This window comes from Pantoea sp. EA-12 (genome assembly GCF_030053355.1).
GTDB classification, from domain to species: Bacteria; Pseudomonadota; Gammaproteobacteria; order Enterobacterales; family Enterobacteriaceae; genus Pantoea; species Pantoea vagans_C.
Genome location: NZ_JASGBY010000009.1, coordinates 1 through 55,804, shown reverse-complemented (window position 1 = coordinate 55,804; position 55,804 = coordinate 1). Strand labels below are relative to the sequence as shown.

General features: G+C 54.5%; 58 protein-coding genes (1 of these 58 cut by a window edge). 39 read left to right on the top strand and 19 right to left on the bottom strand.

Annotated elements, in window-relative coordinates; translation table 11 throughout:
• On the top strand, positions 1-968 hold the 3' portion of the coding sequence (envZ, locus tag QMZ30_RS14990; protein ID WP_283227980.1) for a two-component system sensor histidine kinase EnvZ. The gene continues 394 nt to the left of window position 1, outside the view; only the last 968 of its 1,362 coding nucleotides appear in the window; its start codon lies beyond the left edge, outside the window; it ends in the stop codon at positions 966-968.
• 40 nt (positions 969-1,008) lie between these two features.
• On the opposite strand, the gene pckA is transcribed toward envZ, so the two are convergent.
• From pckA to QMZ30_RS14965, 5 genes are all read right to left on the bottom strand, one after another.
• Positions 1,009-2,628, bottom strand: a complete 1,620-nt coding sequence (gene pckA, locus QMZ30_RS14985) for a phosphoenolpyruvate carboxykinase (ATP) (RefSeq protein WP_283227979.1) — start codon at positions 2,626-2,628, stop codon at positions 1,009-1,011.
• Between the two features lie 268 nt (positions 2,629-2,896).
• Positions 2,897-3,769 (bottom strand): Hsp33 family molecular chaperone HslO, encoded by an 873-nt coding sequence (gene hslO, locus QMZ30_RS14980; protein WP_283227978.1) that lies wholly within the window; start codon positions 3,767-3,769, stop codon positions 2,897-2,899.
• A gap of 25 nt (positions 3,770-3,794) precedes the next feature.
• A complete protein-coding gene (hslR, locus tag QMZ30_RS14975; RefSeq protein ID WP_039332676.1) occupies positions 3,795-4,196 on the bottom strand; it encodes a ribosome-associated heat shock protein Hsp15 in 402 nt (133 codons plus the stop codon).
• 13 nt (positions 4,197-4,209) lie between these two features.
• Positions 4,210-4,869 (bottom strand): GMP/IMP nucleotidase, encoded by a 660-nt coding sequence (gene yrfG / locus QMZ30_RS14970; protein ID WP_283228072.1) that lies wholly within the window; start codon positions 4,867-4,869, stop codon positions 4,210-4,212.
• A gap of 54 nt (positions 4,870-4,923) precedes the next feature.
• Positions 4,924-7,065, bottom strand: a complete 2,142-nt coding sequence (locus QMZ30_RS14965) for an intracellular growth attenuator family protein (RefSeq protein ID WP_283227977.1) — start codon at positions 7,063-7,065, stop codon at positions 4,924-4,926.
• A 397-nt stretch (positions 7,066-7,462) separates the two neighbouring features.
• Between QMZ30_RS14965 and nudE the strand changes: the two genes are divergently transcribed.
• The gene (nudE, locus tag QMZ30_RS14960; protein ID WP_039332679.1) at positions 7,463-8,029 is read left to right on the top strand and encodes an ADP compounds hydrolase NudE; all 567 of its coding nucleotides are present in this window, start codon (positions 7,463-7,465) and stop codon (positions 8,027-8,029) included.
• A gap of 51 nt (positions 8,030-8,080) precedes the next feature.
• On the opposite strand, the gene mrcA is transcribed toward nudE, so the two are convergent.
• Positions 8,081-10,630, bottom strand: a complete 2,550-nt coding sequence (mrcA, locus tag QMZ30_RS14955; protein ID WP_058969752.1) for a peptidoglycan glycosyltransferase/peptidoglycan DD-transpeptidase MrcA — start codon at positions 10,628-10,630, stop codon at positions 8,081-8,083.
• A 155-nt stretch (positions 10,631-10,785) separates the two neighbouring features.
• Here mrcA and pilM point away from each other — a divergent pair, with 155 nt between their 5' ends.
• The 12 genes from pilM (at position 10,786) to trpS (ending at position 20,847) form a co-directional block, all read left to right on the top strand.
• Positions 10,786-11,595 (top strand): pilus assembly protein PilM, encoded by an 810-nt coding sequence (gene pilM / locus QMZ30_RS14950; protein WP_283227976.1) that lies wholly within the window; start codon positions 10,786-10,788, stop codon positions 11,593-11,595.
• Positions 11,592-12,137, top strand: a complete 546-nt coding sequence (locus QMZ30_RS14945; protein ID WP_283227975.1) for a PilN domain-containing protein — start codon at positions 11,592-11,594, stop codon at positions 12,135-12,137. Before pilM ends, QMZ30_RS14945 begins: the two co-directional genes overlap by 4 nt.
• Entirely contained in the window at positions 12,130-12,624 is a 495-nt protein-coding gene (locus QMZ30_RS14940; protein WP_283227974.1) for a HofO family protein, read from the top strand. Before QMZ30_RS14945 ends, QMZ30_RS14940 begins: the two co-directional genes overlap by 8 nt.
• Positions 12,614-12,973 (top strand): HofP DNA utilization family protein, encoded by a 360-nt coding sequence (locus QMZ30_RS14935; RefSeq protein WP_283227973.1) that lies wholly within the window; start codon positions 12,614-12,616, stop codon positions 12,971-12,973. The genes QMZ30_RS14940 and QMZ30_RS14935 overlap by 11 nt, the downstream gene beginning before the upstream one ends.
• Positions 12,936-14,195, top strand: a complete 1,260-nt coding sequence (hofQ, locus tag QMZ30_RS14930) for a DNA uptake porin HofQ (RefSeq protein ID WP_283227972.1) — start codon at positions 12,936-12,938, stop codon at positions 14,193-14,195. The genes QMZ30_RS14935 and hofQ overlap by 38 nt, the downstream gene beginning before the upstream one ends.
• A gap of 480 nt (positions 14,196-14,675) precedes the next feature.
• A complete protein-coding gene (gene aroK / locus QMZ30_RS14925; RefSeq protein ID WP_010617392.1) occupies positions 14,676-15,197 on the top strand; it encodes a shikimate kinase AroK in 522 nt (173 codons plus the stop codon).
• Positions 15,198-15,237: 40 nt separating this feature from the next.
• Entirely contained in the window at positions 15,238-16,326 is a 1,089-nt protein-coding gene (aroB, locus tag QMZ30_RS14920; RefSeq protein WP_283227971.1) for a 3-dehydroquinate synthase, read from the top strand.
• A gap of 150 nt (positions 16,327-16,476) precedes the next feature.
• On the top strand, positions 16,477-17,508 hold the full coding sequence (locus QMZ30_RS14915) for an SPOR domain-containing protein (RefSeq protein ID WP_283227970.1): 1,032 nt from the start codon (positions 16,477-16,479) through the stop codon (positions 17,506-17,508).
• 96 nt (positions 17,509-17,604) lie between these two features.
• On the top strand, positions 17,605-18,417 hold the full coding sequence (dam, locus tag QMZ30_RS14910) for an adenine-specific DNA-methyltransferase (protein ID WP_058969743.1): 813 nt from the start codon (positions 17,605-17,607) through the stop codon (positions 18,415-18,417).
• A 65-nt stretch (positions 18,418-18,482) separates the two neighbouring features.
• A complete protein-coding gene (rpe, locus tag QMZ30_RS14905) occupies positions 18,483-19,166 on the top strand; it encodes a ribulose-phosphate 3-epimerase (RefSeq protein WP_039332700.1) in 684 nt (227 codons plus the stop codon).
• Complete coding sequence (locus tag QMZ30_RS14900; RefSeq protein WP_283227969.1) at positions 19,150-19,827, top strand: phosphoglycolate phosphatase; 678 nt, start codon at positions 19,150-19,152, stop codon at positions 19,825-19,827. The genes rpe and QMZ30_RS14900 overlap by 17 nt, the downstream gene beginning before the upstream one ends.
• Before the next feature lie 15 nt (positions 19,828-19,842).
• Positions 19,843-20,847, top strand: a complete 1,005-nt coding sequence (trpS, locus tag QMZ30_RS14895; protein WP_039332703.1) for a tryptophan--tRNA ligase — start codon at positions 19,843-19,845, stop codon at positions 20,845-20,847.
• A 53-nt stretch (positions 20,848-20,900) separates the two neighbouring features.
• Here trpS and cysG read toward each other — a convergent pair whose 3' ends face one another.
• From cysG to nirB, 4 genes are all read right to left on the bottom strand, one after another.
• Positions 20,901-22,265, bottom strand: coding sequence for a siroheme synthase CysG (gene cysG, locus QMZ30_RS14890; RefSeq protein WP_283227968.1), 1,365 nt, complete (start codon positions 22,263-22,265; stop codon positions 20,901-20,903).
• Positions 22,266-22,420: 155 nt separating this feature from the next.
• The gene (gene nirC, locus QMZ30_RS14885; protein WP_283227967.1) at positions 22,421-23,224 is read right to left on the bottom strand and encodes a nitrite transporter NirC; all 804 of its coding nucleotides are present in this window, start codon (positions 23,222-23,224) and stop codon (positions 22,421-22,423) included.
• Between the two features lie 30 nt (positions 23,225-23,254).
• Positions 23,255-23,581, bottom strand: coding sequence for a nitrite reductase small subunit NirD (nirD, locus tag QMZ30_RS14880; protein ID WP_283227966.1), 327 nt, complete (start codon positions 23,579-23,581; stop codon positions 23,255-23,257).
• Positions 23,578-26,118 carry a nitrite reductase large subunit NirB gene (gene nirB / locus QMZ30_RS14875; RefSeq protein WP_283227965.1) on the bottom strand — a complete coding sequence of 847 codons (2,541 nt, stop codon included), beginning with the start codon at positions 26,116-26,118 and terminating at the stop codon, positions 23,578-23,580. Before nirB ends, nirD begins: the two co-directional genes overlap by 4 nt.
• 239 nt (positions 26,119-26,357) lie before the next feature.
• On the opposite strand from nirB, the gene QMZ30_RS14870 reads away from it, so the two are divergent.
• The gene (locus QMZ30_RS14870) at positions 26,358-27,641 is read left to right on the top strand and encodes a cytosine deaminase (RefSeq protein ID WP_283227964.1); all 1,284 of its coding nucleotides are present in this window, start codon (positions 26,358-26,360) and stop codon (positions 27,639-27,641) included.
• Between the two features lie 43 nt (positions 27,642-27,684).
• On the opposite strand, the gene tsgA is transcribed toward QMZ30_RS14870, so the two are convergent.
• On the bottom strand, positions 27,685-28,863 hold the full coding sequence (tsgA, locus tag QMZ30_RS14865) for an MFS transporter TsgA (RefSeq protein ID WP_039332716.1): 1,179 nt from the start codon (positions 28,861-28,863) through the stop codon (positions 27,685-27,687).
• Positions 28,864-29,124: 261 nt separating this feature from the next.
• Here tsgA and ppiA point away from each other — a divergent pair, with 261 nt between their 5' ends.
• From ppiA to argD, 5 genes are all read left to right on the top strand, one after another.
• On the top strand, positions 29,125-29,697 hold the full coding sequence (ppiA, locus tag QMZ30_RS14860) for a peptidylprolyl isomerase A (RefSeq protein ID WP_034819591.1): 573 nt from the start codon (positions 29,125-29,127) through the stop codon (positions 29,695-29,697).
• A gap of 98 nt (positions 29,698-29,795) precedes the next feature.
• Positions 29,796-29,960, top strand: a complete 165-nt coding sequence (locus QMZ30_RS14855; protein ID WP_071885711.1) for a YhfG family protein — start codon at positions 29,796-29,798, stop codon at positions 29,958-29,960.
• The gene (locus QMZ30_RS14850) at positions 29,950-30,543 is read left to right on the top strand and encodes a putative adenosine monophosphate-protein transferase Fic (RefSeq protein WP_283227963.1); all 594 of its coding nucleotides are present in this window, start codon (positions 29,950-29,952) and stop codon (positions 30,541-30,543) included. The genes QMZ30_RS14855 and QMZ30_RS14850 overlap by 11 nt, the downstream gene beginning before the upstream one ends.
• A 41-nt stretch (positions 30,544-30,584) precedes the next feature.
• Complete coding sequence (locus QMZ30_RS14845; protein ID WP_283227962.1) at positions 30,585-31,160, top strand: aminodeoxychorismate synthase component II; 576 nt, start codon at positions 30,585-30,587, stop codon at positions 31,158-31,160.
• Positions 31,161-31,247: 87 nt separating this feature from the next.
• Positions 31,248-32,468, top strand: coding sequence for a bifunctional acetylornithine/succinyldiaminopimelate transaminase (gene argD / locus QMZ30_RS14840; protein ID WP_283227961.1), 1,221 nt, complete (start codon positions 31,248-31,250; stop codon positions 32,466-32,468).
• Here the strand turns inward: argD and QMZ30_RS14835 are convergent, their stop codons facing one another.
• A complete protein-coding gene (locus QMZ30_RS14835) occupies positions 32,469-34,544 on the bottom strand; it encodes a YccS/YhfK family putative transporter (RefSeq protein ID WP_283227960.1) in 2,076 nt (691 codons plus the stop codon).
• A 58-nt stretch (positions 34,545-34,602) separates the two neighbouring features.
• Positions 34,603-35,235, bottom strand: a complete 633-nt coding sequence (gene crp / locus QMZ30_RS14830; RefSeq protein WP_039332728.1) for a cAMP-activated global transcriptional regulator CRP — start codon at positions 35,233-35,235, stop codon at positions 34,603-34,605.
• Between the two features lie 288 nt (positions 35,236-35,523).
• On the opposite strand from crp, the gene QMZ30_RS14825 reads away from it, so the two are divergent.
• The gene (locus QMZ30_RS14825) at positions 35,524-35,928 is read left to right on the top strand and encodes an OsmC family protein (protein WP_021507440.1); all 405 of its coding nucleotides are present in this window, start codon (positions 35,524-35,526) and stop codon (positions 35,926-35,928) included.
• Positions 35,929-36,001: 73 nt separating this feature from the next.
• Here the strand turns inward: QMZ30_RS14825 and QMZ30_RS14820 are convergent, their stop codons facing one another.
• From QMZ30_RS14820 to QMZ30_RS14810, 3 genes are all read right to left on the bottom strand, one after another.
• Complete coding sequence (locus QMZ30_RS14820; protein ID WP_039332731.1) at positions 36,002-36,871, bottom strand: phosphoribulokinase; 870 nt, start codon at positions 36,869-36,871, stop codon at positions 36,002-36,004.
• Between the two features lie 61 nt (positions 36,872-36,932).
• The gene (locus QMZ30_RS14815; protein ID WP_039332733.1) at positions 36,933-37,151 is read right to left on the bottom strand and encodes a YheU family protein; all 219 of its coding nucleotides are present in this window, start codon (positions 37,149-37,151) and stop codon (positions 36,933-36,935) included.
• A 2-nt stretch (positions 37,152-37,153) separates the two neighbouring features.
• Positions 37,154-38,170, bottom strand: coding sequence for a hydrolase (locus QMZ30_RS14810; RefSeq protein WP_283227959.1), 1,017 nt, complete (start codon positions 38,168-38,170; stop codon positions 37,154-37,156).
• Positions 38,171-38,230: 60 nt separating this feature from the next.
• Between QMZ30_RS14810 and QMZ30_RS14805 the strand changes: the two genes are divergently transcribed.
• On the top strand, positions 38,231-38,833 hold the full coding sequence (locus tag QMZ30_RS14805; protein WP_039332737.1) for a LysE family translocator: 603 nt from the start codon (positions 38,231-38,233) through the stop codon (positions 38,831-38,833).
• A gap of 1 nt (position 38,834) precedes the next feature.
• Here the strand turns inward: QMZ30_RS14805 and QMZ30_RS14800 are convergent, their stop codons facing one another.
• Complete coding sequence (locus tag QMZ30_RS14800; protein WP_283227958.1) at positions 38,835-39,815, bottom strand: LacI family DNA-binding transcriptional regulator; 981 nt, start codon at positions 39,813-39,815, stop codon at positions 38,835-38,837.
• A gap of 232 nt (positions 39,816-40,047) precedes the next feature.
• Between QMZ30_RS14800 and tauA the strand changes: the two genes are divergently transcribed.
• The 4 genes from tauA to tauD are packed head-to-tail and all read left to right on the top strand — an operon-like array spanning position 40,048 to position 43,466.
• The gene (gene tauA / locus QMZ30_RS14795) at positions 40,048-41,028 is read left to right on the top strand and encodes a taurine ABC transporter substrate-binding protein (protein ID WP_502921483.1); all 981 of its coding nucleotides are present in this window, start codon (positions 40,048-40,050) and stop codon (positions 41,026-41,028) included.
• 10 nt (positions 41,029-41,038) lie between these two features.
• The gene (gene tauB / locus QMZ30_RS14790) at positions 41,039-41,806 is read left to right on the top strand and encodes a taurine ABC transporter ATP-binding subunit (protein WP_058969716.1); all 768 of its coding nucleotides are present in this window, start codon (positions 41,039-41,041) and stop codon (positions 41,804-41,806) included.
• The gene (gene tauC, locus QMZ30_RS14785; protein WP_283227957.1) at positions 41,803-42,630 is read left to right on the top strand and encodes a taurine ABC transporter permease TauC; all 828 of its coding nucleotides are present in this window, start codon (positions 41,803-41,805) and stop codon (positions 42,628-42,630) included. Before tauB ends, tauC begins: the two co-directional genes overlap by 4 nt.
• Positions 42,627-43,466: a taurine dioxygenase gene (gene tauD / locus QMZ30_RS14780; protein ID WP_283227956.1), complete on the top strand. Its 840-nt coding sequence runs from the start codon at positions 42,627-42,629 to the stop codon at positions 43,464-43,466. Before tauC ends, tauD begins: the two co-directional genes overlap by 4 nt.
• Before the next feature lie 134 nt (positions 43,467-43,600).
• Here tauD and QMZ30_RS14775 read toward each other — a convergent pair whose 3' ends face one another.
• Positions 43,601-45,505 (bottom strand): ABC transporter ATP-binding protein, encoded by a 1,905-nt coding sequence (locus tag QMZ30_RS14775; RefSeq protein WP_283227955.1) that lies wholly within the window; start codon positions 45,503-45,505, stop codon positions 43,601-43,603.
• A gap of 115 nt (positions 45,506-45,620) precedes the next feature.
• Here QMZ30_RS14775 and kefG point away from each other — a divergent pair, with 115 nt between their 5' ends.
• The 4 genes from kefG (at position 45,621) to slyD (ending at position 48,956) form a co-directional block, all read left to right on the top strand.
• The gene (gene kefG / locus QMZ30_RS14770) at positions 45,621-46,172 is read left to right on the top strand and encodes a glutathione-regulated potassium-efflux system ancillary protein KefG (RefSeq protein ID WP_058969708.1); all 552 of its coding nucleotides are present in this window, start codon (positions 45,621-45,623) and stop codon (positions 46,170-46,172) included.
• Positions 46,172-47,974, top strand: a complete 1,803-nt coding sequence (kefB, locus tag QMZ30_RS14765) for a glutathione-regulated potassium-efflux system protein KefB (RefSeq protein ID WP_059109758.1) — start codon at positions 46,172-46,174, stop codon at positions 47,972-47,974. Before kefG ends, kefB begins: the two co-directional genes overlap by 1 nt.
• Positions 47,975-48,020: 46 nt before the next feature.
• Positions 48,021-48,215 (top strand): YheV family putative zinc ribbon protein, encoded by a 195-nt coding sequence (locus tag QMZ30_RS14760; RefSeq protein ID WP_039336336.1) that lies wholly within the window; start codon positions 48,021-48,023, stop codon positions 48,213-48,215.
• Between the two features lie 192 nt (positions 48,216-48,407).
• The gene (gene slyD, locus QMZ30_RS14755; protein WP_039336337.1) at positions 48,408-48,956 is read left to right on the top strand and encodes a peptidylprolyl isomerase; all 549 of its coding nucleotides are present in this window, start codon (positions 48,408-48,410) and stop codon (positions 48,954-48,956) included.
• 72 nt (positions 48,957-49,028) lie between these two features.
• Here the strand turns inward: slyD and QMZ30_RS14750 are convergent, their stop codons facing one another.
• A complete protein-coding gene (locus QMZ30_RS14750) occupies positions 49,029-49,247 on the bottom strand; it encodes a SlyX family protein (protein ID WP_039336354.1) in 219 nt (72 codons plus the stop codon).
• Positions 49,248-49,526: 279 nt separating this feature from the next.
• Between QMZ30_RS14750 and fkpA the strand changes: the two genes are divergently transcribed.
• From fkpA to QMZ30_RS14705, 9 genes are all read left to right on the top strand, one after another.
• Positions 49,527-50,357: an FKBP-type peptidyl-prolyl cis-trans isomerase gene (fkpA, locus tag QMZ30_RS14745; protein WP_039336338.1), complete on the top strand. Its 831-nt coding sequence runs from the start codon at positions 49,527-49,529 to the stop codon at positions 50,355-50,357.
• 170 nt (positions 50,358-50,527) lie between these two features.
• Entirely contained in the window at positions 50,528-51,250 is a 723-nt protein-coding gene (locus tag QMZ30_RS14740) for a helix-turn-helix transcriptional regulator (protein ID WP_039336339.1), read from the top strand.
• Positions 51,250-51,636, top strand: a complete 387-nt coding sequence (gene tusD / locus QMZ30_RS14735; protein WP_283227954.1) for a sulfurtransferase complex subunit TusD — start codon at positions 51,250-51,252, stop codon at positions 51,634-51,636. Before QMZ30_RS14740 ends, tusD begins: the two co-directional genes overlap by 1 nt.
• Complete coding sequence (gene tusC, locus QMZ30_RS14730) at positions 51,636-51,995, top strand: sulfurtransferase complex subunit TusC (protein ID WP_283227953.1); 360 nt, start codon at positions 51,636-51,638, stop codon at positions 51,993-51,995. The genes tusD and tusC overlap by 1 nt, the downstream gene beginning before the upstream one ends.
• A 9-nt stretch (positions 51,996-52,004) precedes the next feature.
• Positions 52,005-52,292, top strand: coding sequence for a sulfurtransferase complex subunit TusB (gene tusB / locus QMZ30_RS14725; RefSeq protein ID WP_039336347.1), 288 nt, complete (start codon positions 52,005-52,007; stop codon positions 52,290-52,292).
• Positions 52,293-52,418: 126 nt separating this feature from the next.
• Positions 52,419-52,793, top strand: a complete 375-nt coding sequence (gene rpsL / locus QMZ30_RS14720; RefSeq protein WP_006120575.1) for a 30S ribosomal protein S12 — start codon at positions 52,419-52,421, stop codon at positions 52,791-52,793.
• Positions 52,794-52,889: 96 nt separating this feature from the next.
• On the top strand, positions 52,890-53,360 hold the full coding sequence (rpsG, locus tag QMZ30_RS14715; protein ID WP_007886246.1) for a 30S ribosomal protein S7: 471 nt from the start codon (positions 52,890-52,892) through the stop codon (positions 53,358-53,360).
• Between the two features lie 93 nt (positions 53,361-53,453).
• Positions 53,454-55,568, top strand: a complete 2,115-nt coding sequence (gene fusA / locus QMZ30_RS14710) for an elongation factor G (protein WP_039336352.1) — start codon at positions 53,454-53,456, stop codon at positions 55,566-55,568.
• A gap of 69 nt (positions 55,569-55,637) precedes the next feature.
• Positions 55,638-55,804: GTP-binding protein (locus QMZ30_RS14705; protein ID WP_283228070.1), on the top strand; the 167-nt coding region annotated here is incomplete at its 3' end.

Genomic DNA, 55,804 nt, shown 5'->3' with positions numbered 1-55,804 from the left:
TGGTCTGGCTGAAAACCTGGTTGTCGCCAGACATCTGGGTGCGCGTTCCACTGACGGAAATCCATCAGGGCGACTTCTCGCCGTTGTTCCGCTACACCCTGGCGATTATGTTGCTGGCGATTGGCGGTGCCTGGCTGTTTATTCGTATTCAGAACCGACCCCTGGTCGACCTGGAGCACGCAGCGCTGCAGGTCGGTAAAGGCATTATTCCTCCACCGTTACGTGAGTACGGCGCCTCTGAAGTACGTTCAGTGACGCGGGCATTCAATCAGATGGCTGCGGGGGTCAAGCAGTTAGCCGATGACCGCACACTGTTGATGGCTGGCGTCAGCCACGATTTGCGTACGCCATTGACGCGTATTCGTCTCGCGACTGAGATGATGGGTGAGCAGGACGGTTATCTGGCAGAGTCGATTAACAAGGATATCGAAGAGTGCAATGCCATCATTGAGCAGTTTATCGATTATCTGCGAACCGGCCAGGAGATGCAGACCGAACGTGCCGATCTGAACAGCGTGTTGGGTGAAGTGGTGGCTGCGGAGAGCGGCTACGAGCGTGAGATTGAGAACGCGGTGATGCCAGAAGAGTTAATGCTGGATATCAACCCGCTATCGATCAAACGCGCGGTAGCGAATCTGGTGGTCAATGCGGCACGTTATGGCAATGGCTGGATTAAAGTCAGTAGCGGTCAGGAGCTGAATCGCGCCTGGTTCCAGGTGGAAGATGATGGCCCGGGCATTAAGCCGGATCAGCTTCAACATCTGTTCCAGCCGTTTGTTCGCGGTGATAGCGCGCGCAGTACCAGTGGCACCGGCTTAGGCCTGGCGATTGTGCAGCGTATTATTGATGCGCACGATGGGTCGCTGGAGATTGGTGACAGCGAACATGGCGGATTGCGTATCCGCGCGTGGCTACCGATTCCCGAGCATAGTGCACCGGCGGTGATCAGTACGAATCACAATTCATAATTTCCAGGGCGGCATTTATGCCGCCCTGGTTTTTTTCACATCACAACTGCGGGCCAGCCTGCACCAGCGCCTTACCTGCATCGTTATCGGTGTACTTCTCGAAGTTAGTGATAAAACGCTGCGCCAGATCTTGCGCGGCTTGCTGCCATGCGGCTTCGTCCTGCCAGCTGCGACGCGGATCCAGAATCGCATCGTCCACCTGCGCCAGCGAAGTGGGCATCTGCAGGTTGAATACCGGCAGCGTCTCTGTCTCGACGTCATCCAGCTCACCCGCCAGAATCGCGTTGATAATGGCACGCGTCTCTTTCAGGGAAATACGTTGGCCACTGCCGTTCCAACCGGTGTTCACCAGATATGCTTGTGCCCCAGCCGCTTCCATACGCTTCACCAGCACATCAGAGTACTGCGTTGGGTGCAGCGTCAGGAAAGCGGCACCAAAGCAAGCAGAGAACGTTGGAGTGGGCTGCGTGACACCGCGCTCGGTACCCGCCAGCTTGGCCGTAAAACCTGACAGGAAGTGATACTGCGTCTGTTCCGGCGTTAAGCGTGAAACCGGCGGCAGCACACCAAAGGCATCTGCCGTCAGGAAAATCACGCGCCTGGCATGCCCTGCTTTAGAAATCGGCTGCACAATGTTGTCGATGTGCTCAATCGGATAGGAGACTCGGGTATTTTCGGTCTTGCTGGCATCCGCATAATCAACGCTGCCATCGGCACGGACCACTACATTCTCCAGCAGAGCATCACGGCGGATGGCGCGATAGATTTCCGGTTCGGCTTGCTCAGACAGATTGATGGTTTTGGCGTAGCAGCCACCTTCAAAGTTAAACACACCATCGTCATCCCAACCGTGTTCGTCGTCGCCAATTAACTGGCGATCGGGATCGGTGGAGAGTGTGGTTTTACCGGTACCAGACAGGCCGAAGAACACCGCGACATCGCCAGTTTTACCCACGTTTGCGGAACAGTGCATGGCGGCAATGCCCTTTAACGGCAGCAGGTAGTTCATGATGGCGAACAGGCCTTTCTTCATCTCACCACCGTACCAGGTGCCGCCAATCAGCTGCATGCGTTCGGTGAGATTGAAGGCCACAAAGTTCTCGGAGTGTAAACCCTGTGCCTGCCAGTCTGGATTGGTGCACTGTGCTGCGTTCATCACCACGAAATCGGGCTTGAATGCCGCCAGTTCTGCTTCACTTGGGCGAATAAACATGTTTTTGACGAAGTGCGCCTGCCATGCCACTTCCATCACAAAGCGCACGCTGAGACGGGTGTCTGGATTTGCGCCGCAGTAAGCGTCCACGACAAACAAACGCTTGCCAGAGAGCTGTGCGGTGCAGCGGTCTTTCAGCGCCTGCCAGGTTTCCTGTGACAGCGGCTGGTTATCGTTCTTGCCGTTGCCGACGTCGTTCCACCACAGGGTGTCACGCGTCGTGTCATCCCGCACAATGTACTTATCTTTTGGCGAGCGCCCAGTGAAGATGCCGGTATCCACGGCAACAGCGCCGCTCTGCGTCAGGATGCCTCGCGCGTATCCTTCCAGTTCCGGGCGGGTTTCTTCCTGAAACAGCGTATCAAAGTCAGGGTTGTACACCACGTCCGTGGTGCCGCTGATGCCCAAAGTGGCGAGGTCTTGCGATGTCAGGCCGTTAGCGCGCATGTGGCTGCTCCTTAAATCGGTACTTCATAGCATTTTATGAGGGGATTCTGCGTCCTGCCTCGCATAGCCGGGCAGGGCAGATCGCGCGCAGTGTACACGTCTCGGCGGGCTGTAAAAGTGAGAATAGTTAAAAATGCGAGCTGGAACGTGACAAGCAGCGAAATCTGCCACTTAATAAATTAAAGTCAGCGTAAATTAGTTAATTTTCGCCGGAAGTGATGGGGGAATGTCTGAAGCAATGCGGGCGGCATCACCGCCCGACAGAGACTTAATGCACTTGATCGCTGCTGTTTGTTGGTGCATTGCGGATAGCCGCAATGTCTACCGCATCGTACACATAGTGCGAACCGCAATAGTCGCAATGCATATCGATTTTACCGTCTTCTTCAAGGATCTCGTCCACTTCTTCAACAGGGAGCGTATTCAGCACTTCGCCGCAGCGTTCGCGTGAGCAGGTACATTTGAAGCTGACCGGGGTAGGATCAAATACCGTCGCTTCTTCCTGATGGTAGAGGCGCCACAGCACATCGGTCGCAGGCAGTTCGATCAGCTCTTCGCTCTTCACCGTTTCGGTCAGTGTGGCGAGATGGTTGAAGTCATCCTGGCTTGATTCCTGCGCAGGCAACACCTGCAGCAGAATACCGGCTGCGCCTTTCTCGCTGGTGCGAATAAACAGACGTGTTGGCAACTGCTCAGAGCGCATGAAGTAATCTTCGAGGCAGCCTGCCAGCGTATCCGCTTCCAGACCGACCACGCCCTGATAACGCTCGCCTTTTTCAGGTGAAATGGTGATCACCAGATAGCCGTTGCCGACCATCTCTTTCAGGCTGCTGCCCGGGGCAATCTCCGCGTCTTCTTTCACGCGCGCCACACCGCGCAGTTCCTGATTATTATTGCCATTAATCACTGCCAGCGTTAGTGGGCCATCGCCCTGTAACTGCACAGTGATGTCGCCGTCAAATTTCAGCGTAGCGGTCAACAGGCTGGTCGCAACCAGCAGTTCACCCAGCAGGATTTTTACCGGCTCAGCATAGTCGTGGTCCTTAACGATTTCGCGCCAGGTTTCAGAAACGTTGACCAGCTCGCCGCGCACGGCGACGTTTTCGAACAGGTAACGGTGCAGTTGATCTTGAACAGACATAGTGTTTCTCTCGTTGGGGCGGATATTACTCATCGCCCGACAATTTAAATTTCATCAGATCGCGACGCTCTTTTTTATCCGGGCGACGATCGGGATGCGGCATCGTAAGGGCGTTCATCTTGCGTGCCAGCGCGGTTTTCTCACGCTTCTCAATACTGGCAGCAGTTTCCGCGTACATCTCTTGCGCTTCACTGGCGGGGCGGCGTTGCTCACCAATCGCTGTGATGATGACCGTGCGCTCATCGTTGCCCTGACGCAGCGTTAGCTCGGCCTGCAATTCAACGATTTTGCTCGGTTTGCTGCGTTGACCGTTGTAATGCACTTTGCCGCCTTCGATCATTTCGCGGGCAATTGCGCGGGTTTTATAAAAGCGCGCAGCCCACAGCCATTTGTCGAGGCGGACGCCTTCGCTGGTTTTCTCTTTCATTGCGGCTCCTGCTTTAGCGCAGCGTTTCACACAACTGGCGATAGTCTCGCACTGCCGTATGACGCTGGAAAGTTTGATCGGGCCGACCGGAATCCGGGTTGCTGACACCTAAGCACCAGCGAATCCCCCAACGGGCAGCCGCATCCAGAATCGGCTCGCTGTCATCAATGAAAAGCGTGCGCGCACTGTCGAATGCAGTTTGCTGCTGAACGGCCTGCCAGAGACGTGGATCCTCTTTCGGATACCCAAAGGTATGGGTGGAAAGTAATAAATCAAGGTGGGCAGCTAATCCGGTCTGCTCCAGCTTCACATCAAGATTGTACGGGTGTGCATTGGTCAGCAAAATGGTGCGCTTGCCCGCAGCACGCAGCGCCTGCAAAAAAGGCACTGTGTCATCACGCATCGCCGCGCGGTGGCGCTTCTCCCACGTCATGGCGCGGATATCCAGCGCCAACTCCTGTGACCAGTAATCAAGACAATACCAGTTTAGCGTATGCGCCACGGCTTGATACTTTTGCTGAATCAGCTGATGCGCTTCCGCCAGCGTGATGTCACGTTCGCGGCTCAGGGTTTCCGGAACATGTTCCAGCCAGAAATGGCGATCAAAGGCGAGATCAAGCAACGTGCCATCCATATCCAGCAGCACGGTATCGATCTCAGACCAGTTAAGCATTGGCATCTTCACCCCCTAAAAACAGGGCGACAGGGTAGCACAGAAGGAAAGGGCTCAGAACAGGGAGCGCACGCTCTGCATAGTGCTGAGATTGTGGTTAAAGCACTTGTCGTAATACTGCTGGATTTCCACCATCCGCAGGCGATTACGGTGAATGCGGCGCAGAGCCAGCAAGCCGTTGGTGACACCACAGAGAATCAGCACCAGCATCAGCAGTGCGGTACCCAGATAGCGCCACTGCGCCATGGTATCGGGTTCATTATGCAGCGCAACGTGACGTGTGCCGTTGGCGTCAGTGGTAATGCTGGTAATGATGCCATTGGCAGCGAACGGCGTATGTAACAGCATGCCGGACATGCGTTGTAATTCACGCCACTGAGACGGCGCATCAAGGTCAAACAGCGAAACTGACGGCTGCGGCTGTGTCACCATCTGACGGCCCTCATCGCTGATAATTAGGAAACCACCGGGTGGTGGGCTATTCAGCGTTTCCGCGGCGCGACGGGTTTCACGTGAGAAGAAAGTGGAAGTGGCGGTATTGACCAGATTCTCCAGTGCTTCAGCGCTCACCGGACGCAGCAGAACGTTCATGCCGTTGAGCTTGCCTGTATCTGCGCGGTGGATGAGTGAATCCCAGTCTTTTGCGTTACCCAGATTCACCAGCGCGTTCTTCAACCGCACACAGTCTTGCTGCTGGCTGCACAAATCCTGCGTTTTCAGCACCAGATCGGAGAAGTCATCCAGCAGAATCATGCCTGACTTTTGAATGGCAGAGGCGAGTTGCGGGTTGAGTTTGGGATCGGTATTGGTTTCCGGATGCAACTGGCGCGTGGTGGTATCCAGCAGCGCGGCAGCCTTATCAATGATGTCAGACTGAGGTTGCGGCAGAGGCGCCGCATTGTTCCAGTAAATCGCTGAGCAGTCGAACGGCATGTAGGCATAGCTGCGATTGCTCTGGTAATTTCCCGGCACTGAACACATGCCGGTACCACTCACTTTCAGGCTGTCGCCAATGTGCAGCGGCAGTGCACTCAGCTTATCGACGCTATTGACCTCAATGCTCTCTGTGCCTTTTACCCACGCGAGACTGAGCTTGATCGGCATGCTCAGCGGAATCCAGGTAACCAGCATCACCAGTACCAGCAGAGAGCCACAGGCCAGCACCAGATTTCTACGCCAGCGCTGCACGGGGAAGTTGCGCACTTCATCATGGAGTGAGAGGAAGCGGCCCTGGCGCACGACCTGGCGGTTAAGGTAAATATCGACGTCCGTCACCTGACCCAAATCATGTGCAACGTAGGGCTGCCAGTGGGTCGGATAGATTAAATCGATAATGCCGAGTGAGATGTTGCTCTGCTCCTGATTGGATTCACCAAACAGGCCCCAGCGTTTTGGCGCGCCGCGCAGGCAGTGCACTTCTCGCAATCCTTTCTCGCCAGGAAAACGGTAGAGGAACCATAAACTGGTGGCGATGATTAAGCCGGCGGGCAGGGCAATCCACACCATCAGGCTACCTGGCAGCACCAGACTGAGGAACAACAGCAGAAAGGCGAAACAGATGGCGACGGCTTCGCGTGTGCCGTCCCGACGGGACAAACGATACTCTTCAGGCGTTTCTTTACGCACCTGCAGTAATTCGACATTTTCACTCTCTTCCTTGCGGATGGAGGCGTTCGTCGACATTGACCGTACCAAGGGCGGCAGGGCAGGCTGCTCGATGGCATAGTTCACCAGTGAGTGACCGTTGAGGGAGATCACCAGCGGCATTGTCTGCGTGCGAATCAGTTCTACATAGTTCTCTTCAGCGATGTACTGTTCCCATAACGGAGGAAGATGGACTTCCACTTCATCCAGGTAGTAGCGCCATTGATGGGCATCATCGGTAGAAAGGCCGTAGCGGGTGATAGAACGCGTGACGGGATAAACATTGTTGCTTTGCGCGGTGAGCGTCAGGGCTTCTGGCTCGCGTGACTTCTTTGCGGTGCGGGCATCGCTGCGTTGTCGCTGTTTCGCCAGTGACGCAATGTAGGTTTCCACTGCACTGCGTTCTTCATCGGTGAGTTTACGGCAGGGCGGACTAATAAACGGCAGTGGTTTCGCCAACGGCGGACGATGCCGCATAGCGTACCAGTAGCCAATGCCTGCTACTAATGAGCAGACCAGCATGACAGCCAGAATGATGATAAAAGTGCTCATGCTTTGCTCAATCCAGCCAAAAAACTGCCTTCACGTTTACGATGTACTCCCGGTGGAACCATCAATACAAGTCAATTTTGGCGAGCAGAAGTCATTCTGACAAGAAAAAACTCAGATAAAATAACGCACAAAATCATTGAATTATAAATTATTAGATTATTCCTTAATGGGATATTAACCGGGCGATACTCAATTAAATATCGGTATTTTCTGAATTTAGCCAAACCCAGTTGACTTATTGTGAAAATTTAAGTGTAGAGATAACAAGAAGTTGTTAGCTGCTGTAAGTGGATATGTGTCACCATGCTTTCCATTCGTTGCGTGTCGCACAATGCTTCGGGCTTCGGTATGCTGGCATTATCGCGTTTCACAAGGTTGTGCAAAGTTTGAGGCTGATATGAAAATGACATTGAAAAAACCTGACATCCTCAACGTGGAAGCTGTCGCTCGCTCCCGCTTATTCACCATCGAAGCGGTTGATCTCGCTTTCAGTAATGGTGCACGCCGCGTCTATGAACGTATGAAACCTTCCGATCGTGAAGCGGTGATGATCGTGCCGATTATCGGTGAGGATGTCATCCTGATTCAGGAATACGCCGTTGGGTTGGAAAGCTACGAGTTGGGATTCCCAAAAGGGTTGATTGATCCTGGCGAAAGCGCTTTTGAAGCGGCCGATCGTGAACTCAAAGAGGAAGCGGGTTTTGGTGCCAGGAAGCTGGAAGCGCTGGGCAAACTCACCATGGCACCCTCCTATTTCTCCAGCAAGATGAACATTGTGGTGGCGGAAGAGTTGTATGAAGAGAAGCTGGAAGGAGATGAGCCGGAACCGCTGATTGTACGCCGTTGGCCGCTTAACAACCTGCTGGCACTGCTGGATGAACCGGATTTCCGTGAAGCGCGTAACGTCAGTGCGCTGTTTTTGGTACGTGAATGGTTGGTGAAGCAGGGGCGTTTAACCTACTGATTTACGCCCTGCACAGATAAAAAAGCCGGCAAACAGTGCCGGCTTTTTTCATTAGAACAGTTCGTGGCTTTCGCCGTTGTCCATGATAGTGGTGCCGACATCATGGGACGAGTACTCGGTGGGCTGAGTACCGTTGATAAAGTACTCCTGACGGGTATTGCCTCCGCCGTTAGCCAACTTGCCGGTACCACGATCGATGGTCACGGTGACCACACCATCCGGCGGTGTCAGAGGCTGTACAGGCACACCATCCAGAGCGGATTTCATATACTCATCCCACGCTGGCTGCGCACTCTTCGCGCCACCTTCATAGCCAGAGATCTGATCCGGAATGGCACCTGACATGGTCGAGCGGCCCAGCGCACGCGAATCATCGAAACCGATCCACACCGAGGTCACCACGCCCGGACCATATCCAGAGAACCAGGCATCTTTCGAGCTGTTGGTGGTACCGGTTTTTCCGCCGATATCATTACGCTTCAGATCGCGGCCTGCACGCCAGCCCGTTCCCATCCAGCCCGGTTCGCCAAAGATATTGGAGTTCAGCGCGCTTTTGATCAGGAATGACAGCGGCGTGTTAATCACGTGCGGCGCATATTGCTGATCGCCAGCCGGTTGTGGCTGAGCAGGCACTTGCTCCAACTCCGGTTGTGGCACGGTCTGATTTTGCGATTGATCGGAAGTCGAAATGTTTTCCACACTCTCTTCGTTCAACGCCACGGACTTCTTGGTTTCACCGTAAATCACCGGCAGGTTGCACTGCGGACAGGCAATTTTCGGCTTCTCTTCGAATATCACGCCACCCTGTTCATTTTCAATTTTGGTAATGAAGTAAGGGTCGATCAGGAAGCCACCGTTCGCCATCACCGAATAACCGCGCGCCATTTGCATCGGCGTAAATGAAGCCGCACCTAAAGCCAGTGACTCGGTATGGATAATGTTCTGCGCCGGGAAGCCGAAGCGCTGCAAATACTCAGCGGCATAATCCACACCCATGGCGCGCATCGCACGGACCATCACCACGTTTTTAGACTCGCCCAGGCCCTGACGTAAGCGAATGGGGCCCGCGTAAGTCGGTGGGGAGTTTTTCGGACGCCAGTCGGCACCGGCACCGGCATCCCAACGCGAAATCGGTACGTCGTTAAGGATAGAAGCCAGCGTCAAACCACGATCCATGGCAGCGGTATACAGGAACGGTTTAATGTTTGAACCCACCTGACGCAGCGCCTGCGTTGCGCGGTTAAACATACTCTGGTTGAAGTCAAAACCACCGACCAGCGCGCGTACCGCACCGTCTTCCGGATTCAGCGACACCAGTGCTGAGTTCACCAGCGGCACCTGACCTAACCACCAGTCATTATTCACTTTGCGCACCCAAATCTGCTGGCCGGTTTGCAGCACCTGCGTCACGCTGCGCGGCGTTGGACCCTGCAACGTGTCAGATTTGTACGGACGCGCCCAGCGGACGCCTGCCAGACTCAGCGATACGCTGCTGCCATCTTTCATCATTGCAGTCGCTTCATCAGCGCTGGCGCTGGTGACCACGGCGGCATTCAATGGGCCGTAAGTCGGCAAGTCTTTCAGTGCATTTTGAATACGGCTCTTATCCCAGCTGGCTTCACCCACTTTCCACAGTACGTTGGTGGGGCCGCGGTAACCATGACGCATGTCGTAAGCCATCACGTTATCACGCACGGCTTGCTGCGCGGCTTCCTGCAGATGACGAGTGACAGTGGTATACACCTTGTAGCCATCTTCGTAGGCGCTATCACCGTAACGCTTCACCATCTCCTGGCGCACCATTTCGCTCAGATAAGGTGCAGAGAACGCAATTTCGGGGCCGTGGTAGACCGCGACCAGTGGCGTATTGCGCGCCTCATCATACTGCTGCTGGGTGATGTAATTCTGGTCGAGCATACGCGCCAGCACCACATTACGACGCGACAGCGCGCGGGCATGTGAGTAAAGCGGGTTGAACGTTGAAGGTGCTTTCGGCAAACCAGCGATCATCGCCATTTCGCTTAACGACAGCTGATCAACGGGTTTACCAAAATAGACCTGTGCCGCCGCCCCTACGCCATAGGCGCGATAGCCGAGATAGATTTTGTTGAGATACAGCTCGAGGATTTCATCTTTACTCAGCAGCTGCTCAATGCGAATCGCGAGGAAGGCCTCTTTGATCTTACGCATCAGCGTGCGTTCAGGGCTAAGGAAGAAGTTACGCGCCAGCTGTTGCGTAATGGTACTCGCACCCTGTGAGGCGTGTCCGGATACCAGCGCAATGCTGGCGGCACGGAAAATCCCCACCGGATCGACACCATGGTGCTCGTAGAAACGGCTGTCTTCGGTCGCAATGAACGCTTTAATCAGCTCAGGCGGCATCTGTTGCAGGGTGAGCGGCACGCGGCGCTTCTCACCATACTGGGCGATCAACTCGCCGTCAGCGCTGTAAACCTGCATGGGGGTTTGCAGACGCACGTCTTTCAATGTGTTCACGTCTGGCAGCTGTGGCTCAATGTACTTGTACAAGCCATAGACCGTGCCGGCTCCCAGCAAGATGCAACACACTGCAAGAATCAATAAATACTTTACGAACTTCACCTGAGAATTCCCATCTGTTGTCGTTTGGGCAGTTTATAAACAATCGCGCGGTAGTATAAAGGCAAGCCTGACGCTTTGATATACCCGTCATACTTCAAGGGGTAGGTGCGCCAGGGTAGACCTTTTTTACCTTTAAAGATAAGGAGATCGCGCACATGGCTTTTCAGCGCTGGCAAATCGGACTGGACATCCAAAATGGACAACTCTGCGCCTTGGGCATTGAACGCCGACGTCATGGTTGGCAACTGCGACACTGGTGGCAGCAACCGGTGCCGCACGATACGTTACGCAACGGCGTGTTGCAAACGACCCCGTTGTTACAGGAGATGTTAACGCGTTGGCAGCGCCATCTGCCAAAGCGTTATTCCCTCCGCGTTGGGCTGCCTCCACAGTTGGTGCTGCAACGCACGTTGCCGTTGCCGGAGACTTCTCTGAGTGAGCCGGCCATGAGCCGCTATGTTGCCTCTTCGGCACAACGTTTATTTCCGGTCGAGCCCGCTTCGCTGTCAATTGACTACCGAGCCGCGGGGAAAGCTTCGCAGATATGCATCACCGCCGCGCGGCGCGAGGTGATTGCACAGTGGCTATCACCGTTGAAGCAATCCGGCTTACGGCCTGATGTGTTTGAACTCAGTAGCCTGGCGCTAACCCAGATTGCCATGCGTATGCCACTGCAGCGTGACCAACTGTTGATCCATCCTCTGCAGGACCACTGGCTGTGGACGTTAGCGGGCGAGCAGACCACTTCAGGTGCCGGGTCTGAACCTTTGACACTGGCGCAATTACGCGACACGTTCCCGCAGGCCGCTGCCGTATTTTGTACCTCTTCACAGGTACTGTCTGAACCCGGCGTGACCTGCTGTAAACCCCTCTCATTACTGCAATATCGACAGCCGCCGTTGCCTGCTCACGAAGGTGACTTTTCAATTGCACTTGGTTTAGCACTGCGCCCAGAGGATGCATGATGCTGGCCGTCAATCTGCTTCCCTGGCGCAGACAGCAGTGGCAGCGTCGCCGCCGGCAGAGCGTTGTGCTGTTGGGGTGTAGCCTGACATTAACGGGGATCGCTTTACTGGCAGGGTGGTGGCGCAGCAACGAAGCCTTGAACCAGCAGCAGGCAAGGTTAAACGAAGTCAGCCATCGTCGAGACGCTCTACAACAACAGCTCAGGTTACAGCATTCACTGCTTCAGCAGCGTGACAGCCTTCTTCGCTCGCAATTGGTCAGGCAACAACAGCAGGCGGAACATCAGCGTTGGCAGCTGTTCTGGCAACAGTTGCCCGCGTTGATGCCAGACACGCTGTGGTTGAATCGGGTGGAGCGGCGGCAAGGCGTGCTGGTGCTGGAAGGGCAGGCACAGAGCATGTTGTCAGTAAGAGATTTCCGCCAGCAACTGATGACGCAACCGCTGTTGGCCAAAGTCAGGCCGGGCCACGTGCAGCGTCTGTCTGGCGGTGATTATCGCTTCACATTACAAGCGCGTGTACAGGAGATAGCGAATGAATGAAGCGCTGCTTCGTTGGCTGGCACTCTCTCTGGCCATACGCATGGCGTGCCTGGTCATGATGTCAGCGCTGCTGCTGGCGCTGGCGTGGTGGGTTCTGTTGCGGCCACTACAGCACCAGCACGATGTACTGGTGCGACAGCAGGATGAAATGACACAGCAGGTTCACCTGCGTCAGCAGCAACTCGCCGCGCGTCCACCCATCAATACGTTAGAAAGTGAGATCGCGCTGTTAATGCAGCCCGCGAGGGAAAACGTTGCGCGGCAAACCCTCGAAAATCTTGTCACTGCACGCGCAACACAGCTGGAGAGCTGGCAGCCCACGAGCCAACCTCAGCAGCTGCATCTGCGGCTTAACTGGCCACAATTTCTACCTCTTTTCGATGAGCTGGCACAAGCGCACGTTTCTGTTCCGCAGCGCTTTGAGCTGCGCACAGAGAAGGGGACGCTGATAACGCAGATGTGGCTGGAGGATGAAAATGCGGATTAGTGTCGGATTGTTGCTGCTGTGCAGCAGCCTGGCGCTGGCTCGCGATCCTTTTCAGCCGTTGACAGAAAGGCTCTGTCTGCAACAGGTGGCCGAACCCGATGGCTGGCGTTTGCAGGGCATTGTCGGGACGTCGCAGCGTTATGTCGCCTGGCTGGTTTCACCACAGGGCAAAAGTCATCGCCTCACGACGCAGGCCACATTGCCACACACCGCGTGGCAGGTTGCAGAACTCACCTCGCGTAGCCTCACATTGCGTGCAGCACAGCGTTGCCCGCCACAGCAAATTACTTGGGTAATAAAAGGAGGATTTTATGAAATGGATGGCCCTGACATTATGGCTGATCCTTAGCGCGCCACTGCTGGCCCGTGAGGATCGGTTAAGCCTGGTGTTTGATGATGCGCCGGTTGAACGCATTTTGCAGGCGTTGGCCGATTACCAGCAAACCAACCTGTTAATTGCACCTGGCGTTGAAGGGCGATTATCACTACGCCTTGAGGATATAGGCTGGGACCGCGCGTTGGCGTTAGTGACGCAATTGGCAAAGCTGACCGTGGTACAGGAAGAGGGCGTGTTATTGGTGTATCCGGAGAGCTGGCAGCAAATGCAGACGCAGCAGGCTAAAGCGGAGCAGGATGAGCGACAGCAGCAGTTACCCCTTGAGCAGCAGACCATCATGTTGCATTACGCCAGTGCCAGCGATGTTTATCGCAGTTTACTCGCAGAGCGTTCACTACTTACGCCTCGCGGTAGCGTGACGGTGGATAGCCGCACCAACAGCTTGCTGCTGCGAGACACCGCTAAAGCACTGCAAGACACCACGCGCTGGTTGAAGGCTTTGGATAGGCCACTGGAACAAATCGAGTTAGCGGCTCACATCATTACCATTAATGAAGAACACCTGCGTGAGTTAGGTGTGAGCTGGAACATATCTCCGGCTCAGAGTGTGACAGCGGCGTTGCGCCAACCTCAGTTAGCCATTCCCTTAGCGCTGGATAATCCCGCTTTGCGCGCAGGCGTGACGCTTGGCCAGGTCAGCGGTGAGTTGCTTAACCTTGAGCTCAGCGCGCTGGAGCAGGAAAACCACATCGAAATCATCGCCAGCCCGCGCCTGTTTACCTCTAACCAGCAGACCGCGTCTATCAAACAGGGGACTGAGATTCCTTATCAGGTGAAGTCAGGTAATAGCGGCGCGACGGCGATTGAATTTAAAGAAGCGGTATTGGGCATGGAAGTGACGCCAGTGGTGTTGGGCAATGGGCGTATCCAGTTAAAACTGCGGTTAAGCCAAAATATGCCGGGACGCAGTCTGAACGTGGGGGAAAACAATGTGTTGAGCATTGATAAGCAGGAAATTGAAACCCAGGTGACGCTGCGCGATGGGGAAACCCTGGCGCTGGGCGGTATTTTCCAGCAACAGCGTTCGCAGGGTGAAAAGCGTGTGCCAGGCTTAGGCGACATCCCCCTTGTGGGAGGGTTGTTCCGTCAGCAAACGGAAGAGCATAAAAAGAAAGAACTGGTGATCTTCATTACCCCTCGACTGGTCAGGGAAGCAGCGCTTACTGCAGGATAAAGCGGAAAATTCACTCTGAATGACCAACTGCGTTGACGCAGGGCAGGAATTAGCTTACAAGGTTTAGCGATTTTTAAAACGGTGTAGCGGAACGCGGCAGGATAACCTTCCGATGGGCGTCAGTCACAAGCGATACTGGCGTCAGAATAGATTTTCCCTAAAAAAATCGAGTTAAAGTTCGATGGCAAAAACGTGAATTCCAGCACTGATAAGCATCAGTTATCGGAATGCTCACATGCGGCCAACACGCTTGTAGCTTGAAGTGTGAGGGAAAAAAGGAGGGGCGTTACCGTCTCGCGAACCACAGACCGGTCCTGTTCGTAGGTCGCCGGGGGCAATTTATTCGGTTGCCAAACGGCCATGAGTGTTGAGATAATTTTCCGTCTGACTCTTGTTAATGCTCATGAGGTCTCAGTTCCTGTCCCGCCAGCAACGCTGAACGCGGGGTATCATCAACGAATTCTTAGTAATACCGATAAAATGGCAGAGAAACGCAATATCTTTCTGGTTGGGCCGATGGGTGCCGGCAAAAGCACTATTGGTCGTCAGTTAGCTCAGCAACTCAATATGGAATTTTTCGATTCCGATCAGGAAATTGAGCGACGTACCGGAGCGGATGTAGGCTGGGTATTTGATGTGGAAGGCGAAGCTGGCTTCCGCGATCGCGAAGAGAAGATCATCAACGAACTGACCGAGAAGCAAGGCATTGTCTTGGCAACCGGTGGTGGTTCTGTCAAATCCCGTGAAACCCGCAATCGTCTCTCCGCCCGCGGCGTGGTCGTGTATCTCGAAACCACTATCGAGAAGCAACTTGCTCGTACTCAGCGTGATAAAAAACGTCCGCTGTTGCAGGTTGATGAGCCACCGCGTGAAGTACTGGAAGCGCTAGCTGGCGAACGTAATCCGCTTTATGAAGAGATCGCTGACGTCACCATTCGCACTGATGATCAAAGTGCAAAAGTTGTCGCCAATCAGATCATCAACATGCTGGAAAAAAATTAATCCAGCGCCCTGAGGGCTCAGCAAATAGGTATCGGTCATCATGGAGAAGATCACTGTCTCACTCGGGGATCGCAGTTACCCCATTACCATCGCTGCCGGACTGTTTAACGATCCGGCTTCTTTTTGGCCTCTAAAGGCAGGCGATAACGCCATGCTGGTGACCAATGAGACGCTGGCCCCGATCTACCTTGATAAGCTTTCGTCACTGCTTAGCCAGGCGGGAGTAAAGGTAGATCAGGTGATTTTACCTGATGGCGAGAAGTACAAGACGCTGGCCGTGATGGACGAAGTCTTTACCGCATTGCTGCAGAAACCACACGGCCGTGATACCACGCTGATTGCGCTTGGTGGTGGTGTGATCGGTGATCTCACTGGATTTGCAGCAGCCAGCTACCAACGTGGCGTGCGCTTTATCCAGGTGCCTACCACGCTGCTCTCTCAGGTCGACTCCTCTGTCGGCGGCAAAACGGCCGTCAACCATCCGCTTGGCAAAAACATGATTGGTGCTTTCTACCAGCCTGCGTCTGTGGTGGTGGATACCCAATGCCTGGCGACGCTGCCCGCACGCGAACTGGCGTCGGGTCTGGCGGAAGTGATCAAATACGGCATTATCCTTGATGGTGATTTCTTCCAGTGGCTGGAGCAGAATCTTGATGCGCTGCTGGCACTGGATGAAAAAGCTATGGCGTACTGCATTCGCCGCTGCTGTGAACTCAAAGCCGAAGTGGTTGCCGCCGATGAACGTGAAACCGGTCTGCGTGCACTGCTCAATTTGGGCCATACTTTTGGCCATGCGATTGAAGCGCACATGGGTTATGGCAACTGGTTACATGGTGAAGCGATCGCGGCGGGCATGGTGATGGCAGCGCGCACTGCTGAACGCCTGGGGCAGTTCTCATCTTCAGATACCGATCGCATTATTGCGCTGCTGTTGCGCGCTGGATTACCGGTGCATGGCCCAGACAGCATGAAGGCGGAAGAGTACTTGCCGCACATGATGCGTGATAAAAAAGTGCTGGCAGGTGAAATGCGTTTGGTGCTGCCTCTCGCAATTGGTCGCTCTGAAGTGCGCGCCGGTGTTGCGCATGATATGGTGCTGGCAGCGATTAACGATTGTAATAATTCCTAATGAATACCCTCATCATTCGAGTCGCAGCCAGTCGATAATTGAATGTGTGATTAAGCGCAGCCAGCCTGGCAGCAGCTTGAAGTATGACGGGTACAGCGGTGAGTTGTGATGCGGTGCGTGGGAAGCGTGCTGTTTTACGGAGGAGGCTAGATGGATGAGTTCAAACCGGAAGATGAGTTAAAACCTGATGCCAGTGACCGCCGTCCAACGCGGCCTCGCAAACAGTCTTCCGCCCCGAAAACCAAGGTGCCGGTATCACGTCAGCATATGATGATGGGCATCGGGATCCTGGTACTGCTTTTAGTGGTGCTGGGCATCGGTTCTGCATTAACCGGCCCGGATGAGAATAAACCCGCGACTACAGCCAGCAATGGCAGCGCGGCGCCAGCTTCTGGTGGCGGTGAAAAAAGTATCGACCTTTCCGGTTCGACGTCCATGAGTGGCCAGCAGAACGCTGCGCCGTCTGCAGACGGTAGCGCGACTCAGACTCCTGCGGGTACGCAAGCTCCTGCAAACAGCGATTCCAACGCCATCTCGATGCCTGCGGTCTCCTCGACGCCGACTCAGGCTGCGCCAGTGGAGACTCCCGCGAATCAGCAACGTGTGACGTTGCCGGGCGATCTCAACAGCGCGTTGAACAATCAGCAAGGCCAGGTGGATAACGCCGCGCAGGGTGCGCAGGGCAATAGCTCATTACCGACTGCACCGGCAACGGTCAGTGGCAACGGTAAAGCGATCACTCCGCCAGCCATGCGCTCTGAAACACCATCACGTACCAGTAGCAACGGCACACGTGAGACGCACAACAGCACCACGCACAAAGCACCAGCAGCGAACACCAAGCCCGTGCCAGTGGTTAAAGAGAATAAAACGCATGCCACCGCAGCGCACAATGCACCGGCTGGTGCCAGCAAGTCTATCCCAACGGGCGGCAACTACACGCTGCAGTTGAGTGGGGCTTCAAAAGAAGAGAGCCTGAATGCGTGGGCGAAGAAACAGAATCTGAGCGGTTACCACGTGTATAAAACCACGCGTAACGGTGAGCCGTGGTATGTGTTGGTGAGCGGTGCTTATGCCACTCCAGCAGATGCCAAGCGCGCGGTGGCGTCACTGCCTGCCGAAGTGCGTGCGGCAAATCCGTGGGTGAAACCGCTGAGCCAGGTGAAAAAAGAAAGCCAGTAATTGATGTGGGGCTGCGGACACGTGGCCCCGTTTAAAGCGCAGAGCTGCTGTCGGTTCCACCACAGCCAATAATTAAGATGTAATAACCACGACAGCATGAAGAAAAATCGCGCTTTCCTTAAATGGGCCGGAGGGAAATACCCGCTGCTTGACGATATCCGTCGTCATTTGCCACAAGGTGATTGTCTAATCGAACCCTTTGTCGGTGCCGGCTCCGTATTCCTCAACACTGATTATGACCGCTATCACCTGGCGGACATTAACGGTGATCTGATCAATCTGTATAACATCGTCAAAACCCGCACTGCTGACTTTATTGACGATGCGCGTCTGCTGTTTACGCCAGAAGGTAATATGGCGGAGACCTACTATGCGCATCGCCTGGCGTTCAACGCCAGCAAAGATGCGTATCAGCGCGCGCTACTGTTCCTGTATCTCAACCGCCACGGCTACAACGGTCTATGCCGTTATAATTTGCGCGGTGAGTTTAACGTGCCTTTTGGCCGTTATCGGAAACCTTACTTCCCAGAAGCGGAACTGCTGTGGTTTGCCGAGCGGGCACAAAAAGCGACCTTTGTCTGTGAATCGTACGATGTTACTCTGAACAACGCCCCTGCTGGTTCAGTGGTTTATTGCGATCCGCCGTACGCGCCCTTGTCTGCGACGGCCAACTTTACCGCTTATCACACCAACAGCTTTAGCCTGCGCGAGCAGCAGCATTTGGCTGAACTGGCCAATAAGCTGGCGCAGGAAAACGGTATACCGGTACTGATTTCTAACCACGACACGCTGCTCACTCGCGAGTGGTATCAGAATGCGGTGTTAAATGTAGTCAAAGCCCGGCGTTCCATCAGCCGAAGCATAAGTGGTCGCACTCAGGTTGACGAACTGCTGGCGCTTTTCCGCTAGTCTGTTTCGTCCGCGACCAACGCATTTCGCCAGCTGTGGCTGGCGCACAACATTGGGAGAATCGGATGAAACAATTTTTGCTGGCCCCTTCAATTCTTGCTGCTGACTTTGCCCGCTTAGGTGAAGACACCGCGAAAGCACTGGCAGCAGGAGGGGATGTGGTTCATTTCGACGTGATGGACAACCACTATGTTCCCAATCTGACCATGGGGCCAATGGTGCTGAAAGCGCTGCGCGATTACGGCATCACCGCGCCCATTGATGTGCATCTGATGGTCAAGCCGGTTGATGCGCTGATCCCTGAGTTTGCCAAAGCCGGTGCGACCTACATTACTTTTCATCCTGAAGCCAGCGAGCATGTGGATCGCACACTGCAACTAATTAAAGAGCACGGTTGCAAAGCTGGTCTGGTATTCAATCCCGCTACACCACTCGATTATCTCGATTATGTGATGGATAAACTCGACATTATTCTATTGATGTCAGTGAACCCAGGTTTTGGTGGCCAATCCTTTATTCCGGGTACGCTGGATAAGCTACGCCAGGCACGTCGTCTGATTGATGTGAGTGGCTACGATATCCGCCTGGAAGTGGATGGTGGTGTGAAGATCGATAATATCGGTCAGATCGCGGCAGCGGGCGCGGACATGTTCGTGGCCGGTTCAGCTATCTTTGGTCATCCTGATTACAAAAAAGTGATCGACGAAATGCGTGGCGAACTGGAGAAAGTTAATGGCTCATTTCACTGATATCCGTGCCTTAGCCTTTGATCTGGATGGCACGCTGGTGGATAGCGCACCAGGTCTGGCACAGGCCATCGATCATGCTTTGGGTGATTTGCAGCTGCCACCGCCGGGTGTGGCATTGGCTTCAACATGGATTGGCAACGGTGCCGACGTGATGATGAGCCGCGCACTGACATGGGCCTTAGGCCGTGAGCCGCATGCCGAAGAGCAACGCGATGCGCGTACGCTGTTTGACAAGTATTACGCCGAAACGGTGGAAGCCGGCAGTACGCTGTTTCCACAGGTAAAAGAGACGCTGGCCGCATTACACGCGAAAGGCTTGCCGATGGCGATTGTGACGAATAAGCCGACACCCTTTGTCGCGCCTTTATTGCAGTCCTTGGGCATTGCCGATTTCTTCACGTTGATCATTGGTGGTGATGATGTGGTGGTGAAAAAGCCGCATCCCGCAGCGATCTTCCTTGTTCTGGGTCACTTTGGCATCCTGCAGAAAGAATTACTGTTTGTGGGCGATTCCCGCAATGATATTCACGCGGCCCAGGCAGCGGGTGTACCGAATATCGGTATGACGTTCGGCTACAACTACGGTGAGCCGATCGCTGCCAGCCAACCCGATTTAACTCTCGATACTTTTAGCGAACTTTTGCCCGCTCTCGGGCTGTAATTATCAGGACATATTATGAGCAAACCCATCGTTTTCAGCGGCGCCCAGCCTTCCGGTGAACTGACCATTGGCAACTACATGGGTGCGCTACGTCAGTGGGTGCAGATGCAGGATGATTTCCACTGCATTTACTGCATCGTTGATCTGCACGCCATCACTGTACGTCAGGATCCGACTGCGCTGCGTAAAGCTACGCTGGATACTCTGGCACTGTACCTGGCTTGTGGTATCGACCCGGCGAAAAGCACCATCTTTGTTCAGTCGCACGTGCCAGAACATGCGCAACTGAGCTGGGTGCTGAACTGCTACGCCTACTTCGGCGAGCTGAGCCGTATGACGCAGTTCAAAGATAAGTCTGCGCGCTACTCAGAAAACATCACCGCAGGTTTGTTCGATTATCCGGTGCTGATGGCGGCAGATATTCTGCTGTATCAGACTAATCAGGTCCCGGTGGGCGAAGATCAGAAGCAGCATCTGGAACTGAGTCGCGATATCGCCGGTCGTTTCAACGCCCTGTATGGCGATGTCTTCAAGATCCCTGAGCCGTTTATTCCAAAATCTGGCGCACGCGTGATGTCATTGCTGGAGCCGACGAAAAAGATGTCCAAGTCGGACGACAACCGCAATAACGTGATTGGTCTGCTGGAAGACACCAAAGCGGTGGTGAAGAAGATCAAACGCGCAGTAACCGATTCCGCTGAGCCACCCGTGGTACGTTACGATGTGAAAGAGAAAGCCGGGGTGTCAAACCTGCTGGATATTCTGTCTGGCGTCACCGGCAAATCTATCCCGCAGCTGGAGCAAGAGTTCGAAGGCAAAATGTATGGCCACCTGAAGGGCGAAGTGGCTGAAGCGGTTTCTGGCATGCTGACCGAGCTGCAGGAGCGCTATCATCGTTTCCGTAACGATGAGGCATTCCTCAATCAGGTGATGCGTGATGGCGCGACCAAAGCGCGTGCACAAGCGCAGGAAACGCTGAAGAAAGTCTATGAAGCCGTGGGTTTTGTGGCACAACCATAAACCCTGTATGAGATGATCTAAAAAGGCGAGTCATTGTGACTCGCCTTTTTTGTTTAGAACCAGCGTAACTGGCTGCGCAGGCCCACCACGTGCCCGACAATAATCAGTGCCGGGCTGGCAAACTGCTGTGCCAGCTGGCTGAGTTCTGCCAGGGTGGCGGTATCCACCTGCTGTTGCGGGGTGGTGCCATTCTGCACAATCGCGACCGGCGTGGCGGCGTCCATGCCATGTGCCAGCAGTTGACGTTGAATCTCTGGTGCCTGCGTCAGCCCCATGTAAAACACCAGCGTCTGTTGTTCAGCGGCCAGTTTTCCCCACTCCATTTCACCCTGCTGTTGCAGATGCCCGGTGACAAAACGCACGCTCTGCGCATGATCGCGATGGGTCAGTGGAATACCGCTGTAGGCCGCACAGCCGGAAGCGGCCGTAATACCCGGCACCACGCTGAAGGGAATGTTGTGCTGTGCCAAAACCTCCAGTTCCTCACCTCCGCGACCAAAAATAAAGGGATCGCCGCCCTTTAGTCGCACCACACGTTTGCCGCGTTGTGCCTGCTCCAGCAGGAGCTGATTGATTTGCGATTGGGGCACACAGTGATTTCCCGCCTGTTTACCGACGAAGATGCGCTCCGCGTCGCGACGCACCAGATTGAGAATCGGTTCCGAGACCAGGCGGTCATAAACCACCACATCAGCCTGCTGGATACTCTGCAAGCCTTTCAGCGTCAATAAACCCGCATCACCCGGACCTGCGCCCACCAGCACCACTTCGCCCTGCTGGGCCAGCGGCGCGTCAAACAAGGTATCGACGATGTGGTCCGCATGCGGTTTATCGTGATTAGCCAGTGTTTGTGCCAGGCGATCGCTGGCAAAGAAGCGTTCCCAAAATGCACGTCGCTGCGCCATGCTGTTGAAGGTCTGCTTGACTCGGCCACGTAACGAACCGGCAAGGGAAGCCAGTTGACCAAGATGCTGTGGCAGCATCGCCTCCAGCTTTTCCCGTAGCAGGCGAGCCAGCACCGGCGCACGGCCACCCGACGAGACGGCAATCATCAGCGGCGAGCGATCAACAATTGATGGCATGATCGCGCTGGCTTCCTGCGGCGCATCCACCAGATTGCAGAAGATACGGCGCAGTTCGGCTGCATCCCCCACTTGTTGATTGACGACATCATCATCGGTGGCGGCAATCACCAGCCAGCAACCTTCCAGCCAGCTCTCCTGAAAGTGGCCGGGCAGTAACTGTAACTTTCCCTGTTCAGCCCACTGTTGAAAAACAGGGGAGAATTCCAACGCACCGACATGCAGGTCGGCACCGGCATCCAGCAACAAACGCGCTTTGCGTTCTGCCACATCACCACCACCGACCAGCAAACACCGTTTACCCTGCAGACGGCAAAACAGGGGGAAATAGTCCATCGCTCATCCTCAAAAAAGCCCGCGAGCTGCTTGATGCTCGCCCATCGCGTCTTTTTGGTCGCCATAAATGGCGCCCCCTTCATAACCGTAGGGTGCGCATTATGCGCACCTGGAGCGATGCGCGAACGGATTGGTATCCTGCGGGCTTAGAAACGTTAAACCGATTTAAACGCAGCGGCTTGTGTTGCCGCTTGCGGTCTCTGAGCGTGTGGTGTGGCGTACCAGTAACCGAGGCCCATCAATACCATGCCGGAGAACATGTTACCCAGCGTGACCCACAGCAGGTTATGGCCGATCCCACCCAACGTCAGGTCGGCATTATGCTGGCCAAACCACGACAGTGCAAAGACCGTCATATTCGCCACCGAGTGCTCGTAACCGGAAGCGATAAACGCCAGCAGGCACCACCAGATGGCGATAAATTTCGCTGTGCCTTCGGTGCGCACCGCCATCCAGATCGCCAGACAAACCAGCCAGTTGCAGAGTGCGCCTTTAAAGAACAGCGCCATCGCAGGTTGCGTGGTTTTCGCCAGCGCCGCGCTGTGAATCAGCGCATTAGCATTCGGCAGCATGGCACCCGCTGCGTAATAGTAGAGCAGGGCAACAAACACCGAGCCAATCAAGTTACCCAGCCAGGTTTGTGGCAGCACACACCACATTTGCCCGTGGCTGATGGTGCCGGACTTGGCGCCCACCATCAGGAACATCGTGTGGCCAGTGAACAGCTCGGAACCGGCGATGATCACCAGCGTTAAAGCGATACCAAAAGTCGCGCCCATGATCAGCGGTCGATAGGCCGGGTCCGCAAGATTACCGAGGGTAAAAATCAGGATGATTGCCAAGCCAACATAAGCACCGGCCATGGCTGAGCTGATCCAGAAGGCCAGCGGGCTCTGCTGTGCAGTACGCACGATGCGCGCCGCATTGGCGGCGCATTTGTTCAGGGTGTCAGTAAACATAGTGACGTCTCATAAAGTGAAGGAATTCTGTCAGGCGCACACTTCGACCAGCCCCTCACTGACGCGCACCGGATAGCTCGCCACTGAACGGGATTCATCTTCCATGCAAACACCATCGCTCAAGCGGAAGCGCTGTTTTTTCAAGGGGCTGGCGACCCACAGAGTCTTCTGGTGCTCGGCAATCAGGCCGCGCGATAACACACTGGCTTCGGAAAACGGATCGATATTGCTTAATGCAAAAAGTTGCTCATCGTCACGCGGACGGAAGATGGCGATCTGCTGGCCTTTGACCAGCGCACAGACGCCGCTGGCAGGCAGGATTTGCTCTATTTCACACACCGGATGCCACTGGCTCATGCGTCGATCTCCTCAATCAGGGCAACGGCAATGCGCTCGGCGGGACGTGCCGGGCGATGTTGATCGCGCTGGTGAATGTGCTGTATCAGCGGATCTCGCTGATCGCTGTTGATAAAGGTGCTGAAGTGGCTTTGCTGCTGCGGATCGTTCACCGTCGCGGTCCATTCGCATGCGACTTCACCGCGCAGGCGGGTCAGTTCACTTTCCAACTGCGCATTAATGCTGAGTTTGTCGTCGATGATCACGCTGCGCAGATAGTCGATGCCGCCTTCCATACTTTCCAGCCAGAGCGAGGTGCGCTGCACGCGGTCACCGGTGCGGATGTAGAACATCATGAAGCGATCAAGGTAGGCCAGCAGCGTGTCGCGATCGAGATCGGCAGCCAGCAGATCGGCGTGGCGCGGCTTCATGCCTCCGTTGCCACAGACGTACAGGTTCCAGCCTTTCTCGGTGGCGATGATGCCCACGTCTTTACCCTGCGCCTCCGCACATTCGCGGGTACAGCCTGAGACGCCAAACTTCATTTTGTGCGGGGTACGGATGCCTTTGTAACGATTCTCCAACTCGATGCCAAAACCGAGGCTGTCGCCGACACCATAGCGGCACCAGCTGCTGCCGACGCAGGTTTTCGCCATACGCAGCGCTTTGGCATAGGCCTGGCCGGTTTCAAATCCGGCATCGATGAGCTGAGCCCAGATAGCGGGCAGATCGTCCCGCTGTGCGCCAAACAAGCCAATACGCTGTGAGCCGGTGATTTTGGTGTAGAGGTTGTACTGACGCGCCACGGCACCCACGGCCATCAAGCCTTCAGGGGTGATTTCACCGCCGGGTGAACGTGGGATCACGGAATAGGTGCCATCTTTCTGGATATTGCCGAGGAACAGATCGTTACTGTCCTGAAGCGGTGCGTGCTGCGGTTTCAGCACATACTCATTCCAGCAAGACGCCAGCAGCGAGGCCACGGTGGGTTTGCATACCTCACAACCGTAACCCTGGCCATATTTCGCCAGCAGCGCCTCGAAGGAGGTGATCTCCTCAACGCGCATCAGGTGATACAACTCCTGGCGCGAATAGGGGAAGTGCTCACACAGGTGATGATTGACTTCAATCCCCTGACGGCTCAGTTCCGCGTTGAGAACTTGGGTGATCAGCGGGATACAGCCGCCGCAGCCGGTGCCGGCGCGGGTTTCAGTTTTCAGCATCGCCACGGTATGGCAGCCGCTTTGCACCGCGTTGATGATATCGCCTTTGCTGACATCGAAGCAGGAGCAGATTTGCGCGCTGTCCGGCAGTGCATCCACGCCCATCACCGGTTTCTCACCGCTGCCAGCGGGCAGAATCAGCCTCTCCGGTTGGTCTGGCAGTGGGATGTTATTCAGTGCCAGCTGCAGCAAATTGCCGTAGTCGCTGGTATCACCCACCAGCACTGCGCCGAGTAGGGTGCGGTTGTCTTCGCTGACGATCAGGCGTTTGTATATGTGTTTCTGCTCGTCGAGCCACATATAGCTGCGTGCGCCCGGCGTACGTCCCTGCGCATCGCCAATGCCGCCCACGTCGACGCCCAGCAGCTTGAGCTTGGCGCTCATATCCGCCCCGGTGAAGGCATTGTCACGGCCCAGCAACACGTCACTGGCAACCTGCGCCATTTTGTAGCCTGGCGCGACCAGGCCGAAAAGGCGATTGTTCCAGGCGGCGCACTCCCCGACGGCGTATATGGCCGGATCGCTGGTCTGGCAGCGGTCGTTAATGGCGATACCGCCGCGTTGTCCAAGCGCCAGCCCGCACTGTTTTGCCAGCTTGTCTTGTGGGCGAATACCGGTAGAGAAGACGATGAAATCGACATCCAGCACGCTGCCGTCGGCAAACTCCAGCGTTTTGCCGCCTTTGGCATGATGCACAATCTGCTGGGTGTTTTTGCCGGTGTGCACCCGTACACCCATCTGTTCGATCTTACGGCGCAGCTGTTCGCCGCCTTGTCCATCCAGCTGTTCCGCCATTAAGCCAGGCGCGAACTCGATGACATGCGTTTCGATGCCGAGGTTTTTCAAGGCGCCAGCGGCTTCCAGCCCTAGCAGGCCGCCACCTATAACGGCACCACGTTGGCTGCGGCGCGCGCAGGCTTCAATGGCATTAAGGTCTTCGATGGTGCGATAGACAAAGCAGTCACTGCCCTCTGATCCCTTAATCGGCGGGATCCACGGATAGGAGCCAGTGGCGAAGATCAGCGTGTCGTAATGCACCGCGCGACCAGTATTGGAGTGAATCAGTTTTTCATCACGGTTGATGGTGATAGCACGTTCACCCATCAGCAGATTCACCTGATGTTTTTCGTAGTAACCGGGACGCACCAGTGAGAGTTCTTCAGCAGTGTGATGGGAAAACCAGGCGGAAAGGTGGACGCGGTCATAGGCGACGCGGGGTTCTTCACAAAAGACGGTCAGGGCGAATTGGCCGGGGTCGGCTTTGTCGATCAGTTCTTCGATAAAGCGGTGGCCAACCATGCCGTTACCAATAATCACGACATTGTGTTTGCTCATGCTTGCCTCAAAATTTGCGGTATCTGCGCCTACCTTAACGCGCTACTTTTGCCGCTCATTGATGTATATCAAGCGTCACGCCATATACTCATTTTGAGGTATGTAACTGATTTTGAACATTTTTAGTAAGTGACTTAATTGATTGATGATTGTGCAATGCGGGCAACCCAAAAATCGATGACGCTGGCGAATGGCTATTCGTGCTAGCTTAACCTGTTGCTTTAAAACAGGAGAGAGGCATGGCGAACCGGTCACTGAAGTGGATCAACAACCTGCGCTTAGCGGGCCAGCAAGGCCTGTGGCAGATGGAAATCAACGGCGGGAAAATTGCGGCGATTCGCCCCCAACCACCGCAGGTGCAGGAGCAGGACGATGCGCTGGATGCCGAAGCCGGGCTGGCAAGTGCACCTTTTATTGAGCCGCATATTCACCTCGACACCACACAAACCGCCGGTCAGCCTGCGTGGAACCAATCCGGCACGCTGTTTGAGGGCATCGAGCGTTGGGCAGAGCGCAAAGCGCTGCTCAGCCATGAAGATGTCAAACAGCGCGCGCAGCAGACGCTGAAGTGGCAAATTGCCAACGGTATTCAGCATGTGCGCACCCACGTTGATGTCTCCGATCCCACACTTACCGCGTTGAAAGCCATGCTGGAAGTCAAAGCCGAGATGGCACCGTGGATCGACATCCAGATTGTGGCCTTTCCCCAAGAGGGGATTCTCTCCTATCCCAACGGCGAAGCGCTGCTGGAAGAGGCGCTGCGCCTCGGTGCGGATGTGGTCGGTGCTATTCCGCATTTTGAATTCACCCGTGAGTATGGCGTGGAGTCACTGCACAAAGCCTTTGCCCTCGCCAATCGCTATGATCGAATGGTGGATGTGCACTGCGATGAGATCGACGATGAACAGTCGCGTTTTGTTGAAACGGTGGCGGCACTGGCGCACCGTGACGGCAATGGCGAACGGGTGACTGCCAGCCACACCACGGCGATGCACTCCTACAATAATGCCTACACTTCACGTCTGTTCCGGCTGCTGAAGCTGTCAAAGATTCACTTCGTGGCGAATCCGCTGGTGAATATCCATCTGCAGGGGCGTTTTGACAGTTATCCGAAACGGCGGGGCATCACACGTGTGAAAGAGCTGCTCGATGCCGATATCAATGTGTGCTTCGGCCACGATGATGTGTTTGATCCCTGGTATCCGCTGGGCACCGCCAGCATGCTGCAGGTGCTGCACATGGGGTTGCATGTCTGTCAGTTGATGGGCTATGAGCAAATCGACAATGGCCTGAAACTGATTACTGAGAACAGCGCCAAGGCAATGCAACTGGAGCACTATGGTCTTGCCGTAGGAGATGATGCCAGCCTGATTATCCTGCCTGCTGACAGTGGATTTGATGCGGTACGCAGGCAAGTGCCGGTGCGTTATTCGATACGTCAGGGAAGGGTGGTGGCCGCAACGCAGCCTGCAAGGAGTGAGATTTACCTGGACGCAGCGGAAGCGGTCACGTTTAAACGGTAGTGAGATCGACGTGGGCGGCCTGAAGGCCGCCCACTCAAGCGCGTTAGTGCGTCACATGGCCGTGCTGGCGATGTTTGGTCACAAAGCCGAGCAGTACACACATCACGAACACCACGGCATACAGACCGTTAGCGGTAGAGAGTGCTGCATGTGCGCCACCGCTCGCCACAATCGGGCCAGTCACGACGAAGGTCAGCATAGTGCCGACGGTGCCGCAGGTCAGGATAAAGTTGACCAGTTTCGGTGAAGAGACTTTGGTTTGCAGCGATCCCAGCGTAATGATGGTGGTGTAGATAGCGCTGGAGCTGAAGCCCAGAATCATGATGATCCAGTGCAGCATGCTGGCATCATTTGTGGTGACGAACCAGTACATCAAGCCCGTTGCCAGGGCGGCCAGAACCATCAGAATACGTTGCAGATCGAAGAAGCGCAGCAAGAAGCTGAACACCCACATACCGACCATGTAGGCGGTCCAGAAGTTACCCACCAGCTGACCAGCCGCGGCGATATCCATGCCCATCGACTTGGTGGCGTACTCCGGTACCCAAGAGATAAAGCCCAACTGGCCAAGGATGTAGCAGAGTGCGGCAATCGACAGGAACAGCACGCCAATGCCCCATTTCTCTTTCTCGCCGCCTTGCACCGCAGCTTCGCTTTTCAGCTCAGGGAATTCCACCATCAGCGTGAGTACGAAGATCGCCAGGTAAATCACGCCAATGCAGGCATAAACCCAGTACCACGGCAGCGCGCGCGCCAGCAGTACACCCGCGATGATCGGGAAAATAGTGCCGGCCATGCTAAAGAAAGAGTCGGTAAACAGCAGACGTGAACCGCGCTGGCGGCCATCATACAGATGCGTAATCAGGAAGGTACCGATCGACATCGTAATGCCGCTCACCACGCCGAGCACGAACATGCACAGCGAGAAGATGGTCAGATCGTGGCTGGTCATCAAGCCCGCGACGGCAAGGATCATCAGCACAAAGCCAAAGATCAGCTGGCGTTTCAGCGGCACAATCACCATCAACCAGGCGTTCAGGAATACCGCGACCAAAATACCGGCATTCAGGAAGGTGAAGGTGTTGCTCATTTCTGAAATCGGCAACTGGAAATACTGGGCAATATTATCCAGCACCATGCCGGTAACAATAACCAGCGCGCCGGTGAGCGCGTAAGAGAAAAAGCTGATCCAGGTAAGGCCAATGCGATTACGGTTTGTCATGTTCTGAACCTGTGAAGCGCCGGGATGGGCAAAAAGTGTCATGAATTGTAAATGGAACTGTGATCTTAATAAACAACGAGTGAAACAAGCGCGAAATATTTCATTAATAGTGTGATTTTCGTCACGCAAATGATTGCGTGAGCGCAAAAGTATGACAATCGCAACATCAGCGTAAATATCGGTAAAACGCTGGCTCTTATATAACTTGCTCTTTACAATCAATCTCGTTTTGAGCTTGCACTCCATGGTAAGGAATCATTCATGTTTAAACGTACTTTGACAGCGGCAGTTGCCCTGTTAGCGCTCTCTTCTGTATCCGCTACTGCTCTTGCAGCAAAAGGGGATACGCATGTGCTGCTCACCACTTCTGCGGGCAATATCGAACTCGAACTGAACAACCAGAAAGCCCCGGTTTCGGTGAAGAACTTTGTCGACTACGTCAACAACGGTTTCTACAACAACACCATTTTCCATCGCGTGATCCCTGGCTTTATGATCCAGGGCGGCGGCTTTACAACGGACATGCAGCAGAAGCAGACCGTTGCACCGATCAAGAACGAAGCCGACAACGGTTTGCGTAACCTGCGTGGCACCATTTCGATGGCGCGCACTGCAGATAAAGATAGCGCGACCAGCCAGTTCTTCCTGAACGTTGCGGATAATGCCTTCCTCGATCACGGTCAACGTGATTTCGGTTATGCGGTATTTGGTAAAGTTGTGAAAGGCCAGGATGTGATCGATAAGATTGCGCAGGTGCCAACCAAAGATGTCGGCCCATACCAAAATGTGCCGTCAAAACCGATTGTTATCCTCTCTGCTAAAGTCCTGCCTTAATCGTCTGACGCGCCATTCTCCGGTGGCGCGCTCTGCCGTGCTCCGGCAAAGCTAAAATTTGCTCTTATACTTAGGGCAAATCGCTTGCCGGAGGCCCTATGACCAGCAAACTCACTGAAAAACAGAAAACCACTCTGTGGCAGCAGCGCCGTGCGGCCAGTTATCAGGCCAGTTGCCGCCTGGCCGGTTATGCGCCTATCGAAATCCCCACTGAGCAGCAGGAAGATCGACTGGAGTCATTGAGGAGGCAATATGGCGGATAACAGTCTGGCAGTGCGCGATCCCTATCTTTGGCATAACGACAGGGTGCTAAAAAATCGTCTCGATATTCATGACGAAGCGCAACTGCGTAAAGCGGAGCTGGCTTTTAGCGCGGCACGTCTGGCGACACTGGAGTTAGGGCCGCGCAGCAGAGGAATGCCGTGGCTGTGCCATATTCACCGTACCCTGTTTCAGGACCTCTACAGCTGGGCCGGTGAAGTGCGCAGCATAGATATCTGGCGCGACGAAACGCCATATTGCCACTGTGAATACATTGAGAAAGAGGGCAATGGGCTGATGGCGGCGCTGGAGGATGAGCAACAACTGGTCAACCTGCCGCAGACGGAGTTTGTGGCGCGCCTGGCGCACTATTACTGTGAGATATTCGTGCTGCACCCGTTCCGCGCGGGAAATGGTCGGACACAGCGTATTTTCTTTGAACAGCTGGCGCTGCATGCCGGTTATCTGCTGACGTGGGATAAACTGGAGCGAGACGCCTGGCGCAGCGCGATCTTTGCCGGTGTGGCGGGCGATCTGGCACCGTTGACGGCGCAGTTTGCGAAAGTGGTGAGCCCCGCGCGTTAAAATGCGTAGAATAGCGGCGGTTTTTCTGGCCTGAGGGCATTATGCTGCTGCTAATTGATAACTACGACTCCTTCACCTGGAATCTCTACCAGTACTTCTGTGAACTGGGCGCGGATGTGCGCGTGGTGCGTAATGATGCCATTACCGTGGCGGAAATCGAGGCGCTGCCGCTGACACATCTGGTGATTTCTCCTGGCCCCTGTACCCCGGATCAATCCGGTGTCTCGCTGGAGGCGATTCGTCACTTTGCTGGAAGCCTGCCGATTCTTGGCGTGTGCCTTGGCCATCAGGCGATTGCGCAGGCATATGGTGCGCAGGTGGTTCGCGCGCGCCAGGTGATGCATGGGAAAACTTCCGTAATCCAGCACACCCAGCAAGGCGTGTTTCGCAACCTTAATAATCCTCTCACCGTGACGCGCTACCATTCACTGATTGTGGCGCGCGATACGCTGCCCGCTGAATTCGAAGTCACCGCCTGGAGCCTGCGCAACGGCGAGCCGGATGAGATCATGGGCTTCCGCCATCGCACCTTGCCGCTGGAAGGGGTGCAGTTCCATCCTGAGAGCATCCTCAGCGAGCAGGGCCACCAGCTCTTGGCTAATTTTCTGAACGCGTAACTTATATTTGCCTTCGTGTGATTTTTTATGCATATTTTGTGATTATAATTTCACTTCAGCTCAACAAATAACCCAATGAGGTCGGCAATGGCAGCGGAAAAACTAGCGGTAACCCGGGAAACGTTCGATAACGTGATTTTGCCTGTTTATGCACCTGCGCAGTTTGTGCCGGTTAAAGGCAAGGGCAGCCGAGTCTGGGATCAGCAGGGCAAAGAGTATATCGACTTCTCCGGCGGCATCGCGGTGACTGCTTTAGGCCATTGCCATCCGGCGCTGGTGGAAACGCTGAAATCGCAGGGCGAAACCTTGTGGCACACCAGCAACGTATTCACCAACGAACCGGCACTGCGTCTGGCCAGCAAACTGATTGCCGCGACATTCGCCGATCGCGTGTTCTTTGGTAACTCAGGCGCGGAAGCCAATGAAGCGGCCTTCAAACTGGCGCGTTATTACGCCTGCAAGAAACACAGCCCGTTCAAAAGCAAAATTATCGCCTTCCACAACGCGTTCCATGGCCGTACCCTGTTTACCGTCACTGTAGGCGGTCAGCCGAAATACTCTGACGGCTTTGGACCGAAGCCTGCCGATATCGTGCATGTGCCGTTTAACGATCTGGATGCCGTTAAAGCAGTGATTGATGACCACACCTGCGCCATTGTTGTCGAGCCAATTCAGGGTGAGGGCGGAGTGGTGGCGGCGACTGCAGAATTCATGCAGGGCCTGCGCGCGCTGTGTGATGAGCATAAGGCGCTGTTGGTGTTGGATGAAGTGCAGAGCGGCATGGGGCGTAGCGGCAAGCTGTTTGCTTACGAGCATTACGGCATCAAACCCGACATCATCACCAGTGCAAAAGCGCTGGGCGGCGGCTTCCCGGTGAGTGCGATGTTGACCACCAACGAGATTGCCTCCGTGATGGCACCAGGCGTGCACGGCACCACTTACGGCGGTAACCCACTGGCCTGTGCGATTGCCGAAACCGCGCTGGATATCATCAATACACCAGAAGTGCTGAATGGCGTGGAAGCGCGTCGTGAGCAATTCGTGGAAGGCCTGCAGGCCATCAACAGTCAATTTGAGCTGTTCAGTGAGATTCGCGGCAAAGGTTTACTGATTGGTGCGGCGTTGAAACCGCAGTACGCCAGCAAAGCGCGCGACATCCTCAATGCATCAGCTGCAGAAGGATTGATGGTGCTGACGGCGGGCACCGATGTGATTCGTTTTGTGCCTTCGCTGGTGATCGAGCCAACTGATATCGCAGAAGGCATGGCGCGTTTCGCCAAAGCCATTGAGAAGGTGCTGGCGGCGTAATTAGCTTTTTGGCCTTAATACCTTGAGCCAGCGACCATGATGCGGTCGCTGGCTCCATGCCAGTGAAGAGATAGTGTGCATCACGTTCAGGTGTTGCAGGATGCGCTTCACATGCTGTTCCACAATCGTCACCGGCCCCTCATTCAGATTCTCCGGCGCTTCCAGAATATTGCTGTCATTGCCTGGTCCATCGTATGCCAGCCGCTGCTGACAGCGTTGCAGCGCAATTTCACAGGATTGCAGATAACGCTCCGCCAGTTTCGGCGTCAGCATGGTGTGCTCACGCGCCAGAATCGTCATGGCGTTGAGATGCTCGACGATAAACTGACTGTGTGTCACCCACATGCGCATATCTTTCAGGTACTGTGCGTTGAAGCCTGGTTCGCTCGATGCCTGGTTAAGCGAGTTGAACAGCGCATTGTGCGCCTGATTGACCTTCATGCGCTGGTACGCCAGCTTTTCCGGTGATTGTTCCGGTCCCAACAGCATTCGCAACGCTTCCTGATAGGCTTCCAGCGCATCATGGGCGTTACTGCGTAGCAACCCGCTCTGCCACTGCGGCCACAGCCAGATCATGCCTGCAAACGCAATCAGACAGCCCATCAGCGTATCCATCATGCGTGGCAATAAGAACTGTGCGCCGTTGAGCGACAGCAGCTGTAACGAATACACGGCGGTAACGGTGAAGCCAATCATCGACCAGCCATAATATTTGCGCGTCACCAGATAGCTGGCGAGGGTGATGGCCAGCATAAACAGCAAGGTGACTGATTCAGGTACGGCCAGCCGCAGTGAGGCAGCGGCAATCAGCAAGCCGGCAAAGGTGCCGAGCGCACGGTGCTGAATGCGCACGCGTGTCGCGCTGTAGCCATTCTGACTGACAAACATGATGGTCATCAGAATCCAGTAGGGTTTAGGAATGTTGAAGAACAGCGCGACTGCGCTGCCAAACATCAACATCACCGAGATACGTGCGGCAGTCCGCAACGCGGCAGATTTCAACGACAGATAGCTGCGTAACGCCGGGAAGAACGGCAGACGACGCTGGCGATCCGCCATCAGGTCACGCGTGTACAACGGCTTCTGTGTGCGTAAGACGCGTGCGATACGGCTGAAGTGGTAGTAACAGAAGTTGCCGACCGGATTATCCGGGTGCTGGCGCGCGATTTTTTCCAGCGCCCCGAGTGGCTTCTCCATATGGAAGCGCTCTGGCAACTGATGATAGAGAATCGCATCGGCGAGGATGCGCAGGCGCGCGGAGATGGTTTTCGCATTCCAGCGGATCACCGCCTCAGCGTGGCTCTGCTCGACCAGCTTTTGCACCTCTTCCGGCTGATGTAGGCTCACCGAAATGTGTTCCTGTAAATCCAACGCCACCTGAAACGCCCGCGTCAGACGCTTATGGCTGTTATCGCGGCTGGCCGAAAGCATATGCATTTGCTGATAACAGGTGGTGATCAGATCGACGGCTTTTTGCTGGCGTGCCAGTAGCGGCGGTAACGCTTTTTCTGGATCGGTGAGTTGCGTCAGCAGCGTGTACTTCGCATCACAGTAATCTGCCAGTTCGCGATACAGCAGGCTCAGGGTTTCACGCATCGGCTGCTCTTTCCACAGCCAGAACCAAAACCAGTTGAACAGGCCGTACCAGAACGTACCGCCGATATAAAGCAGCGGCGGCACCCAGACCGGCATCCTTCCAACCAGGCTAAGGCTAAAGATGGCGGCAATCAGCGTGGCTGGCAGCAAGCGGCCATGTAACGGGCTAATTTCACCGGTGACACCAATCAGCAGCGGCAGCACAAACAGAATGAGCGGCAGCGGAATCTGATAATCCGTGAGCAACTGGATCGAAAAACTGCCGATGGCAAACAGCGAACCGCCGACAATCAGACGTTTGAAGAAGCGTTTATGCGGGGTATCCAGACCGGCCATGTTGCAGCAGGCAGGCACTAATGAGAACAACAGGCCTTTTTGCAGATCGCCTAACAGCCAGCCAAGCGCCACAGGCAGGCACAGCACCAGCGTTTGCCGCAGGGCGTAGTTGACCTCAGGATGATAGATGATTCGGCGCCACATCAGCTCATCGCAAACAAAAACGGCGCGATGTTGCCATCACGCCGTGGGTGATAAGAAATTAGCGGGTGCCGTAAACGACGATGGTTTTACCGTGTGCGGAAATCAAGTTCTGATCTTCCAGCATTTTCAGGATGCGTCCCACGGTTTCGCGTGAGCAACCCACGATCTGACCAATCTCCTGACGGGTGATTTTAATCTGCATCCCGTCTGGGTGAGTCATCGCATCTGGCTGTTTGGCCAGATTAAGCAGTGTTTGCGCGATACGGCCCGTCACATCGAGGAAGGCAAGGTTGCCCACTTTCTCGGAGGTGATTTGCAGACGACGCGCCATTTGCGACGACAGTCGCATCAAAATATCCGGGTTTACCTGAATCAGCTGACGGAATTTTTTGTAGGAAATTTCAGCCACTTCGCAGGCAGTTTTGGCACGTACCCAGGCACTACGTTCCTGACCTTCTTCAAACAGGCCGAGTTCGCCGATGAAATCTCCCTGATTGAGGTAGGAGAGGATCATCTCTTTGCCTTCTTCATCTTTGATCAGAACCGCTACGGAACCTTTCACGATGTAGTACAGCGTTTCCGCTTTCTCACCCTGATGGATGAGCGTGCTCTTTGACGGATATTTGTGAATATGGCAATGGGACAGGAACCATTCGAGTGTAGGGTCTGTTTGCGGTTTGCCGAGAACCATTCGCTATTATCCTCTATTGTAATCGTGCCCAAAGCACAGGGGGCAGTTTTCCCTGTCAGGCGGTGTAATCGTCGAGCGTTTTATTTCCGGGTGATTCTTAAGCTACGCTTTTGATTCTTCCCGCCTTCGTCTGTTACGACGAAAATATTTTCAGCACTGTTTGTAGCACAGCTTTTGCAAGCTGTCTTCTGTTGTCTCGCTTCAGCAACAGGCGGAAGAGTCTGGATTGCTGTTTATCAACTGAAAGCGTACTCTGGCGGCAAAATAGCCACTTCAGGAGAAAGAATAATGCAGGCACGAGTGAAATGGGTGGAGGGGTTAACCTTTCTCGGAGAATCCTCATCTGGCCATCAGGTATTAATGGACGGTAATTCAGGGGATAAAGCGCCGAGCCCGATGGAGATGGTTCTGATGGCCGCTGGCGGCTGTAGCGCAATTGACGTGGTGTCTATCCTGCAAAAGGGCCGAAATGATGTGGCCGATTGCGAGGTGAAGCTCACGTCTGAACGCCGTGAAGAAGCGCCACGTATTTTTACCCACATCAACCTGCATTTTATTGTCAGCGGCAAAGCATTGAGTGATAAAGCCGTGGCCCGCGCGGTTGATCTCTCCGCTGAGAAGTATTGTTCGGTGGCGATCATGCTGGGTAAAGGTGTGGAAATCACCCACAGCTATGAAGTGGTAGAGTTGTAATCCTACTGTCGCGGCGCGATTTATCGCGCGGTGTTATGCTCGCCATACATCGTGCCGCTACAGAAATTCTGGATTATTCAATCCGTTTACCTTCTATCAGCCGTTGCACCAGCGGTGTCATGATCAATTCCATCGCCAGCCCCATTTTGCCGCCCGGCACCACCAGCGTATTCATGTGTGAAATGAACGAGCCCTGAATCATTGCCAGCAGGTAAGGGTAGGCAATGCCCTCCAGACCACGGAAATGGATCACCACAAAACTTTCGTCGAGTGAAGGGATCTCACGTGCGGCAAACGGGTTGGAGGTATCCACGGTCGGCACGCGCTGGAAGTTGATATGGGTGCGAGAGAACTGCGGCGTGATGTAGTTGATATAGTCCTCCATCGAACGCACCACCGAATCCATCACCGCTTCACGGGAATGGCCACGTTCGCTGGTATCGCGCACCAGCTTTTGAATCCACTCCAGGTTCACAATCGGCACCACACCCACCAGCAGATCCACATGCTCTGCCACGTTATGCGGTTGCGTCACCACACCGCCGTGCAACCCTTCATAGAACAGCACATCGGTGTTGTCCGGCAGCGGCTGCCACGGCGTAAAGGTGCCCGGCACCTGATTCCACGGCACCGCTTCATCATAGGTGTGCAGATACTTGCGCGATTCGCCCTGACCGGTTTTTCCGTAGTGCTTAAACGTCTGTTCTAACAAACCAAAGTCATTGGCTTCGGGGCCAAAGTAGCTAATGTGACGACCCAGATCGCGCGCCTTACGGATCGCCATGTCCATCTCTGGACGGGTGTAACGATGGAAGCTGTCACCTTCGACTTCCGCAGCGTGCAGATCCAGCTGCTGGAATATTTTACGGAAGGCGAGGCTGGTGGTGGTGGTACCGGCTCCGCTGGAACCGGTAACGGCAATGATTGGATGCCTGGCTGACATAACAGAACTCCCTGTGAGGTCCGGCGATGAGCATTGTTACCACGAATTGCCACGCAGTGCATTAACCGCGAAAATCTCGCGCTGGCATGATATTCACTGATTCATGCAGTTCAGACCACACCAGCACAACTTCACCGCGTTCCAGTTGGCGGCGCACATCGGCCACCTTCTGCGCCAGGCTACGCTCCTGCTCGCCGTAATCGGTGCCTTCACGTAACACGAAAGTTTCAATCAGGTTTTCCAGCGTAGTCACTTCAAGTTCTTGCCAGGGAATAATCACGATCACACATCCAGATAGGTTGAAAGCCAGTCAGGTACACGCTGTTCCAGCCACATTTTCGGCTTCAGCAAAGTGCCGCCCACAAAACCAACATGACCGCCTTGTTGCGTCAGCTGATATTCAATGGAGGGCGACAGCTGTTCTGGCTTTGGTATCACCGCATCGGTCATAAACGGGTCGTCTTTGGCGTGAATGACCAGCAACGGCTTGCGCACGCCGCTGAGCAGCGGCATGGCGCTGGCACGTCGATAATAGTCATTGGCATCCAGAAAACCGTGCGCGCGAGCGGTAATCGCATCATCGAACTCACGAATGCGGCGAAAGGCGCGCAGCTGGCTCAGTTCCACCGGCAGCGTGCCGGGCCATGCCAGCAGTTTACGCGTGGCGTTCTGTTTCAGCTTGGTGAGCAAATAGTGCTGATAGAAGCGTGAGAAGCCGGCATCCAGCTTTTCGCTGCAGGGTTCAAGGGCAAAGGGGGCCGAAATCGCAACGGCGGCATCAACCAGTGCATCGTTGCCCTGCATACCCAGCAAATAGGCCAGCATATTACCCCCGAGTGAAACGCCCACCGCTGCCGTCGGGACCGTACCCCATTCGCGCTGGAGCCAATGCAGGAAAAAGGTGGCGTCTTCGGTTTCACCGGAATGATAAATGCGCTGCAGACGATTGGGTTCGCCACTGCAGCCCCGGAAGTGCATCACCACTGCCAGCCATCCGCGTGCCTGGCAGGCCTGCATCAGGCCGTGGGCGTAGGGGCTGCGGAAGCTGCCTTCCAGGCCATGGAACATCACCATGCGTGGTTTATGGCGCGCCTGCGCGGGATCTTCGCTCCACGCGAGATCAACAAAATCGCCGTCCGGCAGGTCAAGGCGCTGCCAGTGTGGGCGTAAGGTTACGCGCCGACGCAGAATGCGCGGCAGCAGTGTTTGTAGATGCGCGTTACTGAATCCGCGCAGCGGTGTAAAGCGCTCGCCGTCGGGGCGATCAAAATAGCTTGGGTAAAGGCTTGTCTGATGCATAAGTCGCTGATAGCTTCGATGGGTTGTCCGCTTTACTGGGTGAGGAGCACCCGAATATACATGGAACTGAGTCTTTTTTTATCAATGTTGGGCTTTCTTTGGGTCGCTGCCATCACGCCAGGTCCCAATAATATGTTACTTACCGCCTCAGGTGCTAATTTTGGCTTCCTGCGCACCATTCCGTTGCTGATTGGTATCATGATTGGCATGCAAGTCATGTTGCTGATGGTGGCATTTGGCATCGGTGGTCTCATCCTGCTTTATCCTTCTCTGCATCTGGTGCTGAAGATTGCCGGTAGCCTCTACTTACTGTGGCTGGCGTGGAAAATCGCGACGGCGGAGTACGAGAAGCTGGAAACGGAAGACGCCAGCGTGAAGCAGATGCCATTCTGGCAGGGCGGATTGCTGCAACTGATCAACCCTAAAGCCTGGTTGATGGCGTTGGGTGCGGTCGCCAGCTTCAGCCTCGCAGGCGATGCTTACCTGCATTCGGTGATAGCCATCAGCATCGGCATGGCACTGGTCAACGTGGTATCTGGCGTAATCTGGATGGGGTTTGGTTCGATGATTGGCCGCCTGCTGCGCAGCCCGCGTGCGTGGAAAATCTTCAACCTCGCCATGGGAGTATTGACGGCCGCCTGCGTGCTGTTGATTTGGCGTTGAGTCAGCTGGAGGCGCGTTCCACGCGCTTCCAGGGTAACATCTCGCGCACGACCTCACTCTGCGGCTGACGGATGCGGTTCAGTAACAGCTGAACACTGCGCGCGCCCAGCCGGTTCATCGGTTGTTCAATGGTCGTCAGTGGCGGGTTGAGGCTGCTGGTAAACGGAATACCATCAAATCCCACCACTGCCAGATCTTCCGGCACGCGCAATCCGGCCTCCAGCGCGGCATGGATCACACCGACGGCCAGCACATCCGACACCGCAAACACCGCGTCTGGACGTTCCGGGTGCAACAACAACTCCCGCAGCGCAGCGCTTCCCGACTCGCACGAAATGTTTTCAGCATAAGCGACTGCACCCCAACTGAGTTCCAGCTGTTCCAGCGCCTCACGGTAACCACACTCTCGCTGATGGGAGTAGAGGTAGCGCATATCGCAATTCACCAGCGCAATGCGGCGACGGCCTTTACTGGCCAAGTAACGCACGGTTTCGAAGGCGGCTTCTTTATTATCGATGGTGACGCTGGAGGCCGGGATCGACGGATCGTATTCCGCGCACTGCACCCAGGGCGCATCACCAATCATACCTTTCAGCTCCTGTAGGCAGGCGGCAGCGTCCATGGTGATCACGCCATCCACCACTTTACCACTCAGCAACGCCAGGTAAGCGGCTTCGCGGGGTAACTGCGAGGCCGAATTGCACAACAGGATGTGATAACCCTGTGCCTCGGCTTCAGCTTCAATGCCTTGCACTACGCGCGAACAGAAGGGATTGGTGATGTCTGAAATTAACACCAGTAACATATGGCTTTGCGAGGTGCGCAACTGACGTGCAAGGAGATTGGGTTGGTAATCGCAGTGCTCAATGGCCGCCAGCACCTTTTCACGCGTGTCCGGTCGCACACCGGGATGTTGATTTAACACCCGTGATACCGTGGCTTTTGATACGCCAGCGAGATGCGCAACTTTCTCAATCGACATGGATTCAGTACCGGCAACAGGGTTGTAAAATCAGGAGCCTATCAATAACACAGTCAGGATGTGAGCGCGTGACATATTTCTGTCTTTACGACTTCTTTGCAATTGCGTATTCCGCATAGCCTTGCCCGATGTTGATCTAAGAACAGATTTTCATTAGGGATAATTTTTAATTCCTTTATGAAATTACCCGCACTGGAGAAACTGCCGTCACGACATAACATTGGGGTGAACGATGATGGCAGTGAAAAAAACAATAACAGCAGTGGCAGCAGCATTCGCCCTGATGGCCTTTCAGGCGCAAGCGGTCAACGTGACGGTGGCGTATCAAACTTCGGCAGAGCCGGCCAAAGTAGCGCAAGCCGATAACACCTTTGCCAAAGAGAGTGGCGCAACCGTTGACTGGCGTAAATTTGATAGCGGTGCCAGCGTGCTGCGCGCATTGGCCTCGGGCGATGTGCAGATCGGCAATATCGGGTCGAGTCCGCTGGCCGTAGCAGCCACGCAACAGCTGCCGATTGAAGCCTTTCTGTTGGCCTCTCAGCTCGGTAATTCCGAAGCGCTGGTGGTGAAGAAATCCATCACCCAACCTAAAGATCTGATTGGCAAACGCATTGCGGTGCCTTTCATCTCCACAACGCATTACAGCCTGCTGTCTGCGCTCAAACATTGGGGCATCAAGCCATCACAGGTGCAGTTAGTGAACCTGCAACCGCCCGCCATTATTGCCGCGTGGAAACGCGGTGACATCGATGGCGCCTATGTCTGGTCTCCTGCGGTGAATGAGCTGGAAAAAGACGGCACGGTGTTGACTGACTCTTCTCAGGTGGGCAAATGGGGCTCACCGACGCTGGATGTCTGGGTGGTGCGCAAAGACTTCGCGCAACAGCATCCTGAGATCGTCACCGCCTTCGCCCGCAGCGCGATTGACGCACAACAGGCGTATATCGCCAATCCCGATCAGTGGCTCAAGCAGCCAGACAACCTGAGCAAGCTGTCACGCTTAAGCGGCGTGCCGGAGAGCGATGTGCCGGTGCTGGTGAAAGGCAACACTTACCTGACTGCGCATCAACAGCTCGAACAGCTGGGTAAACCCGTGAACAAGGCGATTGTCGACACCGCGCACTTCCTGAAAGAGCAGGGCAAAGTGCCGGATGCCGCCAGCGACTACAGCAGCTACGTCACCACACGCTTTGTTGCACCCTTAGCGAAGTAACGGAGGTTATATGCTCAGCATCACCAACCTGAATGCGCGTTACGCCGGACAACCCGCGCTGCAAGATATCAATTTGCAGCTCGACCAACGCGACCTGCTGGTGGTGCTGGGGCCTTCTGGTTGCGGAAAAACCACACTGCTCAATCTGATTGCCGGTTTTCTGCCGCTGGAGTCGGGCAGCATTACGCTGGATGGCAAAGCGGTGAACGGGCCCGGTGCCGAACGCGGCGTGGTATTCCAGAACGAGGGATTGCTGCCGTGGCGTAACGTGATCGATAACGTGGCCTTTGGTTTACAACTGGCGGGAATGGCGAAAGCCGAGCGTCACGCCATCGCCCGACGTTTGATCCGCAAAGTGGGACTGGAAGGGGCAGAAAAGCGTTTTATCTGGCAGCTCTCTGGGGGTCAACGTCAGCGCGTGGGTATTGCCCGTGCGCTGGCGGCTGACCCTCAGCTGCTGCTGTTAGATGAGCCGTTTGGTGCGCTGGATGCTTTTACCCGCGAACAGATGCAAACACTGCTTCTGACGCTGTGGCGGGATACCGGTAAACAGATTTTGCTGATAACCCACGATATAGAGGAAGCGGTGTTTCTCGCCAGCGAACTGGTGCTGCTGTCGCCGGGGCCAGGGCGCGTGGTTGAGCGAATCAAACTCGACTTTGGCCAACGGTTTGCCGCGGGTGAGCCGTGCCGCAGCATTAAATCCGATCCGGCTTTCATCGAACGTCGTGAGTATGTATTGAATCAGGTCTTTTCCCAGCGGGAGGCGTTTGTATGAGTGCGGTGATTGATGAGAAAACCCAGACGCGGCGCCGCTCGCTGCGCTGGCCGTTTTCACCCCAGTTTTCTCTCAGCTTGTTAAGCGTAGCTCTGCTGCTGCTGGTGTGGTGGGCGGTGACCGCACTCGGTTTAGTCGCCCCTTTATTTCTACCGCCGCCACAGCAGGTGCTGCAAAAGTTACTGCTGATCGCCAGCCCACAAGGCTTTATGGATGCGACCCTGTGGCAACACTTGGGTGCCAGTTTGACGCGCATGCTGGTAGCGCTGTTCTTTGCCGCACTGATCGGTATTCCGGTGGGCATTGCGATGGGATTGAGTCCGGCGATTCGTGGGCTGCTGGATCCGCTGATTGAACTCTATCGCCCGGTGCCGCCGCTGGCTTATTTACCGCTGATGGTGATTTGGTTTGGTATCGGCGAAACCTCGAAAATTTTACTGATCTATCTGGCGATCTTCGCGCCGGTGACGCTCTCGACGCTGGCAGGCGTGAAAAATGCGCAGCAGGTGCGGATTCGTGCGGCTCAGGCATTAGGCGCGTCGCGCTGGCAGCTGTTACGTTACGTGATTTTGCCGGGGGCGCTGCCGGAAATTCTGACCGGTTTGCGGATTGGCCTGGGCGTGGGATGGTCAACGCTGGTGGCCGCCGAACTGATTGCTGCCACGCGCGGGCTCGGATTTATGGTGCAGTCGGCGGGCGAGTTTCTCGCCACCGATGTGGTGCTGGCCGGTATCGCGGTGATTGCGCTGATTGCCTTTAGTCTAGAACTGGGTCTGCGCGCTCTGCAGCGCCGTCTGACACCCTGGAATGGAGAACAACAATGAATGAACGTGTGACTTTTACCGCGCTGGGCCCGCATATCGGCGCACAGGTCGGCGATCTCGATCTCAGCCGCCCGTTAAGCGACGCGCAGTTTGAGCAGCTTTATCACGGCCTGCTACGCCATCAAGTGTTGTTTCTGCGTAATCAGGTGATCACACCCGCACAGCAGCGTGCGCTGGCGGTGCGCTTCGGCGATCTGCATATCCACCCGGTTTATCCGCATGCGGAAGGGGTGGAAGAGATTATCGTGCTGGACACCCATCAGGACAATCCGCCGGATAATGATAACTGGCACACCGATGTGACTTTTATCGACACGCCTCCAGCGATTGCGATTCTCGCCTCGAAGCTGTTGCCGGAGAGTGGCGGCGATACCTTGTGGTCCACCGGGATTGCAGCCTATGAAGCGCTGTCTGAACCCTTTAAGCAGCTGCTGAGTGGCTTGCAGGCCGAGCACGATTTTAAAAAATCTTTCCAGGAGTATAAGTACCGTAAAACCGAAGAAGAGCATCAGCGTTGGCAGCAGGCTGTCGCGAAAAATCCACCGGTGCAACATCCGGTGATCCGAACCCATCCGGTGAGCGGGCGCAAAGCGCTGTTTGTGAATGAAGGTTTTACCACGCGCTTGCTGGGATTGAGTGAGAAAGAGAGTGATGCACTGTTGGGCTTCCTGTTCGCACATACCGCCAAACCCGAGTTCCAGGTACGCTGGCGCTGGCAGGAGAATGATGTGGCGATCTGGGATAACCGCGTGACGCAGCATTACGCGAATGCGGATTATTATCCGGCACGAAGGGTGATGCATCGGGCAACGGTTTTGGGGGACAAACCGTTTTAAAACGTCCGTAGCGTGCTGCGATCGCGTTGCTGCGGCGCGCCATGATGCTCACATACTGCATGTATGCTCCGCTCATGGCGCACCTGGCGCCTTATCTCGCTACGCTACGATCGTCTTCAACATACTGTGATGCTTTAACTCGCCAGCATCTGCTCCAACTGCTCTTGCGCATCCAGCCATGCCATTTCAACTTCTTCCAGCGCGGATTTACTTTCGGCCTGACGTTGCAACGCTGTGTTGAGATCGGCTTTACGGCTCTGATCGTAAATCGCACTGTCAGAGAGTAAGGCTTCGGCTTCGCTCAACTGGCTTTGCCATTTCGCCATCTGCTTCTCAAGCTTCTCAATCTCTTTACGCAACGGCTGAGTCTGCGAACGCAGTTCGGCATCGCGGCGTTTCTGATCTTTGCGTGACTGGGCGCTGTTGGCGTTATCCTGCTTTGGTGCGGCATCCTGTTGCGCTTGTTGCTTCTGCAAGTCGCTCAACCACTGCTGATAGTCATCAAGATCGCCTTCGAAGACATCGACTTTACGGTCATGCACCAGATAGAGGTCATCGGTGGTCGAACGCAACAGATGGCGGTCATGCGAAACCACAACCAGCGCGCCTTCGAAGTCAATCAGCGCTTCGGTCAGTGCCTGGCGCATGTCGAGATCAAGGTGGTTGGTCGGTTCATCAAGCAGCAGCAGGTTAGGGCGCTGCCACACGATCAACGCCAGCACCAGTCGCGCTTTTTCACCGCCGGAGAAGCGTTCGGTGATCTCGCTGACTTTGTCACCCTGGAAGCCGAAACCGCCCAGATAGTCGCGCAGCTGCTGTTCCAGCGTTTGTGGCGCAATGCGCGCCAGATGCTGTAAAGGGGACTCGTCAGCGCGCAGATACTCAAGTTGATGCTGTGCGAAGTAACCGAGTTTGATGCCTTTGGCCAATCCGACTTTGCCGTCCAGCGCTTCAATTTCGCCCGCCAGCAGTTTAATCAGCGTCGATTTACCTGCACCGTTACGGCCCAGCAAGCCAATGCGTGAACCGGGCACCAGGTTGAGTTTGATGGCATCAAGGATGATGCGCTCACCGTAACCCGCCGTTACTTTCTCCATTTTTAACAACGGATTTGGCAGGCTTTCTGGCGCACGGAAGCTAAAACTGAACGGATTATCGACGTGTGCCGGGGCAATCAACTCCATGCGCTCCAGCATTTTGATACGGCTTTGTGCTTGCTTGGCCTTGGTGGCCTGTGCGCGGAAGCGATCGATGTACTTTTGCAGGTGTTGTACTTTTTCCTGCTGACTCTGGAACAACGCCTGTTGCTGTGCCAGTTTGGCCACGCGCTGGCGTTCGAACGAGCTGTAGTTGCCGGTATATTCGAACATCGTCTGCTGCTCGATATGGATAATCTTATCCACCACCGGATCAAGAAAATCTCGGTCGTGCGAGATCAGGATCAGCGTGCCTTCGTAACTTTTTAACCAACGCTCAAGCCAGATCACCGCATCGAGATCGAGGTGGTTGGTGGGTTCATCAAGCAGCAGCAGATCGGAGCGGCACACCAGCGCCTGCGCCAGGTTAAGGCGCATACGCCAGCCACCGGAGAAATCACTCACCGGCCGCATCAACTGTTCCTGGCTAAAGCCCAATCCGTGCAGCAGACTGGAAGCGCGCGCGTGTATGCTCCATGCCTGAATCGCATCGAGCTTGCCGTGTACCAGAGCGATGGCATTACCATCATCTTTGGCATTGGCTTCCGCTAATTCGGATTCAAGCTGACGATATTCGCGGTCGCCATCAATAACATATTCCAGCGCGGCTTTACTTAACGCAGGGGTTTCCTGATTCACCCATGCCAGTGCCCAGCTATTGGGAAAGGTGAAGTGACCTGCATCGCTGCTGAGTTCACCTTTAAGCAACGACAGCAGCGTAGATTTGCCACAGCCGTTTTTGCCCACCAGACCGACTTTTTGGCCGGGATTAATGGTGGCTGTTGCGTTATCCAGCAGCACATTGGTGCCGCGGCGGATTTGTAATGAGGAAAATACAATCATAAGCGCCGTATCGTCAGAATATGTTAATTTATCGGCAACATAATTCGAGAATGTTTAGTTGCGTCGAGCATGGTAGCGGAATTCCTCTGCTGTGACGACGCTTTGGAGGGGAACGATGTCGCAGCCACCCAAAATTTTGCTGCTTTACGCCCATCCGGAATCACAGGATTCGATTGCTAATCGGGTTTTGCTGCAGTCGGCTATGGAACTGGACCACGTCACGGTGCACGATTTATATGCCCACTATCCGGACTTTTTTATTGATATTCACCACGAGCAGCAACTGTTACGTGAGCATCAGATCGTGGTGTTTCAGCATCCACTTTATACCTACAGCTGCCCAGCATTGCTAAAAGAGTGGCTGGACCGCGTCTTGTCGCGCGGCTTTGCCAGCGGTACAGACGGCAATGCATTAGAAGGTAAGTATTGGCGCAGCGTGGTAACCACCGGGGAGCCGGAAACGGCTTATCATGCGCATGGGTTAAATCGCTATCCCATGAGCGATATCATGCGTCCGTTTGAGCTGACGGCCCAGATGTGCCGTATGCACTGGATGACGCCGATGGTGATCTACTGGGCACGCCGCCAGACGTCAGATGTGATGCGTAATTATGCGCAGGCATACCGCGACTGGCTCGCTGCGCCATTGCCACAGGGAGTCATGTAATGGAAGGGCAAACCTTACTGACTGCCGGGGTGATCTATCTGGTTGCCGCGGTGCTGATCGTGCCGATTGCGGCGCGCCTCGGTATTGGCGCGGTGCTGGGCTATTTGCTGGCGGGCATCGCCATCGGCCCTTGGGGCTTAGGTTTTATCAGCGACGTCGATGAAATTCTGCATTTCTCTGAACTCGGCGTGGTGTTCCTGATGTTCATCATCGGCCTTGAGCTGAATCCTGCGAAGCTCTGGGCGTTGCGCCGCTCGATCTTTGGCGTGGGGGCGGCGCAGGTGCTGGTTTCTGCCGCCATTCTTGGGGTGCTGCTGTGGCTCACGAACTTTAGCTGGCAAGCAGCGGTGATTGGCGGGATTGGTCTGGCCATGTCTTCAACCGCCATGGCGCTGCAGTTGATGCGAGATAAAGGCATGAACCGCAGTGAAGCGGGTCAGCTTGGCTTCTCGGTGCTGCTCTTTCAGGATTTAGCCGTCATCCCCGCATTGGCGCTGGTCCCGCTGCTGGCAGGGGGTGACAGTGGCCATGTCGACTGGCTGAAAGTGGGGATGAAGGTGCTGGCGTTTGCCGGCATGCTGGTGGGCGGCCGCTATTTGCTGCGTCCTATCTTCCGCTTTATTGCGGCTTCGGGGGTGCGTGAAGTGTTCACCGCAGCCTCGTTGTTGCTGGTGCTCGGCTCTGCGCTGTTTATGGATGCGCTGGGGCTGTCGATGGCGCTGGGTACTTTTATTGCCGGTATCCTGTTGGCAGAAAGTGAATATCGCCACGAGCTGGAAGTGGCGATTGAACCCTTTAAAGGGTTACTGCTGGGGCTGTTTTTTATCTCCGTTGGCATGGCGCTGAACCTTGGCGTGCTCTATACCCACATCGTCGAAATCATTCTTGGCGTGGTGATTCTGGTGGCGGTGAAAACGCTGGTGCTCTATGTGCTGGCGCGTATTTACGGGCTGCGCAGTTCTGAGCGCCAGCAGTTTGCTGGCGTGTTGAGCCAGGGCGGTGAGTTTGCGTTCGTGCTGTTCTCGGCGGCTTCCTCCGCCAAATTGTTCAGCGGCGATCAACTGCCGCTGCTGCTGGTGACGGTGACGCTATCGATGATGACCACCCCTCTGCTGATGCAGGGCGTGGATAAATTGCTCGCGCGCCGTTTCAATGAGCCAGATGATGACAGTGAAAAGCCGTTTGTCGAAGACGATCAGCCGCAGGTGATTGTGGTGGGCTTTGGGCGTTTCGGTCAGGTGGTGGGCCGCCTGCTGATGGCCAACAACAAACGTATCACCGTACTGGAACGTGATATCTCTGCAGTCAGCCTGATGCGCAAATATGGCTACAAGGTTTACTATGGCGATGCGACCGAGCTGGAGCTGTTGCGCGCTGCCGGCGCAGAAAATGCGCAATCGATCGTGATTACTTGCAATGATCCTGAAGATTCGATGACCATCGTGCATCTTTGCCAGCAGCACTTCCCGCAGTTGGAAATCCTGGCGCGTGCACGTGGTCGTGTTGAAGCGCATGAGTTGTTGCAGGCGGGTGTGACGCTGTTCTCACGTGAAACCTTCTCGAGTGCGTTGGAGCTAGGCCGCAAAGCGCTGATCTCATTGGGTATGCATCCGCACCAGGCGCAACGTGCTCAGCAGCACTTCCGTCGGCTGGATATGCGTATGCTGCGTGAACTGGTGCCAAGCCACGATGACAGTGCCCAGGTTTCACGTGTGAAAGAAGCGCGCCGTGAGCTGGAGGATATCTTCCAGCGGGAAATGCAGCACGAAAAACGCCAGTTTGACGGCTGGGATGACGAGTAGAACTACACTTAACGTATCCGTTCACTAATGACGGGCAGGAAAGAGTATGCGTAAACGTTTTATTGCCGGTGCAGTCTGTCCGCAATGTCAGGAAAAAGACACCCTGGCGCTGTGGCGTGAAAACAATGTCGATGTGGTGGAGTGCGTCAAGTGCGGCCACCAAATGCGCGAAGCGGATAAGCAGGTTCGCGAGCAGGTGCGCAGCAACGAGCAAGTGATCGGCATTTTTCATCCTGAATAGCGGAATGGCGCAGCTTTTTTTAAGCTTAAACTTACAGCGGGATTGAATTCCGTTACAATCGGCGCCATTAACGCTGAGCAGTATGCAGCAACACATTTGTTGGCATCCTCAGTCTTGAACCTTTCTGGTTGGTTATTGCACGCAAATAGACCAATGAGACGGGATCTCAGTTCTCAACGGTTAGGAGATATCATGAAAGTAGCAAAAGACCTGGTGGTGAGCCTGGCGTATCAGGTTCGTACCGAAGACGGTGTGTTGGTTGACGAGTCACCGGTGAGTGCACCGTTGGACTATCTGCACGGTCATGGTTCCCTGATTTCTGGTCTGGAAAAAGCGCTGGAAAATCATGATGTAGGCGATAAGTTTGATGTGCATATCCCAGCAAACGATGCTTACGGTCAGTATGATGACAATCTGGTTCAGCGCGTACCAAAAGACGTGTTCATGGGCGTGGATGAACTGCAGGTTGGCATGCGCTTCCTGGCAGAAACCGATCAAGGCCCGGTTCCGGTTGAAATCACCGAAGTGGAAGACGAGCATGTTGTGGTTGATGGTAACCACATGCTGGCAGGTCAGAACCTGAACTTTAACGTGGAAGTGGTGGCGATCCGTGAAGCAACGGAAGAAGAAATCGCCCACGGTCACGTGCATGGCGCACACGGCCACGATCATGATCACGACCATGGTCACGATCACGGTCAAGGCGGCTGTGGCACAGGCGGTTGCGGCTGCAGCCACTAAGTTTTGCCTGAAGAGACAAGAGGCCACCGTGAGGTGGCCTTTTTTATGTTTGCAGCACAACCATTCTGGACATCAGTAGTGCGGTGGCGGCGTCTCTTCTGACTGCGAAGCCAGCAATGAAGGTGTCGCGGCTTTCACTTTATCGACCAGCAAACGCACCTGTTCACGCATTCTGCTCATCTCCAGTTCATGCTGGGTCACCGTGTGATTGAGCTGATCGATAGTGTCTTCCTGGAAAGCCAGCTTGCTTTCCAGTGCCTCAAGGCGTTGTTCCCACTCTTCTTGTTGCATCATCTCTTCTCCTCTTACGGTGCTGCGCCTGGCGCGTATCGGGCGTGATTCTACGACCTTTGGCGCCAGAATCACCCGATTTTTAACCTTTATGGGGCCTGATGGTTGAAAACAGCGCGAATGCCTTCATCTCTGGTGAAACTTCCTGATGCAAAAAAGGTCGGATGTTAAGCGGGTAATTACGTTGTGGGAGTGTTCGCCGCTGCCACGTAAAGTTATAGTGTGGGCCACTGTCCGCAATGATTCCCGAGGTTTAGATGCTTCGGTTTTGGAGAAAGGATGAAATCACTGTTTAAAGTCACATTGTTAGCTACCACCATGGCCGTCGCGCTGAATGCACCGCTGGCAATGGCAGCAGAAACCACCGCAGCTCCGGCTGACGCAGCGCAGGCTGCGCCACAGGCACCTAAGAATGCTGCCTTCAAAAACGAAGACCAGCAGTCAGCCTATGCGTTGGGCGCCTCTTTGGGTCGCTACATGGACAACTCTCTGAAGGAACAAGAGAAACTGGGCATCAAACTGGACAAAGATCAGCTGATCGCAGGTGTTCAGGATGCATTCGGTGGCAAGAGCAAGCTGTCTGATCAAGAGATCGAGCAGACGCTGCAAGCCTTCGAAGGCCGCGTGAAAGGCGCAGCACAGGCTAAGATGGAAAAAGACGCGAAGGAGAACTCTGATAAGGGTGCCGCTTACGCTGACAAATTCGCCAAAGAAAAAGGCGTGAAGAAAACTGAATCAGGCTTGCTGTACCAGGTAGAGAAAGAAGGTACTGGCGACGCACCAAAAGACAGCGATACGGTTGTCGTGAACTACAAAGGTACGCTGATTGACGGTACCGAGTTCGATAACTCTTACACCCGTGGCGAGCCACTGTCGTTCCGTCTGGATGGTGTGATCCCAGGCTGGACCGAAGGTCTGAAGCACGTGAAGAAAGGCGGTAAGATCAAGCTGGTGATCCCACCAAACCTGGCTTACGGTAAAAATGGCGTTCCGGGCATTCCGGCTAACTCCACCCTGGTGTTTGATGTTGAGTTGCTTGATATCAAACCCGCGCCTAAAGCGGATGAGAAAGCTCAGGCTCCAGCCGAAGCTGACAAGAAAGCGCAGTAATCTGCCATTTCTTATACCGCCGCCTTCGGGCGGCGGTTTCATTTCTACTGAATTATTTAGGTGGCTAATAACCACGACATTTGCCAGACTAGCAGCTGCATAATAATCACCATATGAGTCTGCCCCAATGCTGTCGAGACAGGCTCCAGCCATTTAGGGTAATGTCTTCGATGTCTAATCCATTCAATCCCGGTGAACTGACTGACTTCGATTTACTGGAGCAACGTCCGTTCGAGCAAGCCGACTACGATATTCTCAAATCTTACGAAGCGGTGGTCGATGGTCTGGCGATGCTGATCGGTTCGCACTGCGAAATCGTCCTGCACTCACTGGAAGATTTGAAATGCTCGGCAGTGCGTATTGCCAACGGCGAACATACCGGCCGTAAAGTGGGTTCTCCGATTACCGATTTGGCTCTGCGTATGCTGCATGATATGCACGGCGCAGACAGCAATGTTTCTCGTGCTTATTTCACGCGCGCGAAAAGTGGCGTGCTGATGAAATCGGTGACTATCGCCATTCGCAATCGCCAGCAGCGTGTCATCGGTTTGCTGTGCATCAACATGAACCTTGACGTGCCTTTCTCCCAAATCATGTCGACATTTATGCCGCCAGAAATGCAGCAGGTTGATTCCAACGTCAACTTCGCCAGTTCCGTCGAAGACCTGGTGATGCAAACGCTGGAGTTCACCATTGAAGAGGTGAGTGCTGACCGTAATGTGTCGAACAACGCGAAGAATCGTCAGATTGTGCTCAATCTGTATGAGAAAGGTATCTTCGATATTAAAGACGCGATTAATCAGGTGGCTGACCGCCTGAATATCTCCAAACACACGGTTTATCTCTATATCCGCCAGTTTAAAAACGGTGATTTCCAGGGGCAGGATCGCTAATGCGCTACACCTTGCTGGTCACCGGCCCGGCGTACGGTACGCAGCATGCCAGCAGCGCGCTGCTGTTTGCGCGTGCGCTAATCGGGGCGGGACATCAGCTGGAAAGCGTCTTCTTTTATCGTGAGGGCGTGTTGAATGCCAATCAGCTGACGGCACCCGCTAGCGATGAAATCGATATGGTGAGGGAATGGCAGCATCTGCATGACCAAAGTGGCGTGGCGTTGAATATTTGCGTGGCGGCGGCACTGCGTCGTGGCGTGACCGATGCGCAGGAAGCCGCGCGATTACAACTCTCTGGCAGCAATCTGCAAGCGGGTTTTGAACTCAGTGGATTGGGTGCGTTAGCGGAAGCCGCACTCAGTTGCGATCGATTGGTGCAATTCTGATGAATCGTGTGGCTTTTCTGTTTACTCAGGCTCCGCACGGCAGCAGTGCCGGCAGGGAAGGGCTGGATGCAGTATTGGCGACAGGCGCGCTGAGTGAAGATATTGCGTTGTTCTTTGTGGGTGATGGCGTGCTGCAACTTAACCCGCACCAGCAGCCGGAAAAGATTCTGGCGCGCAACTACATTGCTACCTTTGGGGTGCTGGAGCTTTATGACATCGACCAGTGTTTTGTCTGCGAGGAGTCACTGCTGGCACGTGGGCAGTCTGTGACGGCCAACCGCGTATTGACGGCGGAGGTGCTGAATGCAGCCGCTCTGCGTCAGAAACTCGCGACTTATCACCGTATCATCCGCTTCTGAGAAACGACCATGCTTTATACGCTGTTGCAATCCCCCTGGCAATGCGACCTCGATAGCCTTCTGCTGCTGTTGCAAGAGGGGGATGATGTATTGCTATTGCAGGATGGCGTCACCGCCGCGCTCGAGGGCAGCCAGATGTTCCTCAAGCTGTCGTCTTCGCCTGCAACGCTGTGGGTTTTAGAAGAAGATGTGCTGGCACGCGGACTTGTTGGCCAAATTTCGACCAACATCCAGCCGCTGGACTATACTGGGTTCGTTGCCTTGACGATAAAGCACCAACAACAAGTGGCCTGGTAACAGCGAAAACTTGGTTATTTCTTGACACCCTTTTGACACAGTCCTAGAATTCTGCCTCCTCGTAGAAATACGAGGCGATTTATTACGTGTTTACGAAGCAAAAAGCTAAATCCCAGGAGCTATTTAATGGCAACAGTTAACCAGCTGGTTCGCAAACCACGCGTACGCAAAGTTGCAAAGAGCAACGTGCCTGCGCTGGAAGCTTGCCCGCAGAAACGTGGTGTTTGTACTCGTGTGTACACCACTACCCCTAAAAAACCAAACTCAGCACTGCGTAAAGTTTGCCGTGTGCGTTTGACTAACGGTTTTGAAGTTACCTCCTACATCGGCGGTGAAGGTCATAACCTGCAGGAGCACTCAGTGATCCTGATCCGTGGCGGTCGTGTTAAAGACTTGCCAGGTGTGCGTTACCACACCGTTCGTGGCGCGCTGGACTGCTCAGGTGTTAAAGACCGTAAGCAGTCACGCTCCAAGTATGGCGTGAAGAAGCCAAAGGCTTAATGGTTCTCCGTTAAGTAAGGCCAAACGTTTTAACTTTAATGTCAAAATAAACTCGTAGAGTTTTGGACAATCCTGAATTAACAACGGAGTATTTCCATGCCACGTCGTCGCGTCATTGGTCAGCGTAAAATTCTGCCGGATCCTAAGTTCGGATCAGAGCTGCTGGCTAAATTTGTAAACATCCTGATGGTAGATGGTAAAAAATCTACTGCTGAATCTATCGTCTATACCGCACTTGATACCCTGGCTCAACGTGCTGGTAAAGATGGTCTGGAAGCTTTCGAAGTTGCACTCGAAAACGTACGTCCGACTGTAGAAGTTAAGTCACGTCGCGTTGGTGGTTCAACCTACCAGGTTCCAGTTGAAGTCCGTCCGGTTCGTCGTAATGCTCTGGCAATGCGTTGGATCGTAGAAGCTGCTCGTAAACGCGGTGATAAATCTATGGCTCTCCGCCTGGCGAACGAACTTTCTGATGCTGCAGAGAACAAAGGTACTGCAGTTAAGAAACGTGAAGACGTTCACCGCATGGCAGAAGCCAACAAGGCGTTCGCACACTACCGCTGGTAACAGCTGCGTAGTTGTTATTAACCCAGCGGGCGTCCCAGTGACTCACCTGCTGGGCTTTTTTAACTTAGAACGTCTCAGAATCAGAGGAATCAAATGGCTCGTAAAACACCCATTGAGCGCTACCGCAACATTGGTATCAGTGCGCACATCGACGCCGGTAAGACTACTACTACCGAACGTGTTCTGTTCTACACCGGTGTAAACCACAAAATCGGTGAAGTACATGACGGCGCAGCAACCATGGACTGGATGGAGCAGGAGCAGGAGCGTGGTATTACCATTACCTCTGCTGCGACTACCTGTTACTGGTCTGGTATGGCTAAGCAGTTCGAACCACACCACGTAAACATCATCGACACCCCGGGACACGTTGACTTCACCATCGAAGTTGAGCGTTCTATGCGTGTGCTTGATGGCGCGGTAATGGTTTACTGTGCAGTTGGCGGCGTTCAGCCACAGTCTGAAACCGTATGGCGCCAGGCTAACAAATATAAAGTTCCACGCATCGCGTTCGTTAACAAAATGGACCGTATGGGTGCTAACTTCCTGAAAGTTGTTGGTCAGATGAAAGATCGTCTGGGTGCAAACCCAGTACCACTTCAGCTGGCTATCGGCGCAGAAGAAGGCTTCACCGGTGTTGTTGACCTGGTGAAAATGAAAGCAATCAACTGGAACGAGGCCGATCAAGGCGTCACCTTCGTTTACGAAGATATTCCAGCGGATATGCAGGAACTGGCTGAAGAATGGCGTGCTAAGCTCGTTGAAGCTGCAGCTGAAGGTTCTGATGAGCTGATGGATAAATTCTTCGGCGGCGAAGAGCTGACTGAAGAAGAGATCAAAACCTCTCTGCGTAAGCGCGTTCTGAACAACGAAATTATCCTGGTAACCTGTGGTTCTGCATTTAAGAACAAAGGTGTTCAGGCGATGCTGGATGCGGTTGTTGAATACCTGCCAGCACCAACTGACGTTACCGCGATTAACGGTATGCTGGACGACGGTAAAGACACGCCGGCTGAGCGTCACTCAGACGACAAAGAGCCGTTTGCTGCACTGGCGTTCAAAATCGCTACCGACCCGTTTGTTGGTAACCTGACCTTCTTCCGCGTTTACTCAGGTGTTGTTAACACGGGTGATACCGTTTACAACCCGGTTAAGTCAAACCGTGAGCGTCTGGGCCGTATCGTACAGATGCACGCTAACAAACGTGAAGAGATCAAAGAAGTTCGTGCGGGCGACATCGCAGCAGCGATCGGCCTGAAAGATGTGACCACTGGTGACACCCTGTGTGACCCAGACAACGTCATCATCCTTGAGCGCATGGAATTCCCTGAGCCAGTAATCTCAATCGCCGTTGAACCAAAAACCAAAGCTGACCAGGAAAAAATGGGTCTGGCTCTGGGCCGTCTGGCTAAAGAAGACCCATCATTCCGCGTATGGACTGATGAAGAATCTAACCAGACCATCATCGCCGGTATGGGTGAACTGCACCTCGATATCATCGTTGACCGTATGAAGCGTGAGTTCAACGTGGAAGCAAACGTGGGTAAACCACAGGTTGCTTACCGTGAAGCGATTCGCTCTAAAGTTACCGATATCGAAGGTAAACACGCCAAGCAGTCTGGTGGTCGTGGTCAGTACGGTCATGTTGTTATCGACATGTACCCTCTGGAGCCAGGTGTTAACCCGAAAGGTTACGAATTTGTCAACGATATCAAGGGCGGTGTGATTCCAACTGAATACATCCCTGCGGTTGATAAAGGCCTTCAGGAGCAGCTGAAATCAGGTCCACTGGCGGGTTATCCGGTAGTTGATCTGGGTGTTCGTCTGCACTTCGGTTCATACCATGATGTCGACTCCTCAGAGCTGGCGTTTAAACTGGCTGCTTCTTTAGCGTTCAAAGAAGGCTTCAAAAAAGCACAACCTGTGCTGCTTGAGCCAATCATGAAAGTTGAAGTTGAGACTCCGGAAGAGAACACTGGTGACGTTATCGGTGACCTTAGCCGTCGTCGTGGTATGCTCAAAGGACAGGAATCTAACGCTACTGGCGTTCAGATCCATGCTGAAGTTCCACTGTCTGAAATGTTCGGATATGCAACTCAGCTGCGTTCTCTGACCAAAGGCCGTGCTTCTTACTCCATGGAGTTCCTGAAGTACGATGATGCGCCGAACAACGTCGCTCAGGCCGTTATTGAAGCTCGTAGCAAATAAGCTACGGTTTAAAAATTGTGAACTGATGCCTTCATGACTCATGAAGGCACAACGTAAGGAATTATCGCCATGGCGAAAGAGCAATTTCAGCGTAACAAACTGCACGTAAACGTCGGCACCATCGGTCACGTTGACCATGGTAAAACCACTCTGACTGCAGCAATCACCACCGTTCTGGCTAAAACCTACGGCGGTAAGGCAAGTAAATTCGACGAGATCGATAAAGCGCCTGAAGA

Excerpts from the sequence above, each read along its gene's own strand:
- pckA (WP_283227979.1), bottom strand. The coding sequence starts at position 2,628 with ATGCGCGCTAACGGCCTGACATCGCAAGACCTCGCCACTTTGGGCATC.
- hslO (WP_283227978.1), bottom strand. The coding sequence starts at position 3,769 with ATGTCTGTTCAAGATCAACTGCACCGTTACCTGTTCGAAAACGTCGCC.
- hslR (WP_039332676.1), bottom strand. The coding sequence starts at position 4,196 with ATGAAAGAGAAAACCAGCGAAGGCGTCCGCCTCGACAAATGGCTGTGG.
- yrfG (WP_283228072.1), bottom strand. The coding sequence starts at position 4,869 with ATGCTTAACTGGTCTGAGATCGATACCGTGCTGCTGGATATGGATGGC.
- QMZ30_RS14965 (WP_283227977.1), bottom strand. The coding sequence starts at position 7,065 with ATGAGCACTTTTATCATCATTCTGGCTGTCATGCTGGTCTGCTCATTA.
- nudE (WP_039332679.1), top strand. The coding sequence starts at position 7,463 with ATGAAAATGACATTGAAAAAACCTGACATCCTCAACGTGGAAGCTGTC.
- pilM (WP_283227976.1), top strand. The coding sequence starts at position 10,786 with ATGGCTTTTCAGCGCTGGCAAATCGGACTGGACATCCAAAATGGACAA.
- QMZ30_RS14945 (WP_283227975.1), top strand. The coding sequence starts at position 11,592 with ATGATGCTGGCCGTCAATCTGCTTCCCTGGCGCAGACAGCAGTGGCAG.
- QMZ30_RS14940 (WP_283227974.1), top strand. The coding sequence starts at position 12,130 with ATGAATGAAGCGCTGCTTCGTTGGCTGGCACTCTCTCTGGCCATACGC.
- QMZ30_RS14935 (WP_283227973.1), top strand. The coding sequence starts at position 12,614 with ATGCGGATTAGTGTCGGATTGTTGCTGCTGTGCAGCAGCCTGGCGCTG.
- hofQ (WP_283227972.1), top strand. The coding sequence starts at position 12,936 with ATGAAATGGATGGCCCTGACATTATGGCTGATCCTTAGCGCGCCACTG.
- aroK (WP_010617392.1), top strand. The coding sequence starts at position 14,676 with ATGGCAGAGAAACGCAATATCTTTCTGGTTGGGCCGATGGGTGCCGGC.
- aroB (WP_283227971.1), top strand. The coding sequence starts at position 15,238 with ATGGAGAAGATCACTGTCTCACTCGGGGATCGCAGTTACCCCATTACC.
- QMZ30_RS14915 (WP_283227970.1), top strand. The coding sequence starts at position 16,477 with ATGGATGAGTTCAAACCGGAAGATGAGTTAAAACCTGATGCCAGTGAC.
- dam (WP_058969743.1), top strand. The coding sequence starts at position 17,605 with ATGAAGAAAAATCGCGCTTTCCTTAAATGGGCCGGAGGGAAATACCCG.
- rpe (WP_039332700.1), top strand. The coding sequence starts at position 18,483 with ATGAAACAATTTTTGCTGGCCCCTTCAATTCTTGCTGCTGACTTTGCC.
- QMZ30_RS14900 (WP_283227969.1), top strand. The coding sequence starts at position 19,150 with ATGGCTCATTTCACTGATATCCGTGCCTTAGCCTTTGATCTGGATGGC.
- trpS (WP_039332703.1), top strand. The coding sequence starts at position 19,843 with ATGAGCAAACCCATCGTTTTCAGCGGCGCCCAGCCTTCCGGTGAACTG.
- cysG (WP_283227968.1), bottom strand. The coding sequence starts at position 22,265 with ATGGACTATTTCCCCCTGTTTTGCCGTCTGCAGGGTAAACGGTGTTTG.
- nirC (WP_283227967.1), bottom strand. The coding sequence starts at position 23,224 with ATGTTTACTGACACCCTGAACAAATGCGCCGCCAATGCGGCGCGCATC.
- nirD (WP_283227966.1), bottom strand. The coding sequence starts at position 23,581 with ATGAGCCAGTGGCATCCGGTGTGTGAAATAGAGCAAATCCTGCCTGCC.
- nirB (WP_283227965.1), bottom strand. The coding sequence starts at position 26,118 with ATGAGCAAACACAATGTCGTGATTATTGGTAACGGCATGGTTGGCCAC.
- QMZ30_RS14870 (WP_283227964.1), top strand. The coding sequence starts at position 26,358 with ATGGCGAACCGGTCACTGAAGTGGATCAACAACCTGCGCTTAGCGGGC.
- tsgA (WP_039332716.1), bottom strand. The coding sequence starts at position 28,863 with ATGACAAACCGTAATCGCATTGGCCTTACCTGGATCAGCTTTTTCTCT.
- ppiA (WP_034819591.1), top strand. The coding sequence starts at position 29,125 with ATGTTTAAACGTACTTTGACAGCGGCAGTTGCCCTGTTAGCGCTCTCT.
- QMZ30_RS14855 (WP_071885711.1), top strand. The coding sequence starts at position 29,796 with ATGACCAGCAAACTCACTGAAAAACAGAAAACCACTCTGTGGCAGCAG.
- QMZ30_RS14850 (WP_283227963.1), top strand. The coding sequence starts at position 29,950 with ATGGCGGATAACAGTCTGGCAGTGCGCGATCCCTATCTTTGGCATAAC.
- QMZ30_RS14845 (WP_283227962.1), top strand. The coding sequence starts at position 30,585 with ATGCTGCTGCTAATTGATAACTACGACTCCTTCACCTGGAATCTCTAC.
- argD (WP_283227961.1), top strand. The coding sequence starts at position 31,248 with ATGGCAGCGGAAAAACTAGCGGTAACCCGGGAAACGTTCGATAACGTG.
- QMZ30_RS14835 (WP_283227960.1), bottom strand. The coding sequence starts at position 34,544 with ATGTGGCGCCGAATCATCTATCATCCTGAGGTCAACTACGCCCTGCGG.
- crp (WP_039332728.1), bottom strand. The coding sequence starts at position 35,235 with ATGGTTCTCGGCAAACCGCAAACAGACCCTACACTCGAATGGTTCCTG.
- QMZ30_RS14825 (WP_021507440.1), top strand. The coding sequence starts at position 35,524 with ATGCAGGCACGAGTGAAATGGGTGGAGGGGTTAACCTTTCTCGGAGAA.
- QMZ30_RS14820 (WP_039332731.1), bottom strand. The coding sequence starts at position 36,871 with ATGTCAGCCAGGCATCCAATCATTGCCGTTACCGGTTCCAGCGGAGCC.
- QMZ30_RS14810 (WP_283227959.1), bottom strand. The coding sequence starts at position 38,170 with ATGCATCAGACAAGCCTTTACCCAAGCTATTTTGATCGCCCCGACGGC.
- QMZ30_RS14805 (WP_039332737.1), top strand. The coding sequence starts at position 38,231 with ATGGAACTGAGTCTTTTTTTATCAATGTTGGGCTTTCTTTGGGTCGCT.
- QMZ30_RS14800 (WP_283227958.1), bottom strand. The coding sequence starts at position 39,815 with ATGTCGATTGAGAAAGTTGCGCATCTCGCTGGCGTATCAAAAGCCACG.
- tauA (WP_502921483.1), top strand. The coding sequence starts at position 40,048 with ATGATGGCAGTGAAAAAAACAATAACAGCAGTGGCAGCAGCATTCGCC.
- tauB (WP_058969716.1), top strand. The coding sequence starts at position 41,039 with ATGCTCAGCATCACCAACCTGAATGCGCGTTACGCCGGACAACCCGCG.
- tauC (WP_283227957.1), top strand. The coding sequence starts at position 41,803 with ATGAGTGCGGTGATTGATGAGAAAACCCAGACGCGGCGCCGCTCGCTG.
- tauD (WP_283227956.1), top strand. The coding sequence starts at position 42,627 with ATGAATGAACGTGTGACTTTTACCGCGCTGGGCCCGCATATCGGCGCA.
- QMZ30_RS14775 (WP_283227955.1), bottom strand. The coding sequence starts at position 45,505 with ATGATTGTATTTTCCTCATTACAAATCCGCCGCGGCACCAATGTGCTG.
- kefG (WP_058969708.1), top strand. The coding sequence starts at position 45,621 with ATGTCGCAGCCACCCAAAATTTTGCTGCTTTACGCCCATCCGGAATCA.
- kefB (WP_059109758.1), top strand. The coding sequence starts at position 46,172 with ATGGAAGGGCAAACCTTACTGACTGCCGGGGTGATCTATCTGGTTGCC.
- QMZ30_RS14760 (WP_039336336.1), top strand. The coding sequence starts at position 48,021 with ATGCGTAAACGTTTTATTGCCGGTGCAGTCTGTCCGCAATGTCAGGAA.
- slyD (WP_039336337.1), top strand. The coding sequence starts at position 48,408 with ATGAAAGTAGCAAAAGACCTGGTGGTGAGCCTGGCGTATCAGGTTCGT.
- QMZ30_RS14750 (WP_039336354.1), bottom strand. The coding sequence starts at position 49,247 with ATGCAACAAGAAGAGTGGGAACAACGCCTTGAGGCACTGGAAAGCAAG.
- fkpA (WP_039336338.1), top strand. The coding sequence starts at position 49,527 with ATGAAATCACTGTTTAAAGTCACATTGTTAGCTACCACCATGGCCGTC.
- QMZ30_RS14740 (WP_039336339.1), top strand. The coding sequence starts at position 50,528 with ATGTCTAATCCATTCAATCCCGGTGAACTGACTGACTTCGATTTACTG.
- tusD (WP_283227954.1), top strand. The coding sequence starts at position 51,250 with ATGCGCTACACCTTGCTGGTCACCGGCCCGGCGTACGGTACGCAGCAT.
- tusC (WP_283227953.1), top strand. The coding sequence starts at position 51,636 with ATGAATCGTGTGGCTTTTCTGTTTACTCAGGCTCCGCACGGCAGCAGT.
- tusB (WP_039336347.1), top strand. The coding sequence starts at position 52,005 with ATGCTTTATACGCTGTTGCAATCCCCCTGGCAATGCGACCTCGATAGC.
- rpsL (WP_006120575.1), top strand. The coding sequence starts at position 52,419 with ATGGCAACAGTTAACCAGCTGGTTCGCAAACCACGCGTACGCAAAGTT.
- rpsG (WP_007886246.1), top strand. The coding sequence starts at position 52,890 with ATGCCACGTCGTCGCGTCATTGGTCAGCGTAAAATTCTGCCGGATCCT.
- fusA (WP_039336352.1), top strand. The coding sequence starts at position 53,454 with ATGGCTCGTAAAACACCCATTGAGCGCTACCGCAACATTGGTATCAGT.